The sequence below is a fragment of the Acidocella sp. genome (assembly GCF_036489515.1).
Lineage (GTDB): Bacteria > Pseudomonadota > Alphaproteobacteria > Acetobacterales > Acetobacteraceae > Acidocella.
The window spans coordinates 1-55,759 of the sequence record NZ_DASXFO010000081.1; the positions used below are offsets into that span (position 1 = coordinate 1).

Annotated in this window: 56 protein-coding genes and 1 pseudogene (1 of these 57 cut by a window edge); 27 read left to right on the forward strand and 30 right to left on the reverse strand. The window is 65.2% G+C overall.

The window, feature by feature from the left end:
* Positions 1-114: 114 nt before the first annotated feature.
* The 4 genes from VGG47_RS12040 to VGG47_RS15660 all read right to left on the reverse strand — a co-directional run bounded on the left by VGG47_RS12040 (position 115) and on the right by VGG47_RS15660 (position 3,908).
* The gene (locus VGG47_RS12040; protein ID WP_331538848.1) at positions 115-1,269 is read right to left on the reverse strand and encodes a serine hydrolase domain-containing protein; all 1,155 of its coding nucleotides are present in this window, start codon (positions 1,267-1,269) and stop codon (positions 115-117) included.
* Positions 1,270-1,749: 480 nt separating this feature from the next.
* Positions 1,750-2,733, reverse strand: a complete 984-nt coding sequence (locus tag VGG47_RS12045; RefSeq protein WP_331538851.1) for a hydroxyacid dehydrogenase — start codon at positions 2,731-2,733, stop codon at positions 1,750-1,752.
* 384 nt (positions 2,734-3,117) lie between these two features.
* Positions 3,118-3,258 carry a hypothetical protein gene (locus VGG47_RS12050; protein ID WP_331538852.1) on the reverse strand — a complete coding sequence of 47 codons (141 nt, stop codon included), beginning with the start codon at positions 3,256-3,258 and terminating at the stop codon, positions 3,118-3,120.
* A gap of 371 nt (positions 3,259-3,629) precedes the next feature.
* A complete protein-coding gene (locus VGG47_RS15660) occupies positions 3,630-3,908 on the reverse strand; it encodes a LysR substrate-binding domain-containing protein (protein WP_408842010.1) in 279 nt (92 codons plus the stop codon).
* Between the two features lie 61 nt (positions 3,909-3,969).
* On the opposite strand from VGG47_RS15660, the gene VGG47_RS12055 reads away from it, so the two are divergent.
* On the forward strand, positions 3,970-5,361 hold the full coding sequence (locus VGG47_RS12055) for an NAD-dependent succinate-semialdehyde dehydrogenase (RefSeq protein ID WP_331538854.1): 1,392 nt from the start codon (positions 3,970-3,972) through the stop codon (positions 5,359-5,361).
* A 238-nt stretch (positions 5,362-5,599) separates the two neighbouring features.
* On the forward strand, positions 5,600-7,255 hold the full coding sequence (locus VGG47_RS12060; protein WP_331538857.1) for an acetolactate synthase large subunit: 1,656 nt from the start codon (positions 5,600-5,602) through the stop codon (positions 7,253-7,255).
* Between the two features lie 149 nt (positions 7,256-7,404).
* On the opposite strand, the gene VGG47_RS12065 is transcribed toward VGG47_RS12060, so the two are convergent.
* Positions 7,405-7,686 carry a hypothetical protein gene (locus VGG47_RS12065; RefSeq protein WP_331538859.1) on the reverse strand — a complete coding sequence of 94 codons (282 nt, stop codon included), beginning with the start codon at positions 7,684-7,686 and terminating at the stop codon, positions 7,405-7,407.
* A gap of 322 nt (positions 7,687-8,008) precedes the next feature.
* On the opposite strand from VGG47_RS12065, the gene VGG47_RS12070 reads away from it, so the two are divergent.
* A complete protein-coding gene (locus VGG47_RS12070) occupies positions 8,009-10,240 on the forward strand; it encodes a tetratricopeptide repeat protein (protein ID WP_331538861.1) in 2,232 nt (743 codons plus the stop codon).
* A gap of 151 nt (positions 10,241-10,391) precedes the next feature.
* On the opposite strand, the gene VGG47_RS12075 is transcribed toward VGG47_RS12070, so the two are convergent.
* The 22 genes from VGG47_RS12075 to fliE form a co-directional block, all read right to left on the reverse strand.
* Positions 10,392-10,859 carry a hypothetical protein gene (locus tag VGG47_RS12075; protein ID WP_331538863.1) on the reverse strand — a complete coding sequence of 156 codons (468 nt, stop codon included), beginning with the start codon at positions 10,857-10,859 and terminating at the stop codon, positions 10,392-10,394.
* Positions 10,856-11,173: a flagellar biosynthesis anti-sigma factor FlgM gene (flgM, locus tag VGG47_RS12080; RefSeq protein ID WP_331538865.1), complete on the reverse strand. Its 318-nt coding sequence runs from the start codon at positions 11,171-11,173 to the stop codon at positions 10,856-10,858. The genes VGG47_RS12075 and flgM overlap by 4 nt, the downstream gene beginning before the upstream one ends.
* Entirely contained in the window at positions 11,170-11,538 is a 369-nt protein-coding gene (locus VGG47_RS12085) for a flagellar protein FliS (protein ID WP_331538868.1), read from the reverse strand. The genes flgM and VGG47_RS12085 overlap by 4 nt, the downstream gene beginning before the upstream one ends.
* Positions 11,539-11,556: 18 nt before the next feature.
* On the reverse strand, positions 11,557-12,990 hold the full coding sequence (gene fliD / locus VGG47_RS12090; protein ID WP_331538870.1) for a flagellar filament capping protein FliD: 1,434 nt from the start codon (positions 12,988-12,990) through the stop codon (positions 11,557-11,559).
* 78 nt (positions 12,991-13,068) lie between these two features.
* The gene (locus VGG47_RS12095) at positions 13,069-15,258 is read right to left on the reverse strand and encodes a flagellin (protein ID WP_331538872.1); all 2,190 of its coding nucleotides are present in this window, start codon (positions 15,256-15,258) and stop codon (positions 13,069-13,071) included.
* Positions 15,259-15,364: 106 nt separating this feature from the next.
* Positions 15,365-16,015 carry a flagellar basal body P-ring formation chaperone FlgA gene (flgA, locus tag VGG47_RS12100; protein ID WP_331538874.1) on the reverse strand — a complete coding sequence of 217 codons (651 nt, stop codon included), beginning with the start codon at positions 16,013-16,015 and terminating at the stop codon, positions 15,365-15,367.
* 149 nt (positions 16,016-16,164) lie between these two features.
* Complete coding sequence (locus VGG47_RS12105; protein WP_331538877.1) at positions 16,165-19,593, reverse strand: hypothetical protein; 3,429 nt, start codon at positions 19,591-19,593, stop codon at positions 16,165-16,167.
* Positions 19,594-19,603: 10 nt separating this feature from the next.
* Complete coding sequence (flgL, locus tag VGG47_RS12110; RefSeq protein ID WP_331538879.1) at positions 19,604-20,830, reverse strand: flagellar hook-associated protein FlgL; 1,227 nt, start codon at positions 20,828-20,830, stop codon at positions 19,604-19,606.
* Positions 20,831-20,906: 76 nt separating this feature from the next.
* Positions 20,907-21,329 (reverse strand): hypothetical protein, encoded by a 423-nt coding sequence (locus VGG47_RS12115; protein ID WP_331538881.1) that lies wholly within the window; start codon positions 21,327-21,329, stop codon positions 20,907-20,909.
* Entirely contained in the window at positions 21,326-22,666 is a 1,341-nt protein-coding gene (locus tag VGG47_RS12120) for a FliI/YscN family ATPase (RefSeq protein WP_331538883.1), read from the reverse strand. Before VGG47_RS12120 ends, VGG47_RS12115 begins: the two co-directional genes overlap by 4 nt.
* Positions 22,663-23,304, reverse strand: coding sequence for a FliH/SctL family protein (locus tag VGG47_RS12125; RefSeq protein WP_331538885.1), 642 nt, complete (start codon positions 23,302-23,304; stop codon positions 22,663-22,665). Before VGG47_RS12125 ends, VGG47_RS12120 begins: the two co-directional genes overlap by 4 nt.
* Positions 23,301-23,567, reverse strand: coding sequence for a hypothetical protein (locus tag VGG47_RS12130; protein WP_331538887.1), 267 nt, complete (start codon positions 23,565-23,567; stop codon positions 23,301-23,303). Before VGG47_RS12130 ends, VGG47_RS12125 begins: the two co-directional genes overlap by 4 nt.
* Before the next feature lie 275 nt (positions 23,568-23,842).
* Positions 23,843-24,646 (reverse strand): OmpA family protein, encoded by an 804-nt coding sequence (locus VGG47_RS12135; protein ID WP_331538889.1) that lies wholly within the window; start codon positions 24,644-24,646, stop codon positions 23,843-23,845.
* Between the two features lie 3 nt (positions 24,647-24,649).
* Entirely contained in the window at positions 24,650-25,450 is an 801-nt protein-coding gene (locus VGG47_RS12140) for a MotA/TolQ/ExbB proton channel family protein (protein WP_331538891.1), read from the reverse strand.
* Positions 25,450-26,016, reverse strand: a complete 567-nt coding sequence (locus VGG47_RS12145; RefSeq protein WP_331538893.1) for a sigma-70 family RNA polymerase sigma factor — start codon at positions 26,014-26,016, stop codon at positions 25,450-25,452. The genes VGG47_RS12140 and VGG47_RS12145 overlap by 1 nt, the downstream gene beginning before the upstream one ends.
* Before the next feature lie 4 nt (positions 26,017-26,020).
* Positions 26,021-28,123, reverse strand: a complete 2,103-nt coding sequence (locus VGG47_RS12150) for a flagellar biosynthesis protein FlhA (protein ID WP_331538895.1) — start codon at positions 28,121-28,123, stop codon at positions 26,021-26,023.
* Complete coding sequence (locus VGG47_RS12155; protein WP_331538897.1) at positions 28,116-28,379, reverse strand: flagellar biosynthetic protein FliQ; 264 nt, start codon at positions 28,377-28,379, stop codon at positions 28,116-28,118. Before VGG47_RS12155 ends, VGG47_RS12150 begins: the two co-directional genes overlap by 8 nt.
* Positions 28,376-28,747 carry a FliM/FliN family flagellar motor switch protein gene (locus VGG47_RS12160; RefSeq protein ID WP_331538899.1) on the reverse strand — a complete coding sequence of 124 codons (372 nt, stop codon included), beginning with the start codon at positions 28,745-28,747 and terminating at the stop codon, positions 28,376-28,378. The genes VGG47_RS12155 and VGG47_RS12160 overlap by 4 nt, the downstream gene beginning before the upstream one ends.
* A gap of 33 nt (positions 28,748-28,780) precedes the next feature.
* Positions 28,781-30,277, reverse strand: a complete 1,497-nt coding sequence (locus VGG47_RS12165; RefSeq protein WP_331538901.1) for a flagellar hook-length control protein FliK — start codon at positions 30,275-30,277, stop codon at positions 28,781-28,783.
* Positions 30,274-31,308, reverse strand: coding sequence for a flagellar motor switch protein FliG (locus VGG47_RS12170; protein WP_331538903.1), 1,035 nt, complete (start codon positions 31,306-31,308; stop codon positions 30,274-30,276). The genes VGG47_RS12165 and VGG47_RS12170 overlap by 4 nt, the downstream gene beginning before the upstream one ends.
* On the reverse strand, positions 31,301-32,860 hold the full coding sequence (gene fliF / locus VGG47_RS12175) for a flagellar basal-body MS-ring/collar protein FliF (RefSeq protein ID WP_331538905.1): 1,560 nt from the start codon (positions 32,858-32,860) through the stop codon (positions 31,301-31,303). Before fliF ends, VGG47_RS12170 begins: the two co-directional genes overlap by 8 nt.
* Complete coding sequence (gene fliE / locus VGG47_RS12180; protein WP_331538907.1) at positions 32,860-33,162, reverse strand: flagellar hook-basal body complex protein FliE; 303 nt, start codon at positions 33,160-33,162, stop codon at positions 32,860-32,862. The genes fliF and fliE overlap by 1 nt, the downstream gene beginning before the upstream one ends.
* Before the next feature lie 288 nt (positions 33,163-33,450).
* Here fliE and VGG47_RS12185 point away from each other — a divergent pair, with 288 nt between their 5' ends.
* From VGG47_RS12185 to VGG47_RS12265, 17 genes are all read left to right on the forward strand, one after another.
* Positions 33,451-33,798, forward strand: a complete 348-nt coding sequence (locus VGG47_RS12185; protein WP_331538909.1) for a flagellar basal body rod protein FlgB — start codon at positions 33,451-33,453, stop codon at positions 33,796-33,798.
* Position 33,799: 1 nt separating this feature from the next.
* Positions 33,800-34,246: a flagellar basal body rod protein FlgC gene (gene flgC, locus VGG47_RS12190; protein WP_331538911.1), complete on the forward strand. Its 447-nt coding sequence runs from the start codon at positions 33,800-33,802 to the stop codon at positions 34,244-34,246.
* Positions 34,246-34,947, forward strand: coding sequence for a flagellar hook assembly protein FlgD (locus VGG47_RS12195; protein ID WP_331538913.1), 702 nt, complete (start codon positions 34,246-34,248; stop codon positions 34,945-34,947). Before flgC ends, VGG47_RS12195 begins: the two co-directional genes overlap by 1 nt.
* Complete coding sequence (locus VGG47_RS12200; RefSeq protein WP_331538915.1) at positions 34,944-36,236, forward strand: flagellar hook protein FlgE; 1,293 nt, start codon at positions 34,944-34,946, stop codon at positions 36,234-36,236. Before VGG47_RS12195 ends, VGG47_RS12200 begins: the two co-directional genes overlap by 4 nt.
* Positions 36,237-36,238: 2 nt before the next feature.
* Entirely contained in the window at positions 36,239-36,982 is a 744-nt protein-coding gene (locus VGG47_RS12205; protein WP_331538917.1) for a flagellar hook-basal body complex protein, read from the forward strand.
* A gap of 6 nt (positions 36,983-36,988) precedes the next feature.
* Positions 36,989-37,783 carry a flagellar basal-body rod protein FlgG gene (gene flgG, locus VGG47_RS12210; protein ID WP_331538919.1) on the forward strand — a complete coding sequence of 265 codons (795 nt, stop codon included), beginning with the start codon at positions 36,989-36,991 and terminating at the stop codon, positions 37,781-37,783.
* A complete protein-coding gene (locus tag VGG47_RS12215) occupies positions 37,780-38,481 on the forward strand; it encodes a flagellar basal body L-ring protein FlgH (RefSeq protein ID WP_331538921.1) in 702 nt (233 codons plus the stop codon). The genes flgG and VGG47_RS12215 overlap by 4 nt, the downstream gene beginning before the upstream one ends.
* The gene (locus tag VGG47_RS12220; RefSeq protein WP_331538923.1) at positions 38,442-39,563 is read left to right on the forward strand and encodes a flagellar basal body P-ring protein FlgI; all 1,122 of its coding nucleotides are present in this window, start codon (positions 38,442-38,444) and stop codon (positions 39,561-39,563) included. The genes VGG47_RS12215 and VGG47_RS12220 overlap by 40 nt, the downstream gene beginning before the upstream one ends.
* Complete coding sequence (locus tag VGG47_RS12225) at positions 39,563-40,489, forward strand: glycoside hydrolase family 73 protein (RefSeq protein WP_331538925.1); 927 nt, start codon at positions 39,563-39,565, stop codon at positions 40,487-40,489. Before VGG47_RS12220 ends, VGG47_RS12225 begins: the two co-directional genes overlap by 1 nt.
* A 3-nt stretch (positions 40,490-40,492) precedes the next feature.
* Positions 40,493-40,732 carry a hypothetical protein gene (locus VGG47_RS12230; RefSeq protein WP_331538928.1) on the forward strand — a complete coding sequence of 80 codons (240 nt, stop codon included), beginning with the start codon at positions 40,493-40,495 and terminating at the stop codon, positions 40,730-40,732.
* A complete protein-coding gene (locus VGG47_RS12235; protein WP_331538930.1) occupies positions 40,729-42,717 on the forward strand; it encodes a FlgK family flagellar hook-associated protein in 1,989 nt (662 codons plus the stop codon). The genes VGG47_RS12230 and VGG47_RS12235 overlap by 4 nt, the downstream gene beginning before the upstream one ends.
* A gap of 134 nt (positions 42,718-42,851) precedes the next feature.
* A complete protein-coding gene (locus tag VGG47_RS12240) occupies positions 42,852-43,334 on the forward strand; it encodes a flagellar basal body-associated FliL family protein (RefSeq protein WP_331538933.1) in 483 nt (160 codons plus the stop codon).
* 107 nt (positions 43,335-43,441) lie between these two features.
* A complete protein-coding gene (locus tag VGG47_RS12245; RefSeq protein WP_331538935.1) occupies positions 43,442-43,774 on the forward strand; it encodes a FliO/MopB family protein in 333 nt (110 codons plus the stop codon).
* Positions 43,771-44,526, forward strand: a complete 756-nt coding sequence (gene fliP, locus VGG47_RS12250; RefSeq protein ID WP_331538937.1) for a flagellar type III secretion system pore protein FliP — start codon at positions 43,771-43,773, stop codon at positions 44,524-44,526. Before VGG47_RS12245 ends, fliP begins: the two co-directional genes overlap by 4 nt.
* A 183-nt stretch (positions 44,527-44,709) precedes the next feature.
* Entirely contained in the window at positions 44,710-44,985 is a 276-nt protein-coding gene (locus VGG47_RS12255; RefSeq protein ID WP_331538939.1) for a flagellar biosynthetic protein FliQ, read from the forward strand.
* Positions 44,976-45,743 carry a flagellar biosynthetic protein FliR gene (locus VGG47_RS12260; protein WP_331538941.1) on the forward strand — a complete coding sequence of 256 codons (768 nt, stop codon included), beginning with the start codon at positions 44,976-44,978 and terminating at the stop codon, positions 45,741-45,743. Before VGG47_RS12255 ends, VGG47_RS12260 begins: the two co-directional genes overlap by 10 nt.
* Complete coding sequence (locus VGG47_RS12265; RefSeq protein ID WP_331538944.1) at positions 45,736-46,869, forward strand: EscU/YscU/HrcU family type III secretion system export apparatus switch protein; 1,134 nt, start codon at positions 45,736-45,738, stop codon at positions 46,867-46,869. Before VGG47_RS12260 ends, VGG47_RS12265 begins: the two co-directional genes overlap by 8 nt.
* A gap of 146 nt (positions 46,870-47,015) precedes the next feature.
* On the opposite strand, the gene VGG47_RS15665 is transcribed toward VGG47_RS12265, so the two are convergent.
* On the reverse strand, positions 47,016-47,873 hold the full coding sequence (locus VGG47_RS15665) for a putative bifunctional diguanylate cyclase/phosphodiesterase (RefSeq protein ID WP_408842012.1): 858 nt from the start codon (positions 47,871-47,873) through the stop codon (positions 47,016-47,018).
* Positions 47,853-48,938: pseudogene (locus VGG47_RS15670) on the reverse strand (diguanylate cyclase domain-containing protein); the annotation flags it as partial. The pseudogene VGG47_RS15670 and the gene VGG47_RS15665, both read right to left, overlap by 21 nt.
* A 301-nt stretch (positions 48,939-49,239) precedes the next feature.
* Between VGG47_RS15670 and ltnD the strand changes: the two are divergent.
* The 3 genes from ltnD to VGG47_RS12285 all read left to right on the forward strand — a co-directional run bounded on the left by ltnD (position 49,240) and on the right by VGG47_RS12285 (position 51,727).
* On the forward strand, positions 49,240-50,241 hold the full coding sequence (gene ltnD, locus VGG47_RS12275; protein ID WP_331538949.1) for an L-threonate dehydrogenase: 1,002 nt from the start codon (positions 49,240-49,242) through the stop codon (positions 50,239-50,241).
* 16 nt (positions 50,242-50,257) lie between these two features.
* On the forward strand, positions 50,258-51,001 hold the full coding sequence (locus VGG47_RS12280; protein WP_331538951.1) for an SDR family oxidoreductase: 744 nt from the start codon (positions 50,258-50,260) through the stop codon (positions 50,999-51,001).
* A 243-nt stretch (positions 51,002-51,244) separates the two neighbouring features.
* Positions 51,245-51,727: a CBS domain-containing protein gene (locus VGG47_RS12285; RefSeq protein WP_331538953.1), complete on the forward strand. Its 483-nt coding sequence runs from the start codon at positions 51,245-51,247 to the stop codon at positions 51,725-51,727.
* A gap of 152 nt (positions 51,728-51,879) precedes the next feature.
* On the opposite strand, the gene VGG47_RS12290 is transcribed toward VGG47_RS12285, so the two are convergent.
* On the reverse strand, positions 51,880-52,404 hold the full coding sequence (locus tag VGG47_RS12290; RefSeq protein ID WP_331538956.1) for a DUF4142 domain-containing protein: 525 nt from the start codon (positions 52,402-52,404) through the stop codon (positions 51,880-51,882).
* A 169-nt stretch (positions 52,405-52,573) separates the two neighbouring features.
* Between VGG47_RS12290 and VGG47_RS12295 the strand changes: the two genes are divergently transcribed.
* The 4 genes from VGG47_RS12295 to VGG47_RS12310 all read left to right on the forward strand — a co-directional run.
* Positions 52,574-54,109: a PAS domain-containing sensor histidine kinase gene (locus tag VGG47_RS12295; RefSeq protein WP_331538959.1), complete on the forward strand. Its 1,536-nt coding sequence runs from the start codon at positions 52,574-52,576 to the stop codon at positions 54,107-54,109.
* Positions 54,102-54,725 carry a response regulator FixJ gene (fixJ, locus tag VGG47_RS12300; protein WP_331538961.1) on the forward strand — a complete coding sequence of 208 codons (624 nt, stop codon included), beginning with the start codon at positions 54,102-54,104 and terminating at the stop codon, positions 54,723-54,725. The genes VGG47_RS12295 and fixJ overlap by 8 nt, the downstream gene beginning before the upstream one ends.
* Positions 54,726-54,763: 38 nt before the next feature.
* Positions 54,764-55,225 (forward strand): response regulator, encoded by a 462-nt coding sequence (locus tag VGG47_RS12305; RefSeq protein WP_331538963.1) that lies wholly within the window; start codon positions 54,764-54,766, stop codon positions 55,223-55,225.
* 242 nt (positions 55,226-55,467) lie between these two features.
* A protein-coding gene (locus VGG47_RS12310) for a helix-turn-helix domain-containing protein (protein ID WP_331538965.1) crosses the window boundary here: on the forward strand, positions 55,468-55,759 show its beginning. Its footprint extends 398 nt past the window's final position; 292 of the gene's 690 nt are visible here — the first part of the coding sequence; the start codon lies at positions 55,468-55,470; the stop codon falls past the right edge of the window.

The window sequence follows — 55,759 nt, forward strand, 5'->3', positions numbered from 1 at the left end:
CCACGGTCTGGGACACATACGACGATATCGTGGAAGCCTGCAAAACCGCATGGAACTGGTTCATCGCCGATCCAGACCGCATCAACTCAATCGGTAGCCGCGATTGGGCATGTGTCAGTCTTTAGGCGGATTGGTATTACATGCCGCAAGCACGCGCTCGACGAACCCATCTAACGCATCGCTGGCAATCCAGCGCGCGACGGCGACGATATCGAGTTCGGGCTCGATCCAGACGACGCTGGAGCCGGCGCCGCGCGCGAAGACGCTCGCATCAGTGCCGCTCGGGTAGAGCCTGGTGCCGCCGCTGTTGAGCCAGCACGTCAGCCCGTACTGGCCATTGCAGGGTGACGGCGTGAGCATTGCGCGCACCCAGCCGCTGGAGATGATCTGGTGACCGGCCCACTCGCCGCCACGCGCGATCAGCAGCCCCATGCGCGCGTGGTCGCGCGAGCCGATCATCATGCCGCCCCCCCAGTGGCCGCCGCCGGAGACCGACGGGACGGATTTGCCGTCAAGCTCGAGGAAGGCGTTACGGTAGCCGTGCCACTCCCAACCCCCGCTCGCGCCGATCGGATCCATCACGCGCTCCTTCAGCACTTCAGGACGCGCACGGCGGAAGCGATAAGTGAGGCTTGCGGCGAGGAGGTTCACGCGCACGTCGTTATATTCGAAATGCGTGCCCGGCTGGCCCAGGACACGCGTCTCGCCCTTGCGCTTGCCGCCGTCGGAAGCCGGACCGACGACGCGGTTATGGTCCGCCGAATCCGGCTTGCCCCAGAGTGTGCCTTCCCACTCGCTGGCCTGCTGCAACAGATGGCGCCAAGTGATGGCCGCATTGTGCGGGGTTTCGAACCAGCCCGTATCCACGGTGTTACCGACACGCTCGTCGAGGTCCCCGATCAACCCATCTGCGAGCGCGATGCCGGCGAGCATGCCGATATAGCTTTTAGAGACGGAGAAGGTCATGTCGGCACCTCCCGTATCGCCCCACTCAGCGACGATGCTGCCGCCGCGCAGAATCAGCCCGTTGGCCTCGCCGCGCGGGCGCACGGGGCCGATGACTTCAGCATGCTCGGGGCGGTCGCCGATCTGCGCTGTGCCGACATAGCGGCCATCCTCGTAATACATCGAGCGCGGCCACGCACTCTCGTGCGCGCGATGGAAGGCAATTGCCGCTGCCAGGCCGTCAGCATCGAAGCCTGCAGCTTCGGGCGTCACGGTCGACCAGTCCTGACCTGCGGGAGGCGTGTAGCGCGCGTTCATCGTCATTGTCAGAATTCCGTTCCGTTTTATTTTATGTCGAGCAGGTTCTGACGGCGATGGCGATGCCGCAAGTCTGAACGCTGAGCAGGAGATATGCGACGGAGCGCCTCATTCTTGCTTCAGAATTGTCGTACTCTAACGTAATTTTAGAACCAATTCAGAATTTTATCCGTAACGCCCGACGAAGAGAATGATGGAAGCCGCGTAGAGGATGGCCTTCTCGAAGTCGCATGGTGTCCTTAGCAAGAATTTTATCTTTAGCAGAATCGCAACAAAAAACGCTGCATCGGCGCGCGCTTCTGAATCTTTACTTGCCTCGCAAACAAAGCTCGTTGCGGAGGCACGCAACCAACTTAATTTGCTTCTAAATGGGTAAAAGCGCTTTAGACGCAGCGTTCATGCCTAAATCCCCCTTTCCGTGCTGCCGGCGCTGCGAGCCGAGGGGGCGTATCGGGCACAGAGGAGCTCCTTTCTGAAAGCGCGGGGTTACACGCGCCGCGTCCAGTGATCCGGGTTCACCGCGCCCTGCGGTATTTCGCCGGCCAGGAGCGCGGCGAGTTGTGCGACCGTATCCAGCGCCTGGTGCTCGATCGCGGGAGGCGTCAGGCCGCCAATATGCGGCGTCGCGATCACGTTCGGCAGGTGGGCCAGTTCGGTGCTCGGCATCTGGTCCCGCGCGCGCCCGACATCCAGCGCCGCCCCCGCGATGCTCCCTTCCATCAGGGCCGCCGTCAGCGCCGCCTCATCCACCAGATTGCCGCGCGAGAGATTGATGAAGAACGCGGACGGCTTCATGCGCCCAAGCGCCCCGGCGCCGATCAGATCTTCCGTCTCCTCGGTCGCCACGGCCAGGCACACGACATAATCGGATTCCGCCAGCAAATCCTCGAAGGAGACTTGTTTGAAACGCGCATCCGAGATCGTCGCATAGGGATCAGCAATCAACACCGCCATGCCGAGCATGGCCGCCAACGGCGCCAGCGCCCGGCCGATGCTGCCATAGCCGATAATGCCAAGTGTGCTGCCGAAGAGTTGTCGCCCCATAATGGCCTCCGGCTGCACCTCACCTGCATGGTACACCGCCGTGGCACGCGAAATGCCCCGCGATAAATCCACCATGTATCCCAAGGCGAGTTCCACCACGGACTGCACAAATCCGGGGCTGGCGCGCGTCACCAGCACGCCCGCCACCGAGGCCGAGGCGACATCGATATTGCGGATATCGACGGCGCAGCGCAGTACTGCCTTAAGCGTCGGTACGCCCATGAAGAGTTCCGCCGGCCCGGCGGTAAGACGATCCGCGATGATCACGTCCACGCCGCGCGCGGCCTCGATCAACGCATCCGTGCTGAGAGCATCAGGACCTTCGTTGAGTTGCACCTCGGCCAGCGCACGCAGCCCGGCGAGCGCGCGCTCCCCGTAATATTTCATTCGCACCTCCGCGGGATGGGTCAGCAGAATTCTTGCCACGCGGCTCTACTCCAATTGCCAAAAAGTGAATGCGTAGGGGTGCTGTTCAATAATCAATGCACGCGACCGATCAAAGTTCAAATCAACGGAAGCGTTCTCTCCGTCGAATCTTACCAGATCCATTTCAATTTTAGCTCACGCAGATTACATGCCTTCACAGCCTTTTTTAGACTTAGAGAAGAATTTGTTCATATCTCTGGTGAGAGAACCGCTCGCCACGTCTTTATTACGACCTCGAACGGGGCGCCAACGGGTTGAATTTTCCTGTCTTTAGGCAGCATTGATTGACCCCTAATAGAAGAGGCACTTGCCCTCAGAACGGGCGATGGTCATAGCCATGAACTCCCAGGCCCAAATCTTAGCCGTGTTGTGGCGGAAAGAGAACTACTCCATGTAACGGCGCAGGTGTTTGGCGCCGATGTTCATACCGGGGCGGTCATCATCACGCGTGAGGGGCCTCGCCTTAGTCACGCTGCTGAAAAGCTCGCCCAAGCCTTGCGGGTCGGCGATCTGGAGGTCGTGCATGGCTACATGCCGGATTAGCTTCTGGTACGGCCGACGATGTCGCGATAGCCGCCCTCGCCGCCATTCCACCGACTTGCCCCTCCACCGCCCGACGCGAAACTGCACCTCCGTCCGCTCTAGGCTCACGAAGTCCGTACCTGGAATTAAGGGACGACACGGTTCGTTGGCCGTGATCAGAATTCGCTCCAGTCAGCTTCTGGGTGAAGCCGATGGAGGCGTTACCCCTTGGGAAGAGTGCGCCGTTCCAGATATCCGGGGACATAGCGTTAGGTAGAAAAAATTGCCACTTATGTTCGTGTTAAAATTAGATCGCTTTTTTGAGAAATGAGGCTTTTGATAAAAATAGCTGCCGCGCGCGTGTGTCCCGTTTTCTAAACGTCCGTTTGTTTATAACGGCGAACATGGGGTGGCGGCTTCGTACACGATGCGACAAAGAGGCCGGCCAGCTGCCCCTCAAGAACGGCGCCGATCAGCTCGCCCGAAGGGCCCGTGGTAAGGTTCAGCTCGACCTGCGGAAACCGCCGAGGGAACGCCGCCAGGAAGGGCGGAATCCGCATGGCGGCCGTGCTTTCGAGCGCGTTTAGGGGCAGCGCACCTTTCGGCTCGCTGCCCGAGATCGAATATATGATCTCAATACTATTCAGTTTTATTCAATGATAAAGTGGTTATGTCTTGGAACAACGAAGCAACCACCACGCACGGAGCACCGCCATGACCGCGACAGCAACCGTAAATCATTCCGTTTCCCAGAATCCCGCCACCGGCGAGGTTTTCGCCCATCACCCGTTCGCCACGCCCGCGGAGATCGATCTGGCCCTGACGCGTAGCGCCGCCGCCGCCGCCCTGTGGCGGCAGGTCCCGGTCGAAGAGCGTGCGGCCTTCCTCGTGCGCCTGGCGGCCTCCCTGCGCGACCGCAAGGAGGCGCTGGCCGCCATGATGACGCAGGAAATGGGCAAGCCGATCATCCAGGCCCGCGCCGAGGTCGAGAAATGCGCGTTCCTTTGCGAATGGTACGCGGAAAACGGCCCGAAATTCCTGGCGCCGCAACTTGTCGCGGTTGATAAAGGCCAGGCCCGGCAGGAATTCCGCCCGCTTGGGCCCATTCTCGCCGTCATGCCGTGGAATTTTCCGGCCTGGCAGGTGTTGCGCGGCGCCGCCGGCATGCTGCTGGCCGGCAACACCTATGTGCTGAAGCACGCGCCGAATGTCATGGGCGGCGCCTATCTGCTGCGCGACGCGATCGTGGCGGCGGGCGCACCGGAAGGACTTTTTGAAGTCGTCCACGCCACACCGGAGGGCGTTTCGGTCATGATCGAGGATCCGCGCATCGTGGCCGTGGCCTTAACCGGCAGCACGCGTGCCGGGGCTGCCATCGCCCGCCAGGCCGGGGCTGTGCTCAAGAAATCCATTCTGGAGCTCGGCGGGGCCGACGCCTTCATCGTCCTCTCCGATGCCGACCTCGACGCCGCGGTCCGCTCCGCCGTCGCCGGGCGCTTCCAGAATACCGGGCAAGTCTGCTTGGCGGCGAAGCGCATCATCGTGGAACAGCCGATCGCGGAAGCTTTCGAAGCGCTCTTCGTGGAGGCCGTGAAAGTGCTGAAAGTCGGCGACCCGCTACGGGAAGACACCTATATCGGCCCGATGGCGCGCTACGACCTGCGCGACGAACTGCACCGGCAGGTCGAGCTTTCGGTGAGCGAAGGCGCGCGTCTGGTCATGGGCGGCCACAGGTTGGAGGGGACGGGCAATTTCTACGCCCCGACCATCCTTGCGGATGTGCAGCCGGGCATGGTTGCCTTTGACCAGGAACTGTTTGGTCCGGTCGCCTCGCTGATCGTGGCGCGTGACGCGGCGCATGCGATCGAATTGGCCAATGACAGCGAATTCGGTCTCGCCGGCTCCATTTGGACCGCCGATCTGGATCAGGCCAACCGCATGGCGACGCAGATCGAAACGGGGGGCGTCTTTATCAACGGCGATGTCGCCTCCGATCCCCGGCTCACCGTCGGCGGCGTGAAAAAGAGCGGCTTCGGACGCGAACTCTCGAGCTTCGGCCTGCATGAAGTCTGCAACATCCAGACGGTCTGGATCGACCGCCGCTAAAGCATGATCAATTCGGGATCACGCAGGAGAAGGCTACTTTTTGTGAACAAAAAGTAGCAAAAAAACTTTATTAATCTGGGTCATGGGCGTTGGCGCCGACAACGCCCATGACCCAGATTAAAAAAAGTTTTTGCGCCGCTTTTTTCAAAAAGCGGCCGCTTTCCTAGACCCTCCTGAATGCTCAAATGATACTGTCAAACCAACCGCCCGCGTGACCTGCGGGGCAAGGAGCTGACCCATGAACGGAGCTGAACTATTTGTCGCAGCCTTGGAGAATGAGGGTGTAACCCAAATCTTTGGGGTGCCGGGGGAAGAAAATCTCGACGTTGTCGAAGCCCTGCGCCATTCCTCGATCAAGCTGATCGTCACGCGCCATGAACAGGCGGCGGCCTTCATGGCGGCGACCTATGGCCGGCTCACCGGCAAGGCGGGCGTGTGCCTCACCACGCTCGGGCCGGGCGCACTCAATCTCACCACGGGGGCGGCCTATGCGCAGCTCGGCGCCATGCCGATGGTCATGATCACCGGTCAGAAAGGCATCCGCAGCCGCAAGCAGGGGCATTTCCAGGTCGTCGACATCGTCTCGGCCATGGCCCCGTTGACCAAGATGGCCCATCAGATCGTCAGCCCGGCGACCATTCCCTCCATGGTGCGCGAGGCCTTCCGCCTCGCCCAGTTCGAGCGGCCGGGCGCGGTACATATCGAACTGCCCGAGGACATCGCCGCCGAGATTGCCCCCGACCTCAAGCCGGTTCCGTTGCATCCGCTGGAACCTCCCATCGCGGCGCCGGCGGCTCTGGACCGCGCCGCGGCGCTGATTCTCGCCGCCCAGCGCCCCCTGGTGATGCTCGGCGCCGCCGCGAGCCGCCCGCATTTGGCCGAAGCGCTTTCCGCGTTCGTGCGGCGCCTGCAGATCCCGTTCTTCAACACCCAGATGGGCAAAGGCGCTGTGGCCGGCGGTTCAGGACTTTACATGGGCACCGCGGCGCTGTCCGAGCGCGACTACATCCACAGCGCCATCGACCGCGCCGACCTGATCATCTGCATCGGCCACGACACGATCGAGAAACCGCCCTTCCTGATGGGCCCGAACGGCCCGAAAGTGCTGCATGTGGGCTACAACGCGGCCACCGTCGAGGAAGTTTACTTCCCGCATGCGGAGCTGATCGGCGCGGTCGGCCCAACCCTGGCGCAGCTCGCCGACCGCCTGGAAGGCAAGCTGCCCAACGCCGGCGCCCTGCTGCCGCTGCGCGCGCCCATTCTGGCGCGTCTGCAGGACCGGGCCGAGGAAAGCCGCTATCCGCTGACGCCGCAGCGCATCGTCCATGACGTGCGCACGGTAATCCCGGAAGACGGCGTCGTCTGCCTCGATAACGGCATGTACAAGATCTGGTTCGCGCGCAATTACCGCACGTCTGTGGCGAACACGCTGCTCCTCGATAACGCTCTCGCCACCATGGGTGCCGGCCTGCCGTCCGCGATGATGGCAGCACTGCTCTATCCCTCGCGACGCGTGCTGGCGGTGTGCGGCGATGGTGGGTTCATGATGAATTCGCAGGAACTGGAGACAGCGGTCCGCCTCAAGCTCAACCTCGTGGTGCTGATCCTCCAGGACAACGCCTACGGGATGATCCGCTGGAAGCAGGCGGTCGATCAGTTCCCTGATTTCGGCATGACCTTCGGCAACCCCGACTTCGTGGACTACGCCAGGTCGTACGGTGTCGAGGGCAGCCGGGTGGAGAGCGCCGAAGGCCTGGCGCCGGCTCTGGAGGCGGCCTTTGCCCGGGGTGGCGTGAACCTCGTCGTCGTGCCGGTCGACTACTCCGAAAACACGCGTGTCCTCGTCGAGGAGTTGCGCGCGTTCAACGCGAGCGGCTCGTTGCAGGCATCATGACGAATCAGGGAAGGCTTCTTTTTGTGAACAAAAAGAAGCAAAAAAACTTTGCTAACCTGGGCCATGGGCGTTGTCGGTGACAATGCCCATGGCCCAGCGTAACAAAAGTTTTTGCGCCGCTTTTGATCGAAAAAGCGGCCGCTTTCCTTCTAGGCGGCCTGGCGCGTTGCTCTTCCAAGCATGACCGTTAGGCGCCGTACGCCGACGAGCTGCCGCAGATTGCCCTCGACGACGTGCACCATCTCCGACGGCATCTCGTCAATGGCCAGGACAGCCTCGATAAGCGCGCCGTTGCGCCCGATCTTAACCCGATCGAGCACCAGATCCCGCCGCGCGAAAGGGGCCAGCAGACGGGGGAGCAGTCCGGGGTCGGCGTCGGCGGCCAGCTCGAACTGAACCGCTTGAAACGAATGATCGGTAACGGGGGACATGGGCGACACTTTCGGAAAAACGATTGGGGACAGAGCGACAATCCGGCAGCCCCACCGCGCCATGCGCGGCAGCTCAGGCGGCCGGGGTGGTAATTCGCGCTGTCATCCGAAAGTTCATGCCAAATTATTATATGTATTCTGGAAGCTTGGCAAACCTTCCGAAGAGATTTGCGTTTACCTCAGGCTGCGGCGGAGGTTTTGCCGTGCGCCACCCAGATCAGGACCAGCCACAAGGCTTTCAATCGCGCGGGTGACTTGCGGCGCGCGCGATGGTGCGGAATAGCATTCCGGCATCGGATAACGGCTGGGAAGGCGTAACAGATTGAACCGTAAGGACCGTCGGGCGGAAACGAAACTGAAGCGTTCGGGCACCACTGCTCCCTCAGCACAAGGCGCAGAAATACTTGCCGCCGCCCTCCAGGCGCATCAGGCCGGGCAGATGGACGACGCGGCGCGGCTTTACGGCCAGGTCCTGGCGGTCAATCCCCGCCATGCCGACAGCCTGAATATGCTGGGCGCGATCGCCCTGAAGCAAGGCGATGCCGGGTCGGCGATCGAGCGCATCGGCCAGGCCGTCGCCCTCGATGCGGCGAACCCGGTCTACCGCTACAATCTGGGCGTGAGCCTCGCCGCGGCGGGGCGGCTGGAAGAGGCGGCCGAATCCTATCGCCAGGCGGTCGCGCGCCTCCCGGATTATCCGGAGGCTCTCTATAATCTTGGCATTGTCCTGGGCGCGCTGGAACGGCAGGACGAGGCCGCCGCCGTCTACCGCCAGGTTCTTGCCATCGCGCCCACGCATGCGGACGCACTCAACAATCTCGGCGCAACACTCACCATGTCTGGCGAGATGGAGGAGGCTGCTTCCTGCTACCGCGCGGCGCTCGCGCAGAATCCGCAGAATGCCGATGCGCATTACAATCTGGCGAAGCTGGTCCAGGAACAAGGCAAGCCTCAGGACGCGGTCAGCCATTATGAAGCCGCCTTGAAAATCCAGCCGGATTTCCTGAATGCGCTGTCCAATCTCGGCAACACGCTCTGGGCGCTCAACCGGCTCGACGAGGCGGTTTCGGTCTTCAACCGGGCGCTCGCATTCAAGCCGGATTTCACCGCGGCCCATGTCAATCTGGCTGGGGCGCTGCGCACGATGCAACGCCTGCAGGAAGCTTTGGCGGCCTGCGAGACGGCGCTCAGCCTACAGGCGGATCTGGCGCCGGCCCATGCGAATCTCGGCATGACGCTGCAGGAGCTAGGCCGGCTGGAGGAAGCCGGCGTCGCCCTGGAGGAATCTGTCCGTCTCGCGCCAGACGTTTTGGAGGCGCACACCGGGCTGATCTTGAACCTGCATTACCAGGCAAAGGTGAGCGAAGCAGCGATTTTCGCGGCCGCCCAGCGCTTCGCAACGCACGTTAAGATACCAGCGAATACGCATTTCAAAAATCTGCCGGAGCCCGGGCGCCGCTTGCGGATCGGCTATGTGTCAGGCGATTTGAAGCAGCATCCGGTGGGATTTTTGCTCGCCCCCGTCCTCGCCAATCATGACCCTGATGCGGTCGAAATTTACGCCTATAGCAGCCAATCGAAAGAAGACTGGCTGACGCAGCAATTGCGCGAGCAATGCGGGCAATGGCGGAGCGTGGTGGGGATGTCTTCCCAAGCGGCTGCGTCCCGCGTGGCAGCGGATGGCATCGATCTATTGGTCGATCTCTCCGGTCACACTGGCGGCCACCGGCTGGATCTGTTCGCGCGGAAGCCGGCACCGGTGCAGCTGAGCTGGCTGGGCTTCTGGGGCACCACCGGCTTGCCCACGATCGACTATATCCTGTCCGATGCCACAACGATCCCAGAAGGCGATGAGAATCTCTACAGCGAAACGGTGCTCCGCCTGCCGGAAAGCCGGTTCTGCTATGCCCCGCCACCTTACGCGCCAGCGCCGGCGGCGGCGCCATGCCTTAAAAACGGCTATGTGACCTTCGGCAGCTTCAACAATCTCATGAAAGTCGGTCCGGACGTGGTCCAGCTTTGGGTGCGGCTGCTCCAGGCAACACCAGGCGCGCGGCTGCTGCTCAAATGGGCGTCTCTGGCCGATCGCGTGGCGCGGCAGAACCTGTTTACCGCCTTCGCCGCGCACGGCATCGCGCCCGAACAGCTGATGCTGCGCCCGGCATCGCCTCACCCCGACATGCTGGCCGAATATGGCGATGTCGACATCGCACTCGACCCGTTCCCGTTCTCGGGCGGCCTGACAAGCTGCGAGGCGATGTGGATGGGCGTGCCGGTGGTGACCTTGCCGGGCAACCGCGCGGTGTCACGCCAGACGCTCGGTTTTCTGCGCGCCATCGGCATGCCCGAACTGGCCGCTTCATCGGCGGATGAGTATGTGCGGATCGCCACCGAACTCGCCGCCGATCAGCCCCGCCTCGCGGACCTGCGGCGGACGCTGCGCCGGCAGATGGCGGCTTCGCCGTTATGCGACGCCTACGTTTTTACCCGCAACCTCGAGGCGGCTTACCGGACGATGTGGGAAAATTGGTGCGAGAAGGCGGCAAACGCCTGACAAAAAAGAAGCCGCTTTTTGAAAAAAGCGGCGCAAAAACTTTTATTATGCTGGGGCATGGGCTTTGTCGGCGACAACGCCCATGCCCCAGCATAGCAAAGTTTTTTTGCTACTTTTTGTTCACAAAAAGTAGCCTTCTCTTCCCTTTGCTTCAGGCTTCGGCGATCAGCCTTCCGCTGTCCTCGACACCGAGCGCCTGCATGCTGCGCAGCGCAGCACTCAGGCCGTTATGCAGGGTGGTTGCGCGCCGGCTGGCTTTCACCGAGCGGGTCGCGAAACGCTTGAGCGACAGGCGCAGCGTGTCGGCCAGGCTGGCGGCGTCGTTCTGGTCGGCGCGGCGCAGATAATCCGCGGCCCGCTGCAGGTCGGCGCTGCCAAGCCGCTTCATGGTGTCGGCGATATCGGAAAATGCCGGCTCCGCCGCGGACAGCGCGGCTTCCACCTCGGTCGCCGCTGCCGCGATCTCCTGCGGGCGGCCCGACAGCATCAGATCGTCCAGGCTCTGCAGCTTGAGGGTCAGATCCGCGACCAGCTCCAGCCCCTGATGGAGCACGGCGACGACCGCGACATGGTCAACCCCAAATTCGGCGCCAGGGGCGGCTTCGGCGTCATCGGTCATGGGGCGGCTTCTTTCACGGCGCTGGTGATGGAACGGGCCAACGTGTCGGGTGAGACGTCGTAGGTGCCGTTCTGGACCGAAGCGCGCAATTGCGCCACTGCCTGTTCGTTCACACCGCTGGAATTCCGCGCGGCGCCGAGCAGCTGGGTCGTGGTCTGTGCATCGTCGCTCAGGGTCACGGCCTCTCCGGAGGAACCTGCGCTCTGGGTGCTCTCGGCCGCGGCACCGGCGCGCGTAGTGGCTTGCGCATCGCCCTGTCCGGCAATTTCCGGCGCAACCTGGCTCAGGCCAAGGGCGTTGATGCTGCTGCTCATGAGGCGGTCCCAGGTTCAGGCGTTTCAAGCATATCCCGGGCCAGAGTTTCAATGGCACGGTCGAATTCGTCCAGCGCCGCCGCGTCGTTCTGCAGATTGGCGCGCAGCAGGGTCGTTTGCAGCGTACCATAGATGGTCGTCAGCGCCGGTCCAAGTGTGGTGCCCGGGCCGGTATCGAGGATGCCGGTCAGCAGCACCAGCAGCCGGTCGGCGCGGTGCATCATCTCGGCCTTCAGCGCGATGTCGCCGGCGAGGATCGCCGCCTTGGCCTTGCGGCCATAAAGCCGCAGGGCGCGCCAGCCATGGCGCAGCCAGTCCAGCTCGGTCTCGCCGTCGAACATTGTTGCGCGATAACCTGCGATCATATCCATCATCATGACACCTTAGCTCGAACTCGTGGTCGGGCTGGTATAGATGTCCAAATACATTTGCGTGACTGACGCATTGGTGGCGGCCGACTCCGCGGTCGAATAGGCCGCGGCCAGATTGTTCAGCTCCACGGTGTCGGTCTTCTCCATCTGCGAGATCTCAGTGTTAATGGAGGTGATCGTGTTGGTGTAGGAATCGGTCTGCGCCGCGATCGTGCCGCCGCCCACCGTCGCGGTGCTGTCGCTGCTGGTGCTCGTCGAACTGCCGAGCGCCTGCTTCGTTGCCGTGCTGAGACTGGTCTGGATCTCGCCGAGCAGCTTCTGCACCGCCGTCGGGTTCTGCGTGTAAGCCGCCGCGAAGGTCGTGCTGTCCAGGGCCACGGTGCCCTTGCTGCTCACCGTCAGACCGATCGAATTCGAGGTCATGCCGCTCGCCGCGGCGCCGGACACCGCGGAGAGCAGCTGGTTGGAAATGCTCTCGGCCGTGGTGTTGCCGGCCAGCCCGCCGGATTTTGCCGCCGAGCTGGCGGATGCGGATGCGGTCGTGGTCGAGGAGCCGGCCCAAAAGGTTTCTTTGCTGATGGTCGAGAGCGCAGAGTTCAGATCGCTCGCGACCGTGCCGACCGCGCTGGTAATGGCGGTCGGCGAAGAGCCGATGTTCAGCGTGCTGCTGCCTTTGCTGGTCAGGGTCAGCGACACGCCTGGCATCGCGCTGCTGATGTTGTTGCTGCTGCGGATGATCGGCACGCCGTTGAGCGTCAGGCTGGAGTTTTTCGCCGTCTGCGCACTGAACATCATCGGGCTGGTGGTGCCGGTGGTGCTGTTGGAATAATCGAATTGCGCGAGCGAGCCGGTGCCGGAAACACTGAACGCCTGGGACGCGCCGGTCGAGCTGCTCTGCAGCGTCAGCTCCGCGCCCGTCGCGGTGGTGACCACGCCGGCCTTCACGCCGCCCGCCATCTTGTTGATGGCGCTGGCGATGCCGTTCAGGGTCATGCTGCCGGAGCCGACCGTCACGGTCTCGGTCTTCGCCTTGCTGCCGCTGCCGATGGTGAAAGAGAGCGTGCTGTTGCCGGTGGCGCTGCCGAGCTTCGCAGAGGCGGTCTTTGCCACCGCCGCACTGGAATAGATTTCCTGCACCGAGGCCAGGGATTTGACGTCCACGCTATACGTGCCGGTCTGCGCGGCGCTGCCGGCGGTGGCGGACAGCACGCTGCTGGTGCCCACCGACGCGTTGCGGGTGTTGATGGTCGAGAGATCTGCGATCCCCGACAAAGAGGTGGAAAGCGTCGAGAGCGTGCCCTGGATCGTGCCCCAGGCGGAGATGTCCGCCTTGTCGGTCGTGATCTGAGCGTCAAGCTGCGTGACCGGCTCCGCCAGGCGGTCCTCGTAGTCGGTGATCTCGCTGCTGATCTGGCTGGACCCAAGGCTTGAGATTGTGGAGCTCATGTTCTCAACGACTCTCTGTTCTGTTCAAGGCAAGACAAGTCCGGCCGGAGTTTTCACTCCGGCCGGGGTCACAAGAGATTACGGCAGCAGCGAGAGGTAGGACTGCTGCAGCGTGGTGGAGCTCTTCAGCGCCGCCACACCGGCCTGCGCCTGGATCTGCACCTGGGTCAGCTGGTTGGCGACCTGCGGCAAGTTGGCGTCCTGCACCACACCCAGCGCGCTGGTGACGTTCTCGCTGGTGGTATCCAGGTTGTCGATGTTCGCGGTCAGGCCCTGCTGCACGGAGCCGAGGTCACCGCCGGTGTTGTCCAGCGACTGCAGCGCGTAATTGACCACCGAGATCGCCTGGTTCGCACCGCCCTGGGTGTTGAGGTCCGCGCCCGTGGCCCCCGGAGCAGTCCCCGCCGTGCCATTGACGGACGAAACGTTGACGTCAGCCAGCGAGGTGAACGAGCTGGTCCCGCTGACCATGTTCAAGGTGGTGCCCGCCGTCTTGGGCGTGGTTGCGATCTCACCGCCCCCGGCCAGCTGCACGCTGCCCTGGATGGAGACATAGTTGGCCGCGGCGCCGGTGCCAGAGGCCGCCGAAACCGAGGCCAAACCAGCCCCCGCGCCGCCCGCGGCCGAATAGCCGGACACCTGGATATTGTCGGCAGTGGCCTGGGTCAGAATCAGCGAGCCCTGGCTGTTCGTCGTCGCCGAGATGCCCGTGTCGGTCGTGCCATTATTGATGCTGGCGATCAGCGAGGTCATGTTGGTCCCGGTCGCCTGAATGCTGGTCCCGACCGCCTTGCCGCTGCCGCTGGCGGCGAGCGTCAGGGTCAGGTTGCTGGTACCCGTGCCGAGCTGCCCGAGATTGACGACGTTGCTGGCCGAAGCGGTGATACCCTTGGCGCCGTCCATCGAATTGACTTGCGAGGCCAAGCTCGCGGCGCTTTCGAAGGTATTGGCCGTCGAGACCGAGCCGAGGGCCACGCCCCCAACCGAGATGTTGAACCCCGCAGCGGCGCCGCCTGTACCGGTCGAAAGATCGCTCGCCGTGAGCCCGGCTTGCGCCGACACCAGCTCGCTCGTCGCGCCGACCATCGTTGCGCCGCCCGTGGTCGTGATGCCTTGGGGCGCGGAAAGCTGCACGGTGCCCTGGACGACCGAAAAGTCGGCACCAGAAGCCAGGCTAGCCCCGGTCAAGGTCAGGCCACTTGCGCCCGTCCCCGAAGCATAGCCGGACATCTGAATATTTTTACCTGAGCTCTGGGTCAACACCAGCGAGCCCGAGCTGTCCTTAGCCGTGATGCCCGTTGTGCTGGATTGGGCATTGATGTTGTTGATCAACGAGGTGAGGCTGTTGCCCGTCACAGCGACGGGGGTCGCGGGGGTCGAGGCGGCGCCAGTGCCGGCGCTGGAGGCGAGACTCAACGTCAGCGACCCCGTCGAGCCGCCGACCTTTCCAAGGTTGGTAGTGGTGGTGGCCGTAGCCGTCACCCCTTCGCCGGTGAGCGCCGTAGTGCCGTTGATCTGCGTGGCCAGGTTCGCGGCGCTTTCCAAATCGGAGGTCGGCGAGACATCAACAGCGGCGTTGGCCCCAACCGTAATCGCAACCGGCGTCCCGGTCGCAAGCTCGCCGCCCGTACCTGCAGTAAGGTTGGTGGTCGTGAGCGCGCTAGTCGTGGTCGACGCCGTACCCAAGGCTTCGTACTGAGCGGTGGTGCCCGAGGTGATCGTCGAGGCCATCCCGCCCGTCTGGTACATGCCCAGGCTCGTGGCGGCGGTGTCGGCGATGCTCAGGCTCATGGTCTGGCCTTCGCTGGCGCCGACCTGGAACTGCACATTTTGGAACGTGCCGTTGAGCAGGCTGACATCGTTGAACTGGGTCTGCCCGGCGATGCTGGAGACCTGGCTGGTGAGCTGGCTCACGACGCTCTGCAGCGAGGACGATTCCTGCGAGGTCTCGGTGCCGTTGGAAGCCTGCACGGCGATGGAGTTGAGCTGCTGCACGACGCCGATCTGCTGCTGCACCGCGCCCTGCGCGGTCTGCAGCAGGGACACGCCCTGGTTGGCGTTGGAGATCGCCTGAGTCAGGCCGTTCAGCTGCGAGGTGAAGCCCTGCGCGGTGATGTAGCCGGCCGGGTTGTTGGCGGGGGAGCTGATCGACAGGCCGCTCGACATCTCGTTTTCGAGCGTGTTGTTGGTCATCGACGTGTTGCTGATGGACTGCAGAGCATCGAGTGCGCCCTGATTGGAAAGGATTGAACCGACTGCGCCTGACATTAGGAAAGCTCCTGGGTTGTGATTGCCGTTACCCCTCTATTCATTTGTTCAACCGGAAGTTTTCCTGCTTTCCAACATTTTCCCGAAAAAATGCGCGCGAAAGTTGTCAGTTCAGCTCCACAACCAGGCCTGCCTTGGTGACAAGGGCGGAAAAATGCTGGCCGCTCGAGGGGTTGATCATGAGAATCGTCTGGCCGATCCGCCCGGTCTGCTGCGCCACCGCGTTCACCGTGATGTCCAGGCCGGCGCTGCGCACATGCACCGAGACGGTCTGCCCCGCCTGCACCACCACCGGCTCGGCGACGCTGTCGGACGTCAAAATCGTCCCTGGATTCAAGCCCATCAGCGCCGTGGTGCCGAGCAGTGAGGCCGCGTCATGATAGACTTGGCGCCCCGCGAACAGCGAAACCGGCTCGCGGCGGAGCGAAAAATCGCCGGCGCTGAGCGCCTGGCCGGCGGCGATCGGCCGGGCCGCGACCTCGACCTCCTCCGTCGCCGCGACGGTGACGGTCACATACAACGTCCAGTTCGGCGCCGAGCAACGCACCGCCGCCTGCTCATAAGGCTCGATTCCGGTGATCGACACGCTGAGGTTACCGGTGCAGGCCTGCATATACTGCGCCCCGATCACCGGGCCGAGGCTGATCGTGGAACCGCTCGACAGGGTCGGCGCGATCGCCTGACGGATCGCCGCGGCGACCGCCTGCGGATTTTCTTGCGCCGCCCAAGCCGCGGCGGGCAACACCGCGAAGCCCATAGCAAGCGCAAGGCTTCTTTTTGTGAACAAAAAGAAGCAAAAAAACTTTGTTAATTTGGGCCCTGGGCTTTGTCGCCGACACAGCCCATGACCCAGCATAGCAAAAGTTTTTGCGCCGCTTTTTTCAAAAAGCGGCTGCTTTCTCCTCCTCATTCCGCCGCCCGCTCCACCAGCGCCTCGGGAGCAGAATCCAGCCAGGGCGGCGGCAGATCCTCGACCGAAGGCAGCGCCAGCGCCGCCGCCCGGGCCGCCTCACCGCGCGCCAGGGTGGTCGTCAGGTCGTCAGTCACCGCGTTCAGCAGCGCCGTGCGCCAGACGGCGAACGAATTGGGCACCGTCGTCGCACCAAAACTCTCCGGCAGGTCCAGCCGCGGATCCACCAGCAGATGGCAGCCGGCGGCGGCGGCCAGCAGCGCCGTGTAGCCGTCGGCCTCCACCTTCCCATCGACCGGGCGGATCAGCACGTGCGGCGCAAGGGCTGCCAGCTCGCGCGCCCAGCTATGCTCATCCTCCGGCCTGCGCAGCCGGGTGATCGAGCCCGCATATTGCCCCCCGGCGCGCTCCACCACGATCCAGGTGATCTTCGCCGACGTCTCGTTGATCAGCTCCGGCAACCAGGCCGGGGCGATGCCTTCGTCGATCCACAACACACGGGGATTGGTGTTCAGCCCGGCCCCCTTTTTCAGGTCCTGCCAGATCGGCCGCGACAGAGCCGGGCGCCACAGCGTCACATCACGCCCCGGCGGCAGCAGCGCCTTGACCTTCTGCACCAGCCGCGGCGAGGTGGCGATGAGGTTTTGCGCGCCCGCCAGCACGGAAGCCTGCTCCGGCTGCGGCGCGACGGTGAACAGCGCCGTATAGGGCATGTCGCCTTGGGCCGGCGTGTCCGGGTTCAGCCGCACCCAGGCGGTCGGCGCGCGCCGGCCGATCTCGGCCGCAAGCAAGCCGTCCGGCACCCAGGTCGCCTCCATCAGCGCTTCCGTGCGCAGGGCGCGGGCCGCGTTCAGCAACGCCATGCCGGTATCGATCGGACCGCTGAGCAGCAGGCTCTGCGGATCGGCCGGCGCGCCGCGCTGCAGGCCGAGCCGCCCCTCCGGCCGCAGCAGGTCCTCGCGCAGCGACAAAGCCGGATGGTGGTAGAAATCCCCCCACGGCAGGCGCGCCGCTGCCTTGCTGCCCTGGCGGTGCGCGCAGGCCGGATCGGGGCGGATGCTCTCCGCGACCACGCGAAACGCCACATCCGGCGTCCAAACGATTTTGTGCCCCGTCTCGCGCAACTGCGCGCAAAGATCGATCCACAGCGCGTCGTCACGGAGCGCCGGCATGGTCCAACCTTCCAGCGCCGAACGCCTGGCCAGCACGGCGCCAGGGGCCACCGCGCTCGCCTCCTGATCCACCGCCAGCCAGCCGCCCTGGCCCGGATCGTCGGAGAAATGCCCGGCACCGAGGCGCACTTCAGCGCCGATGACGATCGGCCCGTGCACGATAAGGCGTTTTTTGTCCTCCGTCGGCACCAGGGAACGGGCGCCGACCAACGCCACCGCCGGATCCGCCATGCGCGTGCGCAGGTCCTCAAGCCAATGCGGGGTCGTCGCCTGGGCCCGCGCGTCGACGATCGCGACATACTCGGTCGTCACCAGCGCCAAGGCCGCCTGCAAAGCGCCCGCTGGCGTGAGGTCGGCGTGCGGCGGCACCGCCCGCACCTGTTCGCCGAGCGTCGCCGCCTGCTCGAAGACCGCGGTGAGATAGCGCGACGTCGGGTCCAGCAGCTCGGCGCCGGCCAGCACGATCGGCCCGGACAGCACGCCCCCGGTCAGCAATTCCTTCATCCAGCGGTCAAGCGCTGGGATCTCCGCGCCGTCGCAGAGCAGCACGATCGAGGTGCCGGGGTCGAAGACCACGCGGTTATGGCGGAACAGGCCGAGATGCTCGCGCGGCTCGACCACGGCCGCCATCCCGCTCCGCTCCAGATGCCCGCGCACCATCTCGACCGCGCGCGGGCCAAATTCGGTGGAAGGCACATTGTCGCGGCGGCTGAGCTGGGCCCGGGTGAACAGGGTTTCCGGCAGGCGCACCACCCGCGCCTCCGCCTCCGCCAGGCGCAGCTGATAGCCATATTCCTCAGCACCGGCCTGCGCGGCGTCGAAACCGCCAAGACGGTTCAACGTGTCGGCGCGGTACCAGACCCAGTCCCCCACATAGGCGGCCTGACGCAGCCTTGTGACATCCCAGTTCGGCTTGAAGCGGACCCAGGGGCCCTGATCGGCCTGCACCGTCTCGTCACAATAGATCATATCCGCTTCGCTCTGCGCCGCTTCCAGCGCAAAGCGCAGCACCGCATCCGGCGCCAGCGTGTCGCCCGCGTTCAGAAACGCCACGTAATCAGCCTGCCCGGAAGCTGCGTTGGCCTCGGCGCACAGCACCCGGGTCAGCTCACCGGCAGCGGCGGGGGCGAGGATCGTGGCATAGCCGGGGATGTCCAGGGGCTCGGCGGAGACGATCTTCACCTGCACCGGGGCCTGCCACTGGGCGCGCACTGATTCCAGCGTTTCGGTGACCGCATGCGCGCGCGCCGGCGGCACCGCCACCAGCACTTGCACGGTTGGCAGCGAGGCGGCGTCACGCAGCACCTGCAGGCGCTTCTGCGCGGCATCGTCGATGCGCTCCGCCGGCCGCAGCCCGGCCGCGGTGGCGGCCACGGGCGCCGCCGCACCCGGCGCGCCGCCACCAAAGCCCGGCACGATCACGCCGCGGCTGGTGCCGAGTTCGCCAAGAAACCCGATCAGATCGGCGCAGTCGGCGGCGAACGCATCCCAGGTCGCGGGCGCGAAATCGCGCGCCTGCACCGCGTCCCAGACGCGCACGGTGAGCGCCTGCAACGGCTTGAACAAGGTCGCCTGCGGGGCCGGCTCGCTGCGGTTGAGCTGGCCCGTCAGAAAGGCCTGCGCCTCGCTCACCCCGTTCGGCACGCGGTTGCAGAGCTCGAGCCCGAGATCGCGCTCGATGCGGCGGAGCTGAACGGCCGGATCGGCCATGAGGTCCTGATAGGTGAGCCAGCTGCGCGGCAGATGCCTTGCGTGGCGCTCGCCGCTGATCAGGTAATCCACCCAGAGTAGCAGTGCATGGGCCCGCGCCAACCCGTTCTTTTTGTGCTGGCTGGAGGCGACAACCCAGGGCGCACGGCAGATATGGATGACATGCGGCTTGTGCCCGGCCTGCGTGATGGCGCGTTCGTACATCGGAAACAACCGGCAGAGATGCGGATGCTTGAGGCCCCAGAGCGCCTCGGCGCTGAAACGGCGGCGCAGGATCTCGTCCAGCTTGGTGAAGTGCCGCGCCATGTCGGCGCGTTCCCACCAGCCTTCCGGCAGGCCGCGGACATCGGTCCAATCGACGCCGAGATGGGTGAACACCCCGACATCCCATTCGATCAGTTCCGGAATTTCATAAAACCCGAGCGGGTTGTGCTCGTTCGCCTCGGCGTCGTTGTGCAGGGTCACGCCCAGTCGCTGCAACATGCCGGAGAGAGCCGAGGTGCCGCTACGATAATAGCCGGCGATCAGAATGGCGTCGGACACGCGGTATTCCTTACCCAGAGATATAGTTGAAAAGGCTGAGGCTCTGCACGCTGCTGAACGCCTTCATGGCGGCTTGCACGGCGGTCAGATTCTCGTTGAGGCTGGTCAACGCCGCCGGCATGTTCACGGACGTCGCATTGCTCACGCTGGTCTGCAGCGCGGTCTCCTGCGTGGAATTGTTGCTGGTCGTGCTGGTGAGCGATTGCAGGGTCACGCCGGCCTGCGCCTGCGCGGTGACCACCGTCTGCTGGTACTGGGCGAGGCTGGAAAGATCCTGGTTGAGCGCCTGGCTCGTCACCGCCGCCGACGTGCTGCCAGCGTTTTGCAGCGTGCTCGCGATGCTGCTCAACAAGCTGAACGCCGATTGCGGCTGGCTCGGCGCGATCGTGAAACTGTCGCCGCTGGTGGGGGTGCCGCTCAGCTGAAACTCCATACCGTCGATCGTCAGCGGCGAGCCCGATGTCACCGTGACGGGGCTGCTCGTTGTTGTCACCCCACCCGCCGAGGTGGTCGACGTCGTGTAACTCAGGTCGCTCCCACTGCCGGAAAAGGCCACGGTGACCGCCCCGGACTGACCGCTCGCCTGGAACGCGGCCGCCGCCGTGGGGCTGGTCACCCCGTCCGGGAGCAGTATCCCGGAGCCAGTGTTGCTGGAGGTTGCCGTCACGCTGGCGTAGCCGTCACCCTGCATCCCGGTCATGAATGCCTCGCCATTGGCGATGGTCGAGGCCGTGAGATCGGAGGAGATCGCCGCCTGGCTCGTCCCGCCATCGCCCATATACGTGACGCTGCCGTCCGCCTGCGTCTGGAACGGCTGCACATTGCCGCGCGTGCCGCCGAACAGATAGGTCCCGTTAGTGCCGGTGGTGTTGCCGAGTCCGAGCAGCTGTTGCTCCGACGCCCCCACCTGCGTCGCTATCGACTGCATGTTCGCGGAGCTCGTCGTACCGTTCAGCGCCTGCTCGACCGCCGACTGCACGCTGTCCAGCAGGGTGGAGACCGACGAATACACGTCGCTCACGTTGCCGATCTGGCCTTGAATGTCCGCCAGCGATGTGGACTCGCTGTTCAGCGTGTTGAGCTGGTCGGTGCCGATCGCCGCCGTCTCCCAGGCCGAGGGGTTCTGGTCCGGCGTCTGCACCGCGACACCGGTGGCTACCTCCTGCTCCAGCGTGTTCAGCTGGTTTTCCTGCGCGACCAGCGAAGTCGCGAAATTGGTATAAAATGCGAGATCCATCGCCGTCTCCTTCAGTATGGCAGCGGCGTCGGATACGCCGCGAAAAATCCGAAATGATGCAAACCCTTTGGCGCGCTCATGAGCGCCCCGCCTTGGCTCGCCCGGGCACTGCCTGCTCGGCGCGCAGCGAGGCCAGGCGCTCCTCCGTCAGCGTCGCCTTGCGCGCTGCCTCGTCCAGCCCTTCGCGATAGGCCTGACTGTCGGCCAGTCTCCGCAGCGCCGCCTCGAGCATGTGGCGCGCGCTCTGCTCGGTCCGCACGATCTGCGCCTCCGCGGTGTCGGAGGCGCGAACAAAATGCCCGGCGCGCTGCGCCGCCGCGGCCGTGACGGTCTCGCCATTCTGCCAGCTCTCGCGCAGCCGCGTGCGGTAGGCGGCGAGCACCTGGCGCTGCTGCACAGCTCCGTCCAACGTCGCGTTATGGCGGCGGACCTCGTCGAGCACCTTCTGGTGCCGGATCGCAGCGATCAGATCGAGCCTTTCGATGGTGCGCTTCTTCATGCCCCGACCTCCGGAAGTGCCGCCTGCAGCGCGGTGATGGCGGCGGCCAGCTTCACGTTTTCGGTACCCTGGCGCAGCACCACCTCCATCGCCGGGCTGCGGCGCAACGCCTCGTCCAGCAGCGGATCGCGGCCGGCGACATAGGCGCCGAGATCGATGATGTCCTGCTTTTCCTGTTTGCGCGCCCACAGCGCGCGGAAGCGCGAGGCGAGCTTGTAATGCGCCGGCGCGACCAGGCCGGGCATCGGCCGCGAGAGCGAGGCGACAATGTCGATCGGCGGGTAGAACGCCGCCTCGGCCAGTGTGCGCGACAGCACGATATGCCCATCCAGCACCGAGCGCGCGGTGTCGCCCACCGGGTCGCCGACGTGATCGTCACCCTCGACCAGCACGGTGTAGATCGCGGTGATCGAGCCCTGCGCCTTCGTCCCATTTCCGGCGCGCTCGACATAGGACGCGATCGCCCCGAACACCGAAGGCGGGTAGCCCTTGGTGGCCGGCGGCTCGCCGACCGCGAGGCCGATCCCGCGCAGCGCCATCGCCAGGCGCGTCAGCGAATCCACCACCAGCAGCACATGCTTGCCGCGGTCGCGCCAATATTCGGCGATCGCGGCGGCGAGATAGGCGCCATGCACGCGGCCTAACGCGGTGTCATCGGCCGGCGAAGCGACGATCACGCTGCGCGGCCTCGCCTCACCGATATGATCCTCGACGAATTCGCGGATCTCGCGGCCGCGCTCGCCGATCATGCCGACCACCACGACATCCGCCTCGGCATAACGCGACATCATGCCGAGCAGCGTGGTCTTGCCGACGCCCGAGCCCGCGAACAGGCCGACGCGCATGCCCCGCCCCAGCGTCGCCAGCGCGTTGATGGCGCTAACGCCGACATCGAAGGTCTTCGCGATGCGCTCGCGATCCATCGGGTTCACCGGCACCCCCATCAGCGGCCAGGGATCGCTCACCTCCGGCGGGGGCCTGCCGTCGAGCGGCACGCCGCGCCCGTCGATCACCCGGCCGAGAAGTTCTGGTCCCATCAGCGGTGTCGGGGCCCGGCTCTCGACATGCACGCGCGCGCCGCGCACGACGCCGCGCTTGCCCTGCTCGGGCATGATCAGCAACGTGCCCGCATCGAAGCCGACCACCTCGGCGACGAGCGGCAACCCATCCTCGGTATCGATCAGGCAGCGCGAGCCGATCGGTGCGCGAATGCCGCTGGCATGCAGCACGTCACCGTGGGAGCGCACCACCCTTCCATAGCGGCAGATGGTGTCCTGGGCCATCGCCAGGCGCGCCCGCTCGGCGGCGAGCGTGCGGATGTTGTCCAGCGAGATCATGCGCCGTCCTCGTCGCGCAATCCCAAAGCGGTGCGCACCGAGGCGAGCCGCGCCTCGATGCTGGCATCCCATTCGATGCGGTCGAGCGGGTCACCCTCCGGCGCGATCAGCTCCACCATCGCGCCGCCGCGACCGATGGCGGGGTCGGCGGTCAACCGGCCTTCCTCGAGGACCAGAAGAGGTGCGAGCACCGCATGGTCGACGGGGTTGAGGCGCACGACAATGCTCTGTTTCGACGTCCGTTCCGCCGCCGCCTCCTGCAGCAGCTGCGTCACCAGCGCGCGCAGGCTTTCGGCATTCGCCTTGACCTCGACCCCCACGATATGCCGCGCCAGTTCGAAGGCCAAATCCGTCACCAGCGCCGCCACGTCGTGCTCGCGCTGCCGCAACGGCGCGTCGAGTTGGCTCCAGGCCTCCTGCAACGCCTTGATCGCAGGTGCCGCCAGGGACGCGGTCTCAGCCTGCGCCGCCGCATGACCCGCTTGCGTCCCGGCCGCCCGACCTTCCGCTTCGGCCGCCGCGCGCAGCCGTGCAACCTCGTCGCTCACCCGGCGCGCAACCGTCTCCGCCACCTCATCGAAGGTCGGTTCCACCGGGACCACGCCCGGCGTCTGCTTGCGGGTGATGACGTAGCTCACGGTTCTTCAGCACCTGCTTCGCGAATGGCCTGCATCACCGCGTCGAAGGCGAGCTTCACCAACGGTTCCGCCACGGCGAGCGCGGCACGCATCAGCACGCCGGCGGTCACCGCGCTCAATCCCCAGAGCAGCAGCGTCAGCGGCGTCAACGCCGTCGGTTCATGCAGCCCGGCCCAGAACAACGCAAAGGCAATGACCAGCAGCCAGGGCTTATACAGGCCGCTGCCTTTATTACCTTTGCGGGAGAGTTTGCGATTTGACACAGATCAGGTTCCGGAAGGTTTGGAGCGATATGGCTGAAAATCGAATCGCTCAGCGATTCGGATGGCGAGGGAACCTGCAAGGGCAAGCGAAGGGGAAGGCTTCTTTTTGTGAACAAAAAGAAGCAAAAAAACTTTATTTATGCTGGGCCTGAGGCTGTGTCGGCGACAGCGCCCATGGCCCAGCGCAGCCAAACGTTTTTCCGCCGCTTGGCTCGAAAAGCGGCCGCTTTCCTCGATCCGAGAAGCCGGCCTGGAGCATGATTGATCTAAAGCAATCATGTGCCGGCTCCGGGGGGAACAGGGGCGTGGATCACCACGACCACGCGACGGTTCTGCGCGCGGCCGACGGCGTTGTCGTTGCTGGCGACGGGAGCGAACTGGCCGAAGCCCTGCGCCGAGAGCCGCGTGCCATCGATCCCCTCCGTCACGAACAGGCTGACCACGCTGATCGCGCGCTCCGCCGAGAGCGACCAGTTCGAGGGGAACTGCGCGGTGGCGATCGGCTGGTTGTCGGTATAGCCCTGGATGACGATGTTGAATTCGCTCGGCATCTGTTTCAGCTTGTCGGCGACGTTGCTCAGCAGCAGCTTCGCCGCCGGGGCCAGCGTGGCCTGGCCGCTGTTATACAGCGTCGAGGCGCTGAAGCTGATGGTCAAGGTCAGCGGTTGCTCCGACATCGTCACCTGCTTCTGCCCGATCAGCGGCTGCAGCACCCCTTGCAGACGCTGTTGCAGCGCCTGCAGCGCCTGCATCTCCTCCTGCAGCTGGCGCGAGATCGCCGGCGGCTCGCGCGGCCGCTCGGGCGCCGGATGCTCGACCGGCTTGGGGATCGGCGACGGCTGGTGCTGCATCACGCCGCGGCTGGCGGACGACGCCTGGACCACGGCGGGCGGCGTCCCATGGAAGGCGTAGATGATGCTCTTTGCCTCTTCCTCGATTTTCGCCTTGTTCTGCGTCGAGGAGGCGAACAGCACGACGAACAGCGCCAGCAGCAGCGTCAGCAGATCGGCGTAGCTGACCAGCCAGCGTTCGTGGCTGGCCTTCTTTTTCGCTTTCGCGCGGAGCGGCGGCATGCCCATGGATCAGGCCGCTTCCGGCAGGGCGTTGCCCGGCGCCTCGTCAGCGGCGGCTTCCGGCGGTTTCTTCTGGTCCGAGAGCAGGACCTGCATGGTCTGACGGATGAGGATGCCCGACTTGCCCTGCTTCAGCAGCATCAGCCCCTGGACGATCAGATGCCGTTCACGCTCGCGCGCTTCCGCCAGCATGCCGAGCCGCGCGCCAAGCGGCAGCGCGAGGAGATTGGCGGAGCCCACGCCATAAATCGTCGCCACGAACGCGGTGGCGACGCCCTCACCCAGCTCGGCCGGATGGTCGAGCCGCATCATCACGTGGATGAGGCCGAGCACCGCGCCCATCACGCCGATGGTGGGCAGATAGCCGCCCGCGGCTTCCCAGACTTCCGAGGCGATAATGTCGTCACGCGCGGCGTGCGCGGCCATGGCTTCGAGCGTCGGCAACATTTCCTCCTCGGCCATGTTGTCGATGATCATCTGCAGCCCCTGTTTCTGGAACGGGTCGACAATGCTCTCCAGCTCGCTCTCCAGCGCCAGCGCGCCCTGCGAACGTGCCAGATTCGACCAGATCGCCACCTGCTCGATGAAGGCGTGCATATCCACGCTCGGCGGCTTGACCAGCCACTTGCACCGGGCGAAGGCGGTCAGCACCGACTTGGCGCCGAATTGCGTGACCAAGGCCGTGAAGGTGCCGCCGAACACGATCAACACCGCCGTGAGGCTGAACAGCGACGAGAGCGGATCGCCGTCGGTCAAGGCCGCGAGGATGATGATCGCCACGGCGGCGACGATGCCTACGATCGCTGACATTATACAGGTTCTCCATTCAATTGCGCCGCCATATGCGTGGCCAGGGTCAGCAGCGCACGCTTGCGTATTTTCGAGGCGTAGCCTTCGCTGATGTCGAGGATGGCGGCAATCTCGCGATTGTTCATCTCGTTGTAGTAATGCAAAGCCAGCACCTGGTATTCGAGCTTTGAGAGCTGGCGCAGCGCCGCGGCCAGGGACGTGTGGTCATCCGAGCGCAGCAGCTGCGCCAGCGGATCTTCGGGCGAAAAACCGTCATTCACCGCGGTGCTGTCCACCACGTCGGCGTCGAACATCGCCTCGCCGCGGCGCAGCTTGCCCTCGCGGCGCAGCCCGTTGATCATCGTGCCGCGCACCCGCCGCATCGCGAAGGCCTGGAACTCCACACCGAGGCTGGGGTCGAAGCGCTGCATCGACTCCAGCATGCCGATGGCCCCCCATTGCAGCAGCTCGTCGAGGTCCGCCCAGGGCATCCGCGCCTTGAGCAGCAGCGCGATGCGCTTGATCCAGCCCGCATAGAGCTCCTGCAAAGCGGGCGCGGACAAAGACTGACCGGAGGGCTGGATCATCGCCTCAACCCGGCTCTGCCGTCTGCACGACCTGCAGCGGCATGGTTTCGGGAATTTCCTCGAGGCCCAGCACCGGCAGCACGCCGGTGACCGTGCGGGCGACGGCGCGGCGCAGCGTGCCTTGCACCACCAGCACCGGCTTCTGGCCGCGCGCGCGCATGGCCTGGGCCGCCTTCTCCGCGGCCTGGCGCAGATGCGCCGCGGTCTCCGCCTCGATCTCCTGACCGATGCCGGTATCGCGCCCGGCGCGCACCGATTTACCGACCAGCTCTTCGAGTTTCTGTTGCAGGACCGCGACCTTCAAGACCGGCTCGGGCCCTGCCAGCTGCGTGACGATGAAGCGGCCGAGGCGCTGGCGCACCACGGCGATCAACCGTTCCACATCCTTGTTCGGCCCCTCGGAGGCTTCCACCAGCGCTTCGGCGATGCGCTCGAAATCGCGGATCGGCACCTCTTCGGCAAGCAGGGCCTGCAGCACCTGGCGCACCAGCCCCATCGAGAGATTGTTGCGCAATTCTTCGGCCAGGCGCGGCGTGGTCTCGGTGAGCCGTGTCATCAGCCCCTCGACCTGCGGCCGGCCGAGCAGATCGGCGCCATGGCGCTTGAGGATTTCTGCGAAATGCGTGGCGATGGCGCTCGGTGCGTCGACCACGGTGTAGCCGAGCTCCTCGGCTTGCGGGATGGCATTTTGCGGGATCCACACCGCGGGCTGACCGAAAGCCGGGTCCTTCACGGCGCGGCCGACTTTGAGTTTTTCCACCACCATCGTGCCCTCGATGGCGAGCCATTGGCCGGGCCAGGCTTCGCCGCCGCCGATCGCCGCCCCGCGCAGGGTGAAACGGTAGCCATGCGCCGGAAGTTCGCTGGAATCACGGATATGCACGGGGGGGACCAGAAACCCCATGGTGCGGCCAAAACGCTGCCGCACGGCGGTGAGGCGGTTGAGCAGCCGCCCCTCGCCCTGCCCGACCAGCGGCGTCAGCGCGAAGCCGATGCTCATGCCCAGCGGATCGACGCCGGTGACATCGGCCAGCGTGTCGATTTTCGGTTCCGCCGGCGCGCCGGGCGCCGCCAGCGCACCAGGCTTGCCCGGCTTGCCATCGGCCGCGGCGCCCGCAGCGGTGGGCGGCGACTGCGACATGCGGCGTGCCAGGATGCCCAGGACAGCCGCCAGGAGCAGGAACGGGATGTGCGCCATCTGCGGGATCAGGCCGATGGCCCCGGTGATGGCGGCGGCGATGCCCACCGCCTGCGGGAAGCGGCGGATCTGCTGCTTCACCTGCTCGCCGATATCCTCGCCGGTGGAGACGCGGGTGACGACCAGGCCGGCGGCGATGGAGATCGCGAGCGAGGGGATCTGCGCGGCAAGCCCGTCGCCCACGGTCAACAGGGTGAAGGTGCGCGCCGCATCGGCGAAGGGCAGCCCGTCCTGCAACATGCCGACCATCAGGCCGCCGACCATGTTGACGACGAGAATGATCATCGCCGCGACCACGTCGCCGCGGACGAATTTCGAGGCGCCGTCCATCGCGCCGAAGAAGTCGGCCTCGCGGCGCAGCGACTCGCGGCGCTTCTCCGCCGCCGCCGCCGGCAGCGTGCCGGCATTGATCTCGGCGTCGATCGCCATCTGCCGGCCCGGCAGTGAGTCCAGCATGAAGCGCGCGGAAACTTCCGCGACGCGGCCGGCGCCCTTCGTCACCACCATGAAATTGATGACGATCAGGATGATGAAGATGATGCCGCCGACGACGTAGTTGCCGCCCACCGCGAACTGGCCGAAGGATTCGATCACCTGACCCGCCGCCCCGGGTCCGGAATAGCCGTTCAGCAGGATGGCGCGCGCGGTGGCGACGTTGAGCGCCAGACGCATCAGCGTGGTCGCCAGCAGCACCGAGGGGAAGGAGGAGAATTCCGCGGGAGAATGAATGTACAGGCTGACAGCCAGAATGACGAGGCCGGCCGCGATGTTCAGGGCGAACAGAAACGAAATGGCGAGCGGCGGCAGCGGCACGACCAGCATGATCAGCACCAGCAGGACCACGATCGGCCCCGAAAGCTGGGTCGCGCTGAACGCGCCCGGGCGCGGCAGGGTGGTGTCGCTAGCCATGGATCAGTGACGGAATCGCGGTGATCAGCCGCGTGGCGTAACCCTCGAGGCCTCGCATCATCAGCGGGCCGGTCAGGGTGGTGAGCACCACGATGCAGGCCAGCTTGAGAATAAACGCGATCGAGGCTTCGCGGATCTGCGTCATGGTCTGCAGCATGCCGGCCGCGAGGCCGACGACCAGCATGGCCAGCAAGAGCGGGGCGACCAGCTCGGCGAAGGCGACCCAGGCCCCGATGCCGACCTCGGACGGTGTCACGCTTGCGCGTCCTTTTGTTCGGCTTCTTCGGCCAGCGCGGTGACGCGAATGCCGTACTGGTCCTTGGCGACCGAAACGACCTCGCCGCTGGCGACACGATGCCCATTGGCGAAAATCGCCAAAGGCTCGCCGACGATCTGGTCGAGCACGACGATCTGACCCTGGCGCAATTGGCGCAGGTCCTTCACGGAAAGTTTCGTGCGGCCGAGCTCGACGGTGAGCTCCACCTGGACGCGTTCGATCAGAGCCCGATTCGGCACGGCCGGACCGGCCAAAGTCGTTTGCTCGAGCTGTTCAAGCTCGATGCGTGCGGGCTCGGCCTCCAGCATCCCGTTTTCCGAAGACCGCACATCCTGTTCCTGGGCCATTAAATTCCTTACTCCTGCATTGCGCGGGTGGGGCTACGCATAGGCCCGCACCCCGGACGCGGCGGCCTCGGTCACGCCGGCGCCGGTGACCGCACCGATGCCGCCTCGGGTCGCCGCACCGCCATTCTGTCCAGACCCCTGTCCGCCCCCCTGGCCGCCCCCCTGCCCTTGGGGCGCGCTGCCACCGGCGCCATTGCCGCCGACCTGGGTCTGGCCGAGCGACAGCCCGGCTTCGGTCATCGCGTGGCGCAGATCCATCAGGTTTGCATTCAGCAGCTGCGCGGTCTGCGGCACCGAGGGAATGAGCTGCACGTTCACCAGGGCGTCCTGATTCATGGAAATATGCACCGAGAGCTCACCGAGCCCGGGCGGGTCCAGCCGCAGCGTCGTGGTGTTACTGCCGGCGCGTTGCATCGCCACGATCGCCGCGGCGAGTGCCGCCGGCGAGGCAGCGACACCCGGGGCATCGGCGGTGGCGCTCGCCGGCACCGGCACGGCGTTGGCCGCGACGCTCGCCAGCTGGGCCGCCGGCGGCGCGGCCTGGATGCCGCCGGCCGCGACGCCGGCCAGCGTATTCCCGACCGGCACGGTGGTGGTGATGGTGGCGGCTTGCGCAGCGGGCGTGGGAAGGGCAGTGCTCGGGGCCGGTTTCGGCGTCGCACCGGCGGTCAGCACGTGCATCCGTGCGGTGATGGCGGCATGGGTGCTGATCGGGGCCGCGCTCGGCGCGGCCGGCGCATCCGGCGCGTCGCTCGCCGGGTCCGTCACGTCAGCCGCGGCCTGCGTGGTGCTGGACGCGGCAACGGCCGCCGCCACGGCTGATGTCGCTTGGGTCGAGGCGGCCGGGGGTGCCGGGGTCGTGGCGTCTTTCTGGTCCTTGGCCGGCGTCTGCGCGACAGCGGCCGACGGGCTGCCGGCGGCAGGCGCCGCCGCGTCCGTCACGACCGGTGCTGCGACCTGCTTGTCCGTTGGTGCCGCTGGTGCCGGCGCTGCTGCGAGCGCCACGCCCGAAGGCGACGTCGCGTCGGTTTTCGCGTCGTGCTTGGACTCATGCTTGGCGGCAGGCTTTTCGGCGGGTTGTTCCGTCCCCGACATCTGCGCGGCCGGCACGGCGAGCGCGGCGCCCGCCGCCGGACCGGCAGGCGCCGTCGTGGCGGTCTCCGCCTCATGCTTATGTCGGGGGGCGTCGGTTCCGGTCCACTTCTGCTCCGCATCGCTTGTCTTCGGCGCGACGGACGATGTGTCCTGCTCCGGCGTCGCGGTGCTGACATCTGATTTTTTCGCCGTCGGCCGCGGCGTGGATTTCTGCCCGGCAGCACCCGGCGCGGGTGCCGGCGCGGCTTGCGTGCCCTGATTGCCCTGGTTCGCTTGCGCGCCCTGATTGCCCTGGCTCGACTGCGTGCCCTGGTTGGCCTGGTTGGCCTGGTCCATGGCGTTTGACCATGCCTCGGCCGCCGGCGCTGCCGCGGTCGGGCTCGTCTCTGGCGTCGTGACCGGCAGGACGCCGGCGGTGACTAGGGCTCCGCTCATATCAATTCCTCCGCTGCACCGATGGCGATGCGCCCTTCGCCGGCGAGGCGCAGCGCGATCTCCACCACCTCGCTCTGGGCCGCCAGCGCGTCGCTCTTGCGCATCGGCGGGCCGCTGCGCAGCTCCTCGCGCAGGATTTCGACGCTGCGTGCCGACATGTTTTTGTAGAAACGGTTGCGGGTGTCCTCGTCCTCCAGACGCAAAGCCGGCGCCAGCCGCTCGGTGGGCACCTCGCGCAACAGGATCTGCAGCGCCCGGTCGGAGAGCCGGACGAGGTCGGAGAAGGTGAACAGGTTTTCGCGGATCGTCTCGGCGGTGCCCGGATCGCGCGCCTCGATCAGCTCCATGACGCGCTCGGACACGCCGCTCTGCAGATGATTGAGAATATCCGCGGTGCGCTTGGCGCCGCCGAGATTCGACAGGCGGCGGCTGCCGGCATCGTCATTGGCCAACAATTCCCCCATCATCAGGCGCAGCTCGTTGACCGCGGTCGCAGACACGGTGTCGAGCGTGGTGAAACGAAACAAGGTGTCGGCCACCAGGGGTTCGGGCAGAAACGAAAGCATCGCCGCCCCGGTGTCGTGAGGGAGCTGCGCCAGCAGCAGCGCCAAGGTCTGCGGCCGCTCAGCGGCCACCACATGCGCCAGCATGCGCGGATCGGCGTTGGCGGCGAACTGCGCCGCCGCGCGGCCGCGCTTGCCGCCAAGGCGCTGGATGATCTCCTTGGCCCTCGTTTCGCCCAGCGCCACGGCCAGCACGCGGCTCAGATAACCGAGCCCGGAATTGCCGTTGGCGCCGATATCATCGGCGAAACCGCGCATCACCTCATCGCGCATTTCCACGGTGAGTCTGTTCGGCGGCACCGCCGCGGCGGTGATGGCGCCGATCACCGACTCATCCATGTGACGCATCACGGCGGCGGCGGCGTCCTCGCCAAGCTCGCGCAGCACGATGGCGGCGCGCTGCGCGCCGTCCAGCGCCCTGGCCGCGTCACGCAACGGTTTGTTCCCGACGGCGAGAACCTCACTCATTGTCTTCCACCCAGCTTTGCAGGAGTTTCGCGATTTCGGCGGGATTTTCCGCGGCCCGCTCGCGCAGACCCGGGTATTCAATGGGCGGCAGCACCAGCTCCGCCACCATCGGCGCCGCCACCGGCACCGGCACCGAATGTGCTGCGAGCGCCGGACGGGCGAAGGTCGTGCTGAACGTCGCCAGCCACCGTCCGCCCGGCAGCGCCACGCCGAACAGCAGCGCCAGCGCCGCGATGACTTCAAGCAGCCCACTCGAAAGCGGCCCCGCATCCTGCAGAAGCCCCGCACCACCCGGCAGCGCCACGCTGCGCTTGAACGGCGCGACCAGCACATTCACCTTCACCGGATAGGCGAACGCCCCGGCGATCGCGGCCTGCACCTGCGCCGCCGTGACGGTGCCGAGCGCCGCCTTGTTCAGCACCACCGACACGGCGATGGAGTTCACCGTCCAGTTCGGCTTGACGATCTCACTGTCGCTCTGGCCGACCGCATAAGTCTGGTCGGTCTCCTTGTGCGAGCTCTGCGGCTGCGGCGGCGCGGCCGGGGTGGCCGGCGTGGCCGGCGCCGCGGGGTTGGCGGCGTTGTTGCCGTTGGGCGCCGGCGGCGCGTTGGCGGCGGTGGGCGTAGGCGGCTCGTTCGAGAGCGCCCCCGGAATGCCCATCGCCGCATCCGTCGAGCCGGTCTGGTTGGACTGCGTGGTGCTCTGATGCGTGACGATCTGCGTCGGGCCGTAGGTGATCTGGTGGATCTTCGTCTGCGTGAAATCCACATCGGCCGACACGTTGGTGCGGAAATTCCCGTCGCCCACCAGCGGCGTCAGCAGCAGCGCGATGCGCGCCGCGGCCGCGTTCTGCACATTGGCGACGGTCTGGAACTGCGTGCCGGTATTCATCGTGCCGCTCACCGGATAGACGACGACGCCGGCGGTGGTCTCCACCGTCACCTGCGCCGCCGCCAGCCCCGGCACGGCGCCGGCGACGAGATTGGCGATCGCCGCACCCTGCGCCTGCGCGCTGCCGTTATCGGCTTGGATCACCACCGAGGCGGTGGTCTTGGGCTGATCGGCCAGAAACGCCGTGTCCGGCGGCACCGCCAGATAGACCTGGGCGGACTGAATGCCCGATATCGTCTCGATCGACTGCTCCAGCGAAGCTTCCAGCGCCCGCGTGGCCAGCGCGTTTTCCGCGAGGTCCGACGTCGTCATCGGCGCGTTTTCCAGCTTGTCCCAGCCGCTGGCGCTGTCGTCCGCGGGCACCTGCGCCTGGCCGAGCTGCAGCCGCGCCTCAGCCAGCTGCGGCGCCGGCACCAGAATGATGTTGCCCGCCGCCTGCAGCTGATAGGGGATCCCCAGCTTCTGCAGTTGCGCGATCACCGTGCCGCCCTGCGCGGGTGACAGCCCTTCATACAGTGCGACATAAGGCGGCCCGCTGAGGGACAGCGCCAGCACCACTGCGAAGGCGATAGCCACCACGCCGGCGGTCATCCAGGCCAGCATCGGAACGCGCGCCGCCTGCTCCCGACCGAGCCGCAGATATTGCCGCCAGTCAGCCATCAGAACTGCATGTTCATGATGGACGAGTAAGCCGAAACGACCTCATTGCGGACCGCGACGGTGGCGTTCCACGCCACCTCGGCGCGGTCGCTGGCGACCACCGCCTGGCCCAGCGTGGCGCCCGGCGCCCCCACCGCGAAGGCGGTCTCGGCGGACGACGCCTGGTTCTGCGCACTGCTAACGCCCTGCAAAGCAGAGTTCACCATGTCTAGAAAGCTGCCCGCCGAACCACTGCCCTGAGCCGGCTGTACGCCGCCCATCGCGAGGGTTCCCAAGGCCGGAGTAATCGGTGCGATCGTCACAAACCCAACTCCCAAATCCTATCCGGGCCGCCTACCAAAAGTTGCAGATGGCGGCACAAAAAATTACCTATAAATTAAGCCAATCGCGCGCAAGTGATTTTTAGCATGTATGAAATTTAATGTTATAAAACAGGAAAACCCTTCCTTTTCAGAGCGTTTTTCGCTAATCGGCGGGTTAAGCGCTAAACAGCTTGTTATGTAAACCCGTCTCTAACACAAGTATTTCCGCCAATTTTGGCAATTATGTAAATTTTATGTCATGCACCTACAGGTGGTATCGGAGGTGAGATGCAGATCGGTTTTCTTGATCTCTACAGCGGCGTCCTGAATGTCCGACAAGAGCGCAGCTCGCTGATCGCCGACAACATCGCGAATGCCGACACGCCGGGTTACAAGGCGACGGACGTGCCGTTCCAGCAGGCCCTCGCGGCACAGCTCGGCGACACCTCGAGCAGCAGCGCGCCGATGTACCGCACCAGTGGCACGGTCGGCCTCGACGGCAATGACGTGGGCCTCGACGGCGAGCGCGTGGAAGCGGCCGAGAACGCCGACCAGACGGAAGCGGCGGCAACCTTCCTGCACCAGTCGACATCGGATCTGATCACGGCGCTGCGCCCGAACCCGAGCGGAAACTGAGATGAGCGATATCTTTTCCATCGTCGGCAGCTCGCTCGATGCGCAGAACGCGCGCATGGGCGCGATCGCCTCGAACCTCGCCAACGCCGATTCCGTCGCCGCGCCCGGCACCGCCCCCTATCGGGCGCACGAGGTGGTGTTCGAAGCGTCCCCGCTCGACCCCACGGACAGCGACAGCGACGGCACGAGTACCAACGACACGACCGCGGACGATCCCGGGGTCAGCGTGCTCGGCACGGTGCTCAGCAATGCCGCCCCGAAAACGACCTACGACCCGAGCAGCCCGTACGCCGACGCCCAGGGCTATGTCACGGGTTCTAACGTCGATCCCGTCCACCAGATGGTCGACCTGATCGACTCATCAAACAGCTACAGCGCCTCGGTCGCGGTTCTGCAGCAGGCGGACCGCGTCGACCAGCAACTCCTCTCCAGCTTCCAGGTGTCCTGATGACAAGTCTCGCGATTCCCAGCGCCACCACTAACGCGACGGCGGCGTCAACCACCGCCAGCGCCGGCACCAGCCAGACTTCCTCCGCCGGCAGCGGCTCCGGGGCCAACCTGACGCAGTCCGATTTCCTGCAATTGCTGACCGCGCAGCTGCAATACCAGACCCCGACCTCGCCGGCCGACCCGACCGCGCTCGCGGGTGAATTCGCGCAGATCTCGACGGTCGACGGCATCGACAGCCTGAACACCAAGCTCGGCGACCTGCAATCCAGCACCACCGCCTCGCAGATGGGCCAGGCCGCATCGCTGGTGGGCAAGCAGGTGGCGATGTATGGCGACACGCTCACCGCCAATGGGAAAGGCTCGGCCGAAGGGGCGTTCAACCTTTCCGGTGCGGCGAACAATGTCACGGTCAGCGTCACGAATTCGGCCGGGACAGTGGTCGACACGATGAATCTCGGCGCCATGTCGGCCGGCCAGCAGACCTTCAATTACGCCGGCGGCACCGCCAACACGCAATATACCTATGAGGTCGACGCCACGAACAGCTCCGGCGCCGCCGTCTCGGCCACGCCGTATTCCGTCTACACGGTCGACAGCGTCAACGTTTCCGGCACGACGCCGACCCTGAACGTCGCAGGCTATTCGTCGGCGATGCCCATTTCTGATGTCCAAACCGTTCTCGGAGGGTCTTCCACATGAGCTTACAAACCGCACTGACCGGCCTGAACGGCGCACAGACGGGTCTCGACACGGTCTCCAACGACCTCGCCAACGCCAGCACCACGGCGTTCAAAAGCCAGACCGCCGAGTTCGCCGACATCTATCCCTCCGGCTCGAGCAACGTCCCCGGCCTGGGCGTCACCACCTCGAGCATGGACACGGATTTCGCGCAGGGCGCGCCGGTGAGCACCGGCAACCCGTTCGACGCGGCGATCCAGGGCAACGGATTTTTCGTCGTCGACCAGGGCGGCACGCAGGAATATACCCGCGACGGCTCGTTCGAGCTCAACGACTCCGACGAGCTGGTCTCCGCCGCCACCGGCGCCCAGGTCATGGGCATCCAGGCCAACGGCGCGCTCGGGCCGATCACCGTCAACACCGGCGCGATGCCGGCGACGGCGACAACCGGCTTGGGTCTGGCATTCAACCTGGATTCCAGCACGGCGATGCCGACAAACCCAACGTTCAGCCCGGCCGACGCAACCAGTTACGCCGACACCTACCCGGTCACGACCTACGATTCGCTCGGCAACGCGAATACCGTTCAGCTCTATTTCCAGCCGACCACGGCAAGCGCAGGGGCGGCTCTGTCATATAACGTCTATACGCAGACCCCCGCACAAGCCGCGGCCGCGACCGCGGCCACGGCGGCCGGAACCACACTCGGCAGCCCAGCAGATTACTCGGCGCTGACCACGCTGAATTTTAATTCCTCGGGGGCGCTTGTGCCCGCCCCCACCCCCCCCGCCACCACACCTACATCAGGCAGCCCGGCAACCCTGACTGTCGCCGGCTGGGGGGATGGCGCCGCGGCCTCGACCATCAACTTCGACTTCACGGGCACGACCTTGGCCTCGCAGAGCTTCGCCCTCGCCGGCCAAACCACCCCCACCGGCTTCACCGCGGGCTACCCGCCCGGCAACTATAGCGGCACCACGATCAGCTCCACCGGAGAGTTGGTCTCCACCTACAGCAACGGCCAGAGCCAGGATTCCGGCACGCTGGCGATCGCCAATTTCATCAACCAGCAAGGGCTGACCCCGCTCTCCGGCAACCTCTATGCCTCCAGCACGAGCTCCGGCCAGCCGGTGATCGATGCGCCCGGCACCGGCCAGGCCGGCAGCGTCAACGGCGGCGAGCTGGAACAGTCCAACGCCTCGACCTCCGAGCTGCTGGTGTCGCTGATCGAGTATCAGCAGGCCTATCAGGCCAACGCCTCGGTGATCCAGACCGAGCAGACGGACAGCACCCGCCTGACGCAGATCTAAACATGAGCGCCGACTCCCTCTATACCTCGATGGCCGGCCTGCAGGCGATCAGCGCCAACATGCAGGCCACCGCCTCGAACCTCGCCAACGTGCAGACGCCGGGCTACAGCGCGGTGCAGGCCGTGGTGGAAGCGGCACCTTATACCGGAGCCAACGCCCCGGGCGGCGCCGACGCCGTGGCGTTGACGCCGAACCCAGATCTCACCGCCGGCCCGCTGCAGCATACCGGCTCGGCCTTCGACGTGGCGGTGAGCGGCGATGCCTGGCTGGAAGTGCAGACGCCGACCGGCAATGCGATCAGCCGCGACGGCAGCCTGCAGATCACCAATGCCGGGATCCTGGCCGACAGCGCCGGCAATCCGGTGCTGGGCACCACCGGCCAGCCGATCAGCGTGCCGCAATTGTCGCGCCTCGAGATCGGCTCCGACGGCACCGTCTCGGGCGTGCCGGCCAACTCGCAAAGCGGCCAGATCCAGACCTACGGGCAGATCAACATCGTCGCCACCCCGCCCGGCACGCTGACGCCGCTCAGCGGGGCGATGTTCTCCGTCGCCGCCGGTGCGGCGCTGCAACCGGCCGCCAACGGCTCGCTGCAGCAGGGCTATCTCAACGGCAGCAATGTGGACCCGACCACGACGATGATGAACATGATCGCCGACAGCCGGTCCTACCAGCTACAGACCAATCTCATGAAAACTCAATCAGATGGCGGCACGGCGTTGAACACGCTGGTCGCGCAAGGGTAAGCAAGCATGGACAGCGCGCTCGACACAATCGCCACCGGCCTCGACGCCAGCCAGACCATGATGAACACGATCGCCGACAACCTCGCGAACGTGAACACCACCGGCTACAAGACCGAAATGCCGGAATTCCAGACCCTGATCTACCAGACCGGCATCCAGCCGGGCGGGCAGTCCACCGGCCAGACCGTCTATCCCAGCGGCCTCGAGCTCGGCACCGGCGTGCAGGTCGCCGGCATCAAGGACGTGGAGACCCAGGGCGCGCTGACCACCACCAACAACCCCACCGACCTCGCCATCAACGGCTACGGCTATTTCCAGATCCTGCAGCCGGACGGCCAGATCGCCTATACACGCGACGGCTCGTTCCAGCCCAACCAGAACGGCCAGCTGGTCAATGCCGACGGCTACCAAGTGATCCCCAACATCACGATCCCGGCGAATGCCACGTCCGTCACCATCGGCCTGGACGGCACGGTGTCAGTCGTCACCCCGGGCTCGAACGTCTCCACGCAGATCGGCCAGCTCCAGCTCGCCAACTTCATCAACCCGCAAGGCCTGCAGCCGCTTGGCAACAACCTGTACGCCAACACCACGGCGAGCGGAAACCCGATCGTCGGCGCGCCGCAGACCAATGGGCTCGGCTCGATCAACCAGAACATGCTGGAATCCTCCAATGTCGACGTCGTCGACTCCATGGTCGACATGATTTCCGCAGAGCGCGCCTACCAGCTCGGCACGCAGGCCGCCTCGGCGGTCGATAGCCAGCTCAGCGAACTGGCCCAGGCAGCCTCCGGCGCATGAACGCGCGGCGTCGCACCGCGGCCAAACTCCTCAGCCTGGCCGCAAGCGGCGCGCTGGCGTCGTGCACGACGGCGCCGGGGCCAATCACCATGGTCAAGCCCGCGGACTTTCCCGTGGCGGTGGCGCCGCAAGTCGCGTCCACCGACGGCTCGGTGTTTCCCAACGCCGTCTCCGGCTCGCTCTACGAGCCGCGGCGCGACTGGCGCCCGGGCGATCTGGTGACGATCAACATCGTCACCAGCACCACCGCCAACAATACCGACAATGACTCGCTGAGCCGCAAAGGCTCGATCGCCGATACGCTGACCAGCTTCATGGGCGTGCCGCTGACCTTCGGCAGCTTCAACGGCACGCCGTTCTCGCCGTCGATCAACACCAGCAGCGACCAGGAATATACCGGCGCCGGTTCGGCCGCCGCCACCAACAACGTCACCGGCCAAGTCGAGGCGGTGATCACCCATATCGACCCCAACGGCACGCTCGCTTTGGCTGGCCGCACCAACGTCAATGTCAACGGCAATGTCACCAGCATCGTCGTCACCGGCTACGCCAGCCCGGACGATATCGCCGCAAACACCACCATCAGTTCCAATAACGTCGCCGACATGAACGTCCAATATGTCGGTAACGGCCCCCTTAACGCCGCGCATCAGGTCCCATGGCTGCAACAAATCCTTTCCAAAATCTGGCCGTTCTAGGCCTGGCGGCGCTGCTGCTGGCGCCGGCACCGGCGACAGCAGACACCACCGAGATCGGCACGCTGGTCTCGGTGGCGGGCGCGCCGTCGAACCAGCTCTACGGCTATGGGCTGGTGGTCGGCCTGCCGGGCACCGGCGACCAGACCACCGAGGTGCCGTTTACGCAGCAGGCGATCCTCAACATGCTGCGCAACATGGGCATCGCGCTGCCGACCGTGACCTTCATGCAGCCGGACGACGTCGCCTCGGTGATGGTGACGGCGGAAGTGCCGGCCTTCGCCCATGCCGGCCAGCACGTGAATGTCACCGTCTCGGCGATGGGCAACGCGACCTCACTGAACGGCGGCGTGCTGCTGCCCACCCCGTTGCGCGGCGGCAATGGCGTGATCTACGCCCAGGCCCAGGGGCCGCTGCTGGTCAGCGGCTTCACCGTCGGCGCCAACGGCAGCAGCACCAGCGTCAACGTGCCGACGGTCGGTTCGCTGCCCGGCGGCGCGATCATTTCGACGACCATCCCCGCCAGCTCCTCGGAGAACGGCATCACCCAGCTGCTGCTGAACACGCCGAGTTATCAGACCGCGCAGCAGATCGCCGACCTGATCAATGCCGCCTACGGGCCCAGCACGGCCAACGCGGTGTCCCCGGGCGAGGTCGATCTGCAGGACGACAACAGCGCGCCGGTGCGCTTCATCGCCGGCGTGCTGTCGCTGCCGATCAGCCCGGCGGCGCAGGAGCCGACCATCGTGGTCGACGCGCAGAGCGGCACCATCGTCATGAATGCCGGCGTGTCGCTCGGCCCGGCCGTGGTCTCGCACGGCGACCTCACGGTCAACATCCAGACCACCAACAGCGTCAGCCAGCCCAACCCGCTCACCCGCGGCGGGCAGACCGTCGGCGTGCAGAACAGCGTCGTCAACGCCGGCCAGGGCAAGGCCAGCATCGTCGCTTTGCCGAAGACCGCCACCCTGGCCGACGTGGCGCGCGCGCTGAACGCCGTCGGCGCCACCCCCTCCGACCTCATCGCCATCATCGAGGCGCTCAAGCAGGCCGGCGCGATCAACGGCGACATCAAGGTCATCTGATGAATTTCGACGTGCCACCCGCTTCCCTGGCCGCAACCACCACCGCGAGCAGCGCCGCGACCACAGCCGCGACCTCCCCCGGCGCGGCGCGCACCGTGGCGACCGTCAAGCACCTGGCCGGCCTGCTATGGAACGAAATGCTCTCGGACCTGAACCAGACCGGTTTGTCCTCCAAGTCGCTCGGCATCGGCGGAGACAGTTTCCAGAGCATGTTCATGTGGGACATCTCGCAAGACGACATGGGCAAATATGACGGGCCCCTGGTCAGCGCGGCGCTGCGCCAGTTCGGCACGAAGGCCGATGCCGGCACGGCCACGCCGGCGACCGACGTAACCACCAGCGAGGCCGCGACGCTGCCGAGCACCTTGAGCACCATCGCCGCCGCCGGCGGCAGCATCAGCGCCACGCCGCTCGCAGCACCCGGCGCCGACGTCGCCGGCACGCAGAACGGCTCGCTGCTCACGCAGGCCAAGAATTTCGCGCGCGGCATCTGGCCGCAGATCATATCCGCGGCACAAAAACTCGGCGTGCCCCCGGTGGCGCTGCTGGCGCAGAGCGCGCTGGAAACCGGCTGGGGCACCGCCACCCCCGGCAACAACCTGTTCGGCGTCAAAGCGGCCGACGGCCAGACCGGCACGGCGCGGCCGACGCATGAAATGGTGGACGGAATGCTGACGGCGCAGACCGCCACGTTCCGCGACTATCCCTCATCGGCCGCCAGCGTCGCCGACTACGTGCAGCAGATCCAGTCCGGCTTCCAGAACGTGAGCGGGCAAAGCACGGTGAGCGGCTTCGCCCAGGCGCTGCAAGCAAGCGGCTATGCCACCGATAGCAGCTACGCCACAAAAATCATCAGCATTTCCCAATCGCCCATGATGGCGCAGGTGCTGCAGGCATTGGCCGGGCCCGATGCGGCGGGACCCTGAAGCATGATGACTAGAAAGCAGCCGCTTTTTAAAAAAAGCGGCGCAAAAACTTTTACGATGCTGGGTCATGGGCGGCGTGAGCGCCAACGCCCATGGCCCAAACTAACGAAGTTTTTTTGCTTCTTTTTGTTCACAAAAAGAAGCCTTTCCTTTCGTTATTTTCTTGAGCAAATTCCGGCGCTCACGCGAATCGATTTCAAGCCTTATCTCTCTGAGTTTTATCTGCGAAAGGTTCCCGCATGAGTGGATTAATTGGCGCGATGAACACGGCCCTGTCCGGCATCGAGGCATTCGAAGCCGGTATCAACACGGTGTCGAACAATCTCGCGAACGTGACGGTGAACGGCTATGGCGCGGAAACCGTCGATCTCGCCACCGCGGCCGACGGTGACGGCGTGGAAGCGCCGGTGGTGACCCGCGCCGCGGACGGTTTCGCCGCCGGGGTGCTGCGCACCGCCACCACCGCCGACCAGGCGGCCAGCACGCTGGCGACGAATCTCACCAATATCTCTAACGCGCTGCAGAACAACGGCGACATCCAGACCAGCATGAACCAGTTCTTCGACGACGTCAGCACGCTGGCCGCAGACCCGAGCAGCAGCGGCGCGCGCGAGACCGTGCTGTCGGACGCGCAAACGATCACCGGCACGTTCCAGAGTGCCGCCAGCAGCCTCGACACGACGATGAGCGATGCCGGCACCGCGCTGCAAGAGAACGTCGCCACGGCGAATAACCTGCTGACCCAGCTCGCCACCATCAACCAGGGGCTGGATACCTCGCCGAACGACCCGTCGCTGCTCGACCAGCAGGAAGCGGCGCTCAGCAGCCTGTCGAGCTTGCTGCCGGTGAACGTGCTGCCGCAGAGCAACGGCTCGGTGACGCTGTCGCTGGGCGGCAATGTGCTGCTCAACCAGGCCGGCGCGCAAACACTCACCGTGACCGGCGGCACCGCCTCCACGCCGCCCACGATCGCTGTCGCCAACCAGCCGGGCTCGCTCACCCTCACCGGGAGCGACGGCGAAATGGGCGCCAACATCGCCACCTGGCAAGCCGGGTCGCAAGCCATGCAGGGGTTGGACGCGATCGCCGCGGTGTTCACCTCCGAGGTCAACACCTCCCAGGCGGAGGGGCTGACCTATAACGGCGCGCAGGGCACCAACCTGTTTACCGCGTCGCCGTCACCGACCGTGACCGCCACGACCGGAAATCCCACCGGCAGCCCCGCCGTGAGCAACGCGACGATCACCAACCCGGCCCAGCTGCCGACCGATGGCGGGCCGTTCGTCTTAAGCTACGCCACCGGCCAGGGATGGACCGCAACCGACCAGGCGACCGGAACGCCCTATCCCGTATCCCCCGGGCCAACCCCCTTCAGCCTCAGCTTCGCGGGCATGACGGTCGCCGTCTCCGGCGCCCCGACGAATGGTAGCTCCTACACCATCAACCCGGCCCCGGGCGCCGCCACCGGCATGTCCGTGGCCATCACCAATCCCGATGACATCGCCGCCGCCGACCCCTATGTCGCGACGCCGGGAACGCTGAGCGCGACCGGCACCATCACGGACCAGAATTTCGGGGCCATCACCGCCGGCACCGACAGCGTCACCACCACCCCGCCGACCGGCACCACCGACAACCCCATCGTGTCGAGCACCTATTACGGCCAGCCGCTCGAGGTGAATTTCGGGAGTGACGGTAGCTACACGATCACCCTGGGCGCAACCGCGACCCCGGCCAGCCTGGCCGGCACGCAGGTCGCCACCGGCCAGCTCACCAGCACCGACGGCACCTACAGCGGCACGATCTCGGTGCAATATCCCAGCACCGTCTCACCGACCAGCTATTGGCAGTTGCCGATCTCCGGCACGCCGGCGAACGGCGACACGCTATCGCTCACCCCCGGCGGCAGCAGCAGCGGCAGCAACGCGACGCGCATGGCGGCACTCTGGACCGCCTCGGGCACCAGCACCGCCGGCACGCTGCAGCAAGGGGTGATCGGCTTCGCCACCGGGCTCGGCTCCAACGCCGACGAGGCCGCGACCATCGCCACCGGCACCGCCGCCCAGGTCACCGCCGCCACCACCAACCTGCAGAACATCGCCGGCGTGAACTCCGACCAGCAGGCGGTGCTGCTGGTCAACTACCAGCAGGCCTACCAGGCGGCGGCGCAGGTGATCTCCACCGCGCACACGATGTTCCAAACGCTGCTGTCGGATACCGCGGCCTAACGCATGATTGCTTCTTATCATCAATCATGCTCTCGCCTTGTTTGCGCGAGTGATGGCATGGCGAAATCGAACCGCGGTGCGGTTCGATTTCAAGCCATATCGCCCTGCCCCCGCCCCCTTGAAAGACTTGTCTGATGAATAAATTTGTGACGGCCGGCATCGTCGTGGTCGCCATCGCCATCGGCGCCGGCGCCATGTTCGGGGCGATGCGCTTCCTCCCGATGAACCGCGCCGCCCATGCGCAGAGTACGGCGACAACGGCCGACCCGGCGCATCCGAAGGCGATCTTCTTCGCCGACCTGTCGGGCATCGTGGTCAGCGTCCCGCCGCAGGCCGGCGCGCCCGCCACCTCCTACGTGCAGATCGGCATGCAGTTCGCGACCTATGACGAGCGGGCCGTGGCGAGCTTCACCACGTTCCAGCCGATCATCAAATCGGCGGTCATCAACCTGCTGATGAGCGAGACCAGCGCGGCATTGCAGGACCCGACCACGCGCGCCGCGCTGATCCAGAATTGCCTGGACGCCGCCAACAGCGTGCTGGCCAAGGATGCCGGCGACCGCACCGACAAACCGTTCACCGCGGCGTACATCACCGATTTCGTCGTGCAGGACTGAGCATGATGATTTGCCGCCACTCCTGCGCCGGGCTTTTTGGCGCGCGCGATCTTATGGCTCAATCGAATCGCTCCGTGGTTCGGTTCCAAGCCGTCTCGTTCTAAGCCATGTCCAGCGTGTTCGGCGCCTCGACGATCATCTCCACCCTGGTGCCGCTGGTCGTCATTCTCGGCCTGCTGATGGCCGCCGCCTACGTGGCGCGGCGCTGGCGTGACGGGAACTTGGGCGCGCGCCGCACCGGGCAGAACGCCATCACCATCGTCGCGACGCGGCCGGTCGGCCCGGGCGCTGCGTTGATGATCGTCGAAGCCGAAGGCCAGCGCTTCCTGGTCAGCTCCGGACGCCAGGGTCTTACCCCCATCGGCGCGCTGGGCGGCACGACCCCGCCGGCATTTTCCAGCCTGCTTGACACCGCCCAATCCCCGGCGCCGGACGCATGAGACTTCTGCTCGCTCTGGTGCTGGCGCTGGCGGCGGCCGCCTTCACCGCCGGCCTCGCGCAGGCAGCACCACTCGACGGGCTGACGCTGCTCAGCGCCAGCCCGTCGCAAGGCGGCTCAGCCTATTCGCTGAACCTGCAAACGCTGCTGATCATCACCGGCCTCGCCTTCCTGCCCGGCATTCTGCTGCTGATGACGGCGTTCACCCGCATCATCATCGTGCTCTCGGTGCTGCGCCAGGCGCTCGGCCTGACGACCACGCCGCCCAACATGATTCTCGCCGCCCTCGCTCTGGCGCTCACCGTGTTCGTGATGCGCGGCGTGCTGCAGCAGGAGCAGGATAACGCCCTGCAACCTTACCTTAACGGCCAGATCACCTTCGAAACCGCGATACAGCGCGCCGAGCCGCCGATCCAGAACTTCATGCTGTCGCAGACACGCAAGGACGCGCTGCATTTGTTCGTCGATCTCAGCGGCGGCCATTACGCCACCCCGCAGGACGTTCCCCTCACCGTGCTGGTGCCGGCCTTCTCCACCTCGGAGCTGGAAACCGCCTTCCAGATCAGCTTTCTGATCTATGTTCCGTTTGTGCTCATCGATCTCGCGGTCGCCTCGGTGCTGATGTCGCTCGGCATGATCATGGTCTCACCGACGCTGATCTCGCTGCCGCTGAAGCTGTTGATGTTCGTCTCCATCCATGGCTGGTCGCTGGTGCTCGGCTCGCTCGCGAACAGTTTTATCGCCGGCTCCTGATGGGGCACTCGGGAAAGCGGCCGCTTTTTGAGCCAAACGGCGCAAAAACTTTTTTTATGCTGGGCGTGGGGCTGCGTCGCCGACAACGCCCATGGCCCAGCATAAGCAAAGTTTTTTTGCTTCTTTTTGTTCACAAAAAGAAGTCTTTCCCTTACTTGCCGATATCGCTCTAGGTCGCGCGCCATGCCGCTCTATATCCAACTCCTGCACGTCGCCCTCACAGAAGAACTCTCCGTCATTCTGCCGATCCTCGGCCTGCTGCTCGCGGTCGGCCTGCTGACGGCGATTCTCCAGGCCTCGCTGCAGATCGAAGATGCCGGGTTCAGCCTCCTGCCGAAAGTCATCATCATGATGGGCCTGCCGGTGCTGGGCGGCATCGGCGCCCTGCATGGCATCGAGGCGCTGGCAACTCTGTGGATCACCCATGCCGGCCAGCTCGTGCACCGCTCATGGTCCTGAGCGAAGCGCAGATCCTGGCCTGGCTGGGGCATTTCATGTGGCCGTTCCTGCGCATCACCGGCCTGTTTATCACCGGGCCGTTCTACGGCTCGAGTTCGATCCCGGCCGTCGTCAAGGCGCTGATCGCCGCGGCCTATGCCGCCGCCCTGGCGGCTTGGCTGCCCAACCTGCCGCCCTTCCCTGCTGATCCCATCAGCGCGATCTTCGCCGGACTGATCCAGATCGCCTTCGGTGCGGTGCTTGGCCTGGCCATGCAAATCATCGTCAGCATCGTCGCCAGCACCGGTGAGCTGATCAGCCTGTCGATCGGCCTCGGCTTTGCGGAAATGCAGATGCCCGGCTCCGCCGTTTCCGCGCCGGTCGTCTATAATCTGATGTTCTGGGCCGGGCTGATGGCCTATATCTCCGCCGGCGGGCCGATCTTCCTGTTCGCGGCGATCGCCCACTCCTTCCAGGCCGGGATCGGCACTGGCGGGCTGGCGCCCTGGGACCAGCTGACCACCCTCGGCGAAACGGCGATCAGTTCCGCCGTCTGGCTCGCCATGCCGGTGCTCGCGGTCACGCTCAGCATCAATCTCACGGTCGGCCTTACCACCGTGTTCGCGCCGCAGATGAACCTGCTCACCATCGGCTTTCCGCTGCTGATCATCGTCGGGCTGTGGGTGTTCACCGGCTCGATCGTCTTCCTGGACCATGATTTCCACCATCTCATGGACCTCGCCATGCACAGCGTGACGGCGATGCTCCCCCATGGCTGAGGGCGACAGTCAGGACAAACGCCACGCCCCCACCGAACGGCGGCTGCGCCAAGCCGCCGAACAGGGCCAGGTAAACCGCTCCGCCGACCTGCCGAAAGCCGCGGCGATCATCATGTTCACGACGCTGGCCCTCGCCGCCGCCGCCGGCCTGGGCTCCCGCCTCGAAGGCATCGTCGCCGCAAGCCTGTCCCTGGCGGGCGGCGAAAGTCTCCGCACTGCCATGCAATGGCCCGGCGACGTCGCCGCCTTGCTCGCCCCGCTGATCCTGCTGATCGGTGCCCTCGCCATCGGCAGCAGCCTGTTCTCCGGCGGCTGGATCCTCAGTCTCCAGCCGCTGATGCCGGATCTGTCGAAACTTAGCCCGGCGAGCGGCCTGGGCCAGATGTTCTCGCTCAGCCACCTCACCGACACGCTGAAATCGATCGTCAAGTTCGTCGTCATTGGCGGCGTCGGCGGCACCATGATCTATCTACGTACGCCGGAATTCACGGCAATGAGTGCCATGGGCGGGCCCAGCGCCAGCCTGCTGCTCGGCCTCTGCCTCCAGGTTCTGGGCGGCATCTGCCTCGCCATCCTGGTGTTGGCCGGTGCGGATGTCGGGCTGCAATTCTGGCTGCACCGGAAGAAACTACGCATGTCCGACGAGGAAGTCCGCAACGAGATGAAGGACTCGGTCGGCAACCCGCATGTCAAACAGCGCCAGCGCGCACTGGCGCGGCGCATGGCGCGCTCACGCCAGCTCAAGCGCGTGCCGGAAGCCTCCGTGGTGGTGACCAACCCGACGCATTTCGCGGTGGCGATCCGCTACCGCCGCGGCAGCGATGTCGCCCCGTTGCTGTTGGCCAAAGGCGTGGGACTGATGGCGGAGGAAATCCTCGCCCAAGCGCGCGAGCACGGCGTACCCGTCGTCGAGGCGCCACCTCTGGCCCGCGCCGTGTACCGCCACGTCGAGCCCGGCGACCATGTGCCGGTGGCGCTGTACCGCGCCTGCGCCGAGGTGCTGGCCTATATCTGGCGCATGCAGCAATGGCGCCATACCGGCGGCGCCCGGCCGAAGCCGCTCAATCAGCACAACATGACCATCGGCCCGGAACATTACGTACCAGAACCGCCGGACAACGAATAACAGAAAGCGGCCGCTTTTTGAAAAAAGCGGCGCAAAAACTTCTTTTATGCTGGGCCATGGGCGTTGTCGGCGCCAACGCCCATGGCCCAGCATAAAAGAAGTTTTTTTGCTTCTTTTTGTTCACAAAAAGAAGCCTTCCTCTTCGCTTAATGCACCGCGGCGCCCGGATCGTGCATGAACTTCCACATCGCCTCGAGCGGCAGCGGCTTGGCGAAGAAATAGCCCTGCGCGTATTGGCAGCCGAGGTCCCGCAGGCTGCTCGCCTGCGTTTTCGTCTCCACCCCCTCGGCGACGACGGTAATGCCGAGACTGTCCGCCAGCGCCAGGATGGCGATGACGATCTTCTCGCCATCGCCCGAGCCGCCGAGGTTGGAGATGAACGAGCGATCGATCTTCAGGATGTCGATCGGAAAGCGGTGCAGATAGCTGAGCGAGGAATAGCCGGTGCCGAAATCGTCGATCGCCAAGCGGAAGCCCATCGCCTTCAGCTGCTTCAGCACGACCAGCGCCCGATCCGGGTCGGTCATTGTCGAGCGTTCGGTGATCTCGATCGTCACCGTGCCGGCATCGACGCCGGACAGCAGCACCAGCTCCTCAAGCGTCTCGGCGAGCTCAGGATGGCCGAACTGCACCGGCGAGAGATTGATGCTCATCGTCACCGGCGGCCGGTCAGGCAGCGCCGCATGCCAGAGTTTCGCCGTCTCGCAGGCATCGCGAAACACCCAGTTGCCGAGCGGGATGATCAGCCCCGTCTCTTCCGCGATCTCGATGAAGGCGCCGGGGGGCATCAGGCCGTCCGGCCGGCGCCAGCGCACCAGGGCCTCGACGCCGGTGGCGTTGCCCGTCCGCAGTGCTACGATCGGCTGGTAATGCAGTTCGAATTCCTGCTTGCCGAGCCCCTCGCGCAATTGGTTCTCGATGTGCAGCCGGGTCGCCACCTGGACCCGCATGTCCGCCTCGAACGTCACGGCGCAGGCCTTGCCGTTGAACTTGGCGCGATACATCGCGATGTCGGCATCGCGCAGGATCGACTCGGTGTCGTCATAGCCGAGCAGCGACGGCACGATGCCGATGCTGGCGCTGATCACCACCGTTTCCGCGCCGAGCTGGAACGGCTTGGTCAGCGCCGTCTGCAGCCGCGCGGCGAAGGCCATCGCCGCGGCGCTGGTGATCTTTTCCGTCAGCAGCACGGTGAATTCGTCGCCCGACAGGCGGGCGATGGTGTCGGCGGCGCGCGGCGGCAGACCGGGCGCCACCGGCGCCACCGGGCGCTTGCGCACCATCTGATTCAGCCGCTTCGCCACCTCGATCAGCAACGCGTTGCCGGCGAGATGGCCGAGGCTGTCATTGACGATCTTGAAACGGTCGAGATCGATGAACAGCACCGCACAGTCCTCGGCCGGGCCCTGCTTGTTCATCGCCAGCGCCACTTCCAGGCGCTCGAGAAAAAGCTTGCGGTTGGGCAGGCCGGTCAGGGAATCGTGCGTGGCCTCGTGCTGGGCGATCTCCTTGGCCTCGGAAAGTGCCCGGGCCAGCCGTTCCTGCTCGGCCACCGTCTGGCGCAGCGCATCGGCGGTGCGCTCCACCTCGTCCAGCAGTTCGTCCTTGGCGTGTAGCGCCTGCTCGAGCAGATTGGCCTGCGCCGTCAGCAACATGTTGACGTCGATCAGCCCGAAGGAATCGGGCCGCTTGACCAGCAAGGGTTCGAAGCACAGCTCACCCGGCCGTTCCATGGCCAGGCGCAACGCATGCGCGATCGTGGCGTTTTCATCCAGGGTCAACGGCTCGACATCGATGCTTTTCACCAGCTCGCCGACCGGCCGCTTCATGAACACCTCGCGACCGAACGGACGGCTGATCGCCGCGGTGAAATGCTTGCGCGACAGCACCCCGAACAGGCCGCCCTGGGACATGATGACGTAGCCCGGCACGCTCGGGTCGGAGAGAAAATACTGTTCGATATCGGCGGTGCGGGTCTGAATGTCGACCACCGAGTTCCACAGCTTCAGCTCCCCGATATGCGACACGATGTCCCCCAGCAGCGTTGCGGAAGCCGCCTCCTCATTCATCGGCGCATCTCCTCTGCCGCCACAGCCAATGCCGTGCGGGCCACCGCAAGTCGCGACAGGACAGGCACCGACGATTTTGTCGCCGCGCCCAGGGCCATGAAGGAGGAACGGGGAATAATGAAGACTTTCACTGGCTTTGCATATCGAATCGGCGCATCAAATTCGTCTGCGGATCAAAGTCCGTCAAGAGGGAACACGGCACTTTCTTGTCATTGTCTCATTTGTTTCCATATCGTCTCATTGCCGTGTATCCGCCCGCGACGAGCTTGTTTTGACATACCGTTAGTGGGCGCCCCCATCGGTGGCGCCACGCGGGAAAAACAGCTATGATTGCCGCTGTCCAATCAATCGAGGCGGCAAAGTTCCGCCAACCACGGAGGAAAAAAACATGCCGCAAGACAACGCCGCACGGCCGGTCGCCGTCATCGGGCTGGGCTCCATGGGCTTCGGCATGGCCACATCATTGCGACGCGCGGGCCTCAAAGTGACCGGTTTCGACACCGCCGCTGCCAGCCTGGCGCGTTTTGCGCAGGCCGGCGGCGAGGTGGCCAACACCCCGGCGGCGGCGGCCCAAGGTGTTGAAATCGTCGTTTCCGTCGTCGTCAACGCGGCGCAGACGGAAGAGATCCTGTTCGGCGCCGACGGCGTGGCGCAAGCGATGTCTCCCACCGGCGTCTTCATTTCCGCCGCCACCATGTCGCCAGAAAACGCCAAAGCCCTGGCGGCGCGCCTGCAGGCCACGGGGCGGCTCTATCTCGACGCGCCGATCAGCGGCGGCGCTGCGCGCGCCGCGGAGGGCGAACTCACCATTCTCGCCGCCGGCACCAAGCCTGCCTTCGCGGCAGCGCGCCCGGCGCTCGCGGCGATGGCGGCAAAAGTCTACGAACTCGGCGACGAGGCGGGCCTCGGCGCCGCCTTCAAGATGATCAACCAGCTGCTCGCCGGCGTGCACATCGCCGCCGCCAGCGAAGCGATGGCCTTCGCCGCGCGCCAGAATCTCGACCTGCAAAAAGTCTATGAGGTGATCACCGCTTCCGCCGGCAACTCCTGGATGTTCGAGAACCGCATGCCGCATGTGCTGGCGGGCGACTACACCCCGCACAGCGCGGTGGAAATTTTCGTGAAAGATCTCGGCATCATCCAGGACATGGCGCGCAGCGCGCGCTTCCCCGTGCCGGTGGCGGCGAGCGCGCTGCAGATGTTTCTCGCCACCGCCGCCATCGGCCTGGGACGGGATGACGACGCCTCGGTCGCCCGGCTCTACGCGCAGATCGGCGGCACCACGCTGCCCGAACAGCAATAACAAGAGGAAAGACGAAATGACCGACCGTCTCGCCGGAAAAAAAGTCCTCATCACCGCCGCCGCTCAAGGCATCGGCCGCGCCTGCGCGGAAATGTTCGCGCGCGAGGGCGCGCATGTGTTCGCAACCGACATCGACGACGCCAGGCTCAAAGGGCTGGCCGGATGCGAACTCCTGCATCTCGACGTCACGCGCCCGGAAGACATCCAGGCGCTGGCAAAAAAACTCGGCACGATCGACGTGCTGCTCAACGGCGCCGGCTACGTGCATCACGGCACGATTCTCGAATGCGACGACGCCGCCTGGGATTTTTCCGTCGCCCTCAACGTGACCGCGATGTTCCGCATGATCCGGACCTTTCTGCCCGGCATGCTGAACCAGAAACGCGGCTCGATCATCAACATCGCCTCGGTCGCCTCGAGCGTCAAAGGCCTGCCCGTACGTTGCGCCTATGGCGCGACCAAGGCCGCGGTGATCGGCCTCACCAAATCCGTGGCGGCCGATTACGTCGGCGCCGGCATACGCTGCAACGCCATCTGCCCCGGCACGGTGGAAACACCCTCGTTGCAGCAGCGCATTTCGGCGCAAGCGACGGACCAGCGCAGCGAGGCAGAGGTGCGCGCCGCCTTCACCGCCCGGCAGCCAATGGGGCGGCTCGGCACCGCAACGGAAATCGCCGCCCTCGCCACCTATCTCGCCAGCGACGAATCCGCCTTCACCACCGGGACGGTCCAGATCATCGATGGCGGCCTGAGCAATTAAAGAAAGCAGCCGCTTTTTAAAAAAAGCGGCGCAAAAACTTTTGGCTATGCTGGGTCATGGGCGTCGTCACCGACAACGCCCATGACCCAAATTAATAAAGTTTTTTTGCTTCTTTTTGTTCACAAAAAGAAGTCTTTCCCTGAGCCTTGCCGCGCCACGGCGCCGTTGATCGAGATCAATGCCAAGCTTTTTGTAACAAATTACGTTCAGATGCGAAGCGTATAAGACAGAAAGGGAACAGTTATGGCTGACACCGCCGCCGCCGTGATGACGCGCAATGTTATTTCCGTCCGGCCGGACGCCGGCATCGCCGAGGTCGCCGACACGCTCACCAAGCATGGCATCAGCGCAGCACCCGTGGTGGATGCATCGGGTAAGCTGCTCGGCATGATCAGCGAGGGCGATCTGTTGCGGCCCTTTTCCGGAAAGGCGCAGGCACGCCGCGCCTGGTGGCTGGAAATGCTCGCGGAAGGCGAGCGTCTCGCCCCGGAATTTCTCGAATACATCAGCGTGGACCGGCACACGGCGGCGGATCTGATGACGCGAACGCTGGTCACCGCCCATGAATCCACCCGGATCTCGGACATCGCCGACCAGCTCACCGCGCATCACATCAAGCGCGTGCCGATCCTGCGCGGCGAGACGCTCGTCGGCATCGTCAGCCGCGCCGACCTGGTGCGCGCCCTCGCCCAGATCAAAAACCTCCAGTTGCCGCAAGCGTCGTAAAAGCAAAGGCAAGGCTACTTTTTGTGAACAAAAAGTAGCAAAAAAACTTTGTTAATTTGGGTCATGGGCGTTGTCAGCGACACCGCCTATGACCCGGCATAACCAAAAGTTTTTACGCCGCTTTTTTCAAAAAGCGGCTTCTTCCTTAACCGCTATTGCGGCGTGGCCGCCAAAGCCTGGCGCAGGCTTGCGAGGTTTTGCTCGACCAGCGGCACGGCGCTCTGATAGAGCGTCTTGATATCGGGATCGGCGGTCGTACCGGCGGTATAGCGGAACACCGCCAAAGCCTGCTCGTGGCTGCCGATCTGGTCATTCAGATAGTTCACCGCGAGGTTCGGCGTCGGATGGTATGACAAAGCGACATATTGCGCCTCCAGATCGTACCGCAGCGTGTTCGGCAGCGTGACGTCATGCCGCGCCGCCAGCATCTCCAGCATGGGTTGGTAATGTTGCGCATCGGCACAAATCTTCGTGGCCACAGGCTGCACCGTCAGCCCCAGATTCTGCCGCTGCACCAACGTGCATTCCGCCATGTCGAAGGTGATCAGCTGATAGGCCGCGGTCAGCGCCTCGAGATCCGCGCCCGACAACGACGCACTTTCCGGCGCCTGCGCCGAGGTCGAACAGCCCGCAACGCCCACCGCCAACAACGCCAGCATCCCCAAATTCTTTTTCATTATGATTCCCATCCTGTTATGGTCATGAGTCCGCCCTAAACGGTAACACCGGGTTACGCTTTGCGCAAAACCAACCTCCGCCAGTCCTCCCGGCAGGAGCACCTCCCGGTTGCGTGGACCTCCCTGCTTTGTCTATATTCTGCCGACAAGCGTGCGGGGACAGGCCGCCATGAGCAGCCCGGAGACCAGGCTAGCCTTCGAGACACCCGACGAGGCCGTGAGCCGCCTGGCCGCGATCGTCACCGCCTCCGACGACGGCATCATCTCCAAATCGCTCGACGGCATCATCATCGACTGGAACGCCGGGGCGGAGAGAATTTTCGGCTACACCGCCGCCGAGGTGATCGGCCGGCCGATCACCATCCTGCTGCCCGCCGATCGGTTGGATGAGGAGGATCAGATCCTGGCGCGGCTGCGGCGCGGTGAGAAGATCGACCATTTCGAGACGCAGCGCCGCCGCAAGGATGGCTCGATCATCGACATTTCCGTCACCGTCTCGCCGTTTTTCAATCGTTTCGACCAGCTCGCCGGCGCTTCGGAGATCGTCCGCGACATCACCGCCGCGAAGCGCTCCCAGCTGGAGCTGCAGGAGCGCGAGGCGCATCTGCGCTCGGTGCTCGACACCGTCCCCGACGCGATGATCATCATCGACCCGCGGGGCATCATCCAGTCCTTCAGCCTCACCGCCGAGCGGCTGTTCGGCTACAAGGAGGCCGAGGTGATCGGCGAGAATGTCAGCATGCTGATGCCTCCCCCCTATCACGAACAGCACGATTCCTATCTCTTCCGCTATCGCACCACCGGGGAACGCCGGATCATCGGCATCGGCCGGCTGGTGGTGGGCCAGCGCCGGGACGGCACGACCTTTCCCATGGAATTATCGGTCGGCGAGGCCGGCAGCGCGCAACGGCGCATGTTCATCGGCTTCGTCCGCGACCTGACCGAGCGGCAGCAAACGCAGCGGCGCCTGCAGGAGCTGCAGAGCGAGCTCATCCACATGTCCCGTTACACGGCGCTGGGTGAAATGGCCTCGACCCTGGCGCATGAGCTGAACCAGCCGCTCTCGGCGATCGCCAATTACCTCAATGGCGGCCGCCGGCTGCTGGAAGGGGCCCGCCCCGACATGCTGCCGATGGCGCGCGAGGCGATGGAGCGCGCCACCGAACAGGCTTTGCGCGCCGGCCAGATCATCCGCCGCCTGCGCGACTTCGTCTCCCGTGGCGAGAGCGAACAGGCGCTCGAAAACCTGCCGAAACTCATCGAGGAAGCCAGCGCCCTGGCGCTGGTCGGCATCAAGGAGACCGGCGTGCGCGTGTCCTACGCGCTCGATCCGGAGGCGGTGACGGTATTCGTCGATAAAATCCAGGTCCAGCAGGTGCTGCTCAACCTGATCCGCAACGCCGTGGAGGCGACCCAGGAGATGGACCGCCGCGACCTCTCGATCCGCACGCGCTGCCCCGAGGCGGGCATCGTCGAGGTCAGCGTCACCGATACCGGCACCGGCATCAGCGAGAGCATCGCCCCGCAATTGTTCCAGCCTTTCATCACCACCAAGGAGCATGGCATGGGCGTGGGCCTGTCGATCTCACGCACCATCATCGAGGCACATGGCGGCCGCCTCTGGGCCGAGCCCAACCCCGGCGGCGGCACGGTGTTCGCTTTCACGCTGAAAACCGGCCTGGACGAGGACGACACCCATGTCTGACGCGGTGATTCATCTCATTGATGATGATGACGGTGTGCGCCACTCCCTCACCTTCTCCCTCACCGCCGCCGGGCTGGCGGTGAGGGCCTATGAATCAGCTTTCGTCTTTCTCGATTCCGTCGGCAGCCTGCAACCGGGCTGCATCGTCAGCGACATGCGCATGCCGGGGATGGACGGGCTGCAGCTGCGCCGCCGCCTGCGCGAGCTGCATGTCCCGCTGCCCATGATCATCATGACCGGCCATGCCGATATCCGCATGGCGGTGGAGGCGATGAAGGCCGGGATCGCGGATTTCATCGAAAAACCTTTCGATGACGCGGTTCTGCTGGCGGCGATCCGCGAGGTCCTGGCGACCGCCGACGTAACCGGACGGCGCGAGCGCGACGCGCAAACGGCGCGCGCGCGGCTGGAAGCGCTCTCCTGCCGCGAGCGGGAGGTGCTGCAAGGCCTGGTCGCCGGCCTGCCGAACAAGAGCATCGCCTATGACCTGAAACTCAGCACCCGGACCGTGGAAGTGCACCGCGCCAATGTCATGATGAAAATGGGCGCGAACAGCCTCTCGCAGCTGGTGCGCATGGCGCTGGCCACGGACATCCTGCCACCCCCTGACGCTTAAGACCGCGTGCCCCCAGCTTGCGCCAGATCAAACCGGCCATGTCCGAAACCACCTATAACAGCCCGGTCTATCACAATGCCATGGGCTGCATGGCGGAGCCTCACCGAGTGGATGACGGACAGCATCTCGTTCTTATCTTGGACCTTGATCTCGCCGTGCGGGAATCTTTGAAATTCGCGCTCGAGCAGAACGGGCTGCGGGTGCGCACCTTCAGCACCACCACCAGCCTGCTGCAGGATTCCGGCCTGCCGGAAGCCGGCTGCCTGGTCCTGGGGCATCGGCCGCCCGCGGTGAACTGCTTCCACGTCATCGCCGGCCTCAAGGCGCGCGGCCATATCCTGCCGGTGGTGATCATGACCGACCATGCCAGCCAGGCTTTCCGCCGCCGCGCCGCCAAAGCCCGCGTGCACCATGTGATCGAGAACCCCGCTTTCGACGGCTCGCTGTTCGACAGCATCCAGGACGCGCTCCGCTCGCCCGGCCGCGCGGTCACCGGCTGATCCGGTAAGAAATCGGCGCAAAAACTTCTTTTATGCCGGGCCATAGGCTGTGTCGGCGACAACGCCCATGCTCAAAATTAACAAAGTTTTTTTGCTACTTTTTGTTCACAAAAAGTAGCCTTTCCCTTCGCTTGCCTGAACTGTTTCCAGCGCTCTACGTAGAATCCCTTAGCAACAAACCGTATACCGCCGCATCCCGACCCTTCGTAGAACAGGGAATCGTCATCGCCCGGGAGTATCCCATGACAACGATGTCCGCCCCCACCTCCAGCGTGTCAGCCGGAATTCTGGCGGCCCATTTCCTGCGGGACCCGCGCCGGAGTTTCTGGGACGAGCAGCCCGGCCTCGCCGGCACCCTGACCAACCTTCCGCAGGATCAGGAACTCTACGGCGAGGGCGACCCGGCGACATTGTTCTACAAAGTCGTCTCCGGCGTGGTGCGCACCTGCAAATTCCTCGGTGACGGCCGCCGGCAGGTCGATGCGTTCTATGTGGCGGGCGAAGTGTTCGGCATCGAATCCGGCGATACGCACC

What these genes read in the sequence shown, in the direction of transcription:
- VGG47_RS12040 (WP_331538848.1), bottom strand. Translation starts at nt 1,269, where the DNA reads ATGACGATGAACGCGCGCTACACGCCTCCCGCAGGTCAGGACTGGTCG.
- VGG47_RS12050 (WP_331538852.1), bottom strand. Translation starts at nt 3,258, where the DNA reads ATGCACGACCTCCAGATCGCCGACCCGCAAGGCTTGGGCGAGCTTTTC.
- VGG47_RS12055 (WP_331538854.1), top strand. Translation starts at nt 3,970, where the DNA reads ATGACCGCGACAGCAACCGTAAATCATTCCGTTTCCCAGAATCCCGCC.
- VGG47_RS12060 (WP_331538857.1), top strand. Translation starts at nt 5,600, where the DNA reads ATGAACGGAGCTGAACTATTTGTCGCAGCCTTGGAGAATGAGGGTGTA.
- VGG47_RS12065 (WP_331538859.1), bottom strand. Translation starts at nt 7,686, where the DNA reads ATGTCCCCCGTTACCGATCATTCGTTTCAAGCGGTTCAGTTCGAGCTG.
- VGG47_RS12075 (WP_331538863.1), bottom strand. Translation starts at nt 10,859, where the DNA reads ATGACCGATGACGCCGAAGCCGCCCCTGGCGCCGAATTTGGGGTTGAC.
- flgM (WP_331538865.1), bottom strand. Translation starts at nt 11,173, where the DNA reads ATGAGCAGCAGCATCAACGCCCTTGGCCTGAGCCAGGTTGCGCCGGAA.
- VGG47_RS12085 (WP_331538868.1), bottom strand. Translation starts at nt 11,538, where the DNA reads ATGATCGCAGGTTATCGCGCAACAATGTTCGACGGCGAGACCGAGCTG.
- fliD (WP_331538870.1), bottom strand. Translation starts at nt 12,990, where the DNA reads ATGAGCTCCACAATCTCAAGCCTTGGGTCCAGCCAGATCAGCAGCGAG.
- VGG47_RS12095 (WP_331538872.1), bottom strand. Translation starts at nt 15,258, where the DNA reads ATGTCAGGCGCAGTCGGTTCAATCCTTTCCAATCAGGGCGCACTCGAT.
- flgA (WP_331538874.1), bottom strand. Translation starts at nt 16,015, where the DNA reads ATGGGCTTCGCGGTGTTGCCCGCCGCGGCTTGGGCGGCGCAAGAAAAT.
- flgL (WP_331538879.1), bottom strand. Translation starts at nt 20,830, where the DNA reads ATGGATCTCGCATTTTATACCAATTTCGCGACTTCGCTGGTCGCGCAG.
- VGG47_RS12115 (WP_331538881.1), bottom strand. Translation starts at nt 21,329, where the DNA reads ATGAAGAAGCGCACCATCGAAAGGCTCGATCTGATCGCTGCGATCCGG.
- VGG47_RS12120 (WP_331538883.1), bottom strand. Translation starts at nt 22,666, where the DNA reads ATGATCTCGCTGGACAACATCCGCACGCTCGCCGCCGAGCGGGCGCGC.
- VGG47_RS12135 (WP_331538889.1), bottom strand. Translation starts at nt 24,646, where the DNA reads ATGGGCATGCCGCCGCTCCGCGCGAAAGCGAAAAAGAAGGCCAGCCAC.
- VGG47_RS12140 (WP_331538891.1), bottom strand. Translation starts at nt 25,450, where the DNA reads ATGTCAGCGATCGTAGGCATCGTCGCCGCCGTGGCGATCATCATCCTC.
- VGG47_RS12145 (WP_331538893.1), bottom strand. Translation starts at nt 26,016, where the DNA reads ATGATCCAGCCCTCCGGTCAGTCTTTGTCCGCGCCCGCTTTGCAGGAG.
- VGG47_RS12150 (WP_331538895.1), bottom strand. Translation starts at nt 28,123, where the DNA reads ATGGCTAGCGACACCACCCTGCCGCGCCCGGGCGCGTTCAGCGCGACC.
- VGG47_RS12160 (WP_331538899.1), bottom strand. Translation starts at nt 28,747, where the DNA reads ATGGCCCAGGAACAGGATGTGCGGTCTTCGGAAAACGGGATGCTGGAG.
- VGG47_RS12165 (WP_331538901.1), bottom strand. Translation starts at nt 30,277, where the DNA reads ATGAGCGGAGCCCTAGTCACCGCCGGCGTCCTGCCGGTCACGACGCCA.
- VGG47_RS12170 (WP_331538903.1), bottom strand. Translation starts at nt 31,308, where the DNA reads ATGAGTGAGGTTCTCGCCGTCGGGAACAAACCGTTGCGTGACGCGGCC.
- fliF (WP_331538905.1), bottom strand. Translation starts at nt 32,860, where the DNA reads ATGGCTGACTGGCGGCAATATCTGCGGCTCGGTCGGGAGCAGGCGGCG.
- VGG47_RS12185 (WP_331538909.1), top strand. Translation starts at nt 33,451, where the DNA reads ATGCAGATCGGTTTTCTTGATCTCTACAGCGGCGTCCTGAATGTCCGA.
- flgC (WP_331538911.1), top strand. Translation starts at nt 33,800, where the DNA reads ATGAGCGATATCTTTTCCATCGTCGGCAGCTCGCTCGATGCGCAGAAC.
- VGG47_RS12195 (WP_331538913.1), top strand. Translation starts at nt 34,246, where the DNA reads ATGACAAGTCTCGCGATTCCCAGCGCCACCACTAACGCGACGGCGGCG.
- VGG47_RS12200 (WP_331538915.1), top strand. Translation starts at nt 34,944, where the DNA reads ATGAGCTTACAAACCGCACTGACCGGCCTGAACGGCGCACAGACGGGT.
- VGG47_RS12205 (WP_331538917.1), top strand. Translation starts at nt 36,239, where the DNA reads ATGAGCGCCGACTCCCTCTATACCTCGATGGCCGGCCTGCAGGCGATC.
- flgG (WP_331538919.1), top strand. Translation starts at nt 36,989, where the DNA reads ATGGACAGCGCGCTCGACACAATCGCCACCGGCCTCGACGCCAGCCAG.
- VGG47_RS12215 (WP_331538921.1), top strand. Translation starts at nt 37,780, where the DNA reads ATGAACGCGCGGCGTCGCACCGCGGCCAAACTCCTCAGCCTGGCCGCA.
- VGG47_RS12220 (WP_331538923.1), top strand. Translation starts at nt 38,442, where the DNA reads ATGGCTGCAACAAATCCTTTCCAAAATCTGGCCGTTCTAGGCCTGGCG.
- VGG47_RS12225 (WP_331538925.1), top strand. Translation starts at nt 39,563, where the DNA reads ATGAATTTCGACGTGCCACCCGCTTCCCTGGCCGCAACCACCACCGCG.
- VGG47_RS12230 (WP_331538928.1), top strand. Translation starts at nt 40,493, where the DNA reads ATGATGACTAGAAAGCAGCCGCTTTTTAAAAAAAGCGGCGCAAAAACT.
- VGG47_RS12235 (WP_331538930.1), top strand. Translation starts at nt 40,729, where the DNA reads ATGAGTGGATTAATTGGCGCGATGAACACGGCCCTGTCCGGCATCGAG.
- VGG47_RS12240 (WP_331538933.1), top strand. Translation starts at nt 42,852, where the DNA reads ATGAATAAATTTGTGACGGCCGGCATCGTCGTGGTCGCCATCGCCATC.
- VGG47_RS12245 (WP_331538935.1), top strand. Translation starts at nt 43,442, where the DNA reads ATGTCCAGCGTGTTCGGCGCCTCGACGATCATCTCCACCCTGGTGCCG.
- fliP (WP_331538937.1), top strand. Translation starts at nt 43,771, where the DNA reads ATGAGACTTCTGCTCGCTCTGGTGCTGGCGCTGGCGGCGGCCGCCTTC.
- VGG47_RS12255 (WP_331538939.1), top strand. Translation starts at nt 44,710, where the DNA reads ATGCCGCTCTATATCCAACTCCTGCACGTCGCCCTCACAGAAGAACTC.
- VGG47_RS12260 (WP_331538941.1), top strand. Translation starts at nt 44,976, where the DNA reads ATGGTCCTGAGCGAAGCGCAGATCCTGGCCTGGCTGGGGCATTTCATG.
- VGG47_RS12265 (WP_331538944.1), top strand. Translation starts at nt 45,736, where the DNA reads ATGGCTGAGGGCGACAGTCAGGACAAACGCCACGCCCCCACCGAACGG.
- VGG47_RS15665 (WP_408842012.1), bottom strand. Translation starts at nt 47,873, where the DNA reads ATGTATCGCGCCAAGTTCAACGGCAAGGCCTGCGCCGTGACGTTCGAG.
- VGG47_RS12280 (WP_331538951.1), top strand. Translation starts at nt 50,258, where the DNA reads ATGACCGACCGTCTCGCCGGAAAAAAAGTCCTCATCACCGCCGCCGCT.
- VGG47_RS12285 (WP_331538953.1), top strand. Translation starts at nt 51,245, where the DNA reads ATGGCTGACACCGCCGCCGCCGTGATGACGCGCAATGTTATTTCCGTC.
- VGG47_RS12290 (WP_331538956.1), bottom strand. Translation starts at nt 52,404, where the DNA reads ATGAAAAAGAATTTGGGGATGCTGGCGTTGTTGGCGGTGGGCGTTGCG.
- VGG47_RS12295 (WP_331538959.1), top strand. Translation starts at nt 52,574, where the DNA reads ATGAGCAGCCCGGAGACCAGGCTAGCCTTCGAGACACCCGACGAGGCC.
- fixJ (WP_331538961.1), top strand. Translation starts at nt 54,102, where the DNA reads ATGTCTGACGCGGTGATTCATCTCATTGATGATGATGACGGTGTGCGC.
- VGG47_RS12305 (WP_331538963.1), top strand. Translation starts at nt 54,764, where the DNA reads ATGTCCGAAACCACCTATAACAGCCCGGTCTATCACAATGCCATGGGC.